The organism is Massilia sp. 05N420, assembly GCF_056397205.1.
In genome coordinates this window covers 54593-112263 of record NZ_JBFTMX010000009.1, presented here as the reverse complement: position 1 = coordinate 112263, position 57671 = coordinate 54593, and the positions used below count along the sequence as shown (strand labels likewise).

The 57671-nt window shown below is 64.8% G+C and carries 48 protein-coding genes, 1 tRNA gene, 1 pseudogene and 1 riboswitch (2 of these 51 running past the window's edge); of the genes and pseudogenes, 13 read left to right on the top strand and 37 right to left on the bottom strand.

The features are described from left to right. From dnaJ to AC1DIX_RS07765, 7 genes are all read right to left on the bottom strand, one after another. On the bottom strand, positions 1-233 hold the beginning of the coding sequence (gene dnaJ / locus AC1DIX_RS07795) for a molecular chaperone DnaJ (protein ID WP_477323340.1). Its footprint begins 889 nt before the window's first position; the window shows 233 of its 1122 coding nt (coding positions 1-233); its start codon is at positions 231-233; its stop codon lies beyond the left edge, outside the window. A gap of 132 nt (positions 234-365) precedes the next feature. Beyond that, positions 366-2309 carry a molecular chaperone DnaK gene (dnaK, locus tag AC1DIX_RS07790; RefSeq protein WP_442122849.1) on the bottom strand — a complete coding sequence of 648 codons (1944 nt, stop codon included), beginning with the start codon at positions 2307-2309 and terminating at the stop codon, positions 366-368. A 96-nt stretch (positions 2310-2405) separates the two neighbouring features. Then, positions 2406-2963 (bottom strand): nucleotide exchange factor GrpE, encoded by a 558-nt coding sequence (grpE, locus tag AC1DIX_RS07785; protein WP_477323339.1) that lies wholly within the window; start codon positions 2961-2963, stop codon positions 2406-2408. Between the two features lie 371 nt (positions 2964-3334). Continuing rightward, entirely contained in the window at positions 3335-4438 is a 1104-nt protein-coding gene (hemH, locus tag AC1DIX_RS07780; protein WP_477323338.1) for a ferrochelatase, read from the bottom strand. Between the two features lie 14 nt (positions 4439-4452). Next, a complete protein-coding gene (gene recN, locus AC1DIX_RS07775; RefSeq protein ID WP_477323336.1) occupies positions 4453-6117 on the bottom strand; it encodes a DNA repair protein RecN in 1665 nt (554 codons plus the stop codon). Positions 6118-6152: 35 nt separating this feature from the next. Then, positions 6153-7055 carry an NAD kinase gene (locus AC1DIX_RS07770; protein WP_477323334.1) on the bottom strand — a complete coding sequence of 301 codons (903 nt, stop codon included), beginning with the start codon at positions 7053-7055 and terminating at the stop codon, positions 6153-6155. A 136-nt stretch (positions 7056-7191) separates the two neighbouring features. Then, a complete protein-coding gene (locus AC1DIX_RS07765) occupies positions 7192-8169 on the bottom strand; it encodes a DUF3667 domain-containing protein (RefSeq protein WP_477323332.1) in 978 nt (325 codons plus the stop codon). Positions 8170-8304: 135 nt separating this feature from the next. Between AC1DIX_RS07765 and AC1DIX_RS07760 the strand changes: the two genes are divergently transcribed. The 5 genes from AC1DIX_RS07760 (at position 8305) to ribB (ending at position 11944) form a co-directional block, all read left to right on the top strand. Continuing rightward, entirely contained in the window at positions 8305-8628 is a 324-nt protein-coding gene (locus AC1DIX_RS07760) for a hypothetical protein (RefSeq protein WP_442122843.1), read from the top strand. Next, positions 8625-9953, top strand: a complete 1329-nt coding sequence (locus AC1DIX_RS07755; RefSeq protein WP_477323330.1) for a PQQ-dependent sugar dehydrogenase — start codon at positions 8625-8627, stop codon at positions 9951-9953. Before AC1DIX_RS07760 ends, AC1DIX_RS07755 begins: the two co-directional genes overlap by 4 nt. 21 nt (positions 9954-9974) lie before the next feature. Continuing rightward, positions 9975-10403 (top strand): OsmC family protein, encoded by a 429-nt coding sequence (locus tag AC1DIX_RS07750; RefSeq protein WP_442122841.1) that lies wholly within the window; start codon positions 9975-9977, stop codon positions 10401-10403. A 153-nt stretch (positions 10404-10556) separates the two neighbouring features. Further along, entirely contained in the window at positions 10557-10970 is a 414-nt protein-coding gene (gene gloA, locus AC1DIX_RS07745; RefSeq protein ID WP_442122840.1) for a lactoylglutathione lyase, read from the top strand. Between the two features lie 73 nt (positions 10971-11043). Then, positions 11044-11183: riboswitch (FMN riboswitch) on the top strand. Between the two features lie 95 nt (positions 11184-11278). Further along, entirely contained in the window at positions 11279-11944 is a 666-nt protein-coding gene (gene ribB / locus AC1DIX_RS07740; protein ID WP_477323328.1) for a 3,4-dihydroxy-2-butanone-4-phosphate synthase, read from the top strand. A gap of 73 nt (positions 11945-12017) precedes the next feature. Here ribB and AC1DIX_RS07735 read toward each other — a convergent pair whose 3' ends face one another. From AC1DIX_RS07735 to AC1DIX_RS07720, 4 genes are all read right to left on the bottom strand, one after another. Further along, positions 12018-13388, bottom strand: a complete 1371-nt coding sequence (locus tag AC1DIX_RS07735) for a TolC family outer membrane protein (RefSeq protein ID WP_442122838.1) — start codon at positions 13386-13388, stop codon at positions 12018-12020. A 53-nt stretch (positions 13389-13441) separates the two neighbouring features. Continuing rightward, positions 13442-13765 carry a rhodanese-like domain-containing protein gene (locus AC1DIX_RS07730; protein ID WP_442122837.1) on the bottom strand — a complete coding sequence of 108 codons (324 nt, stop codon included), beginning with the start codon at positions 13763-13765 and terminating at the stop codon, positions 13442-13444. 15 nt (positions 13766-13780) lie between these two features. Beyond that, entirely contained in the window at positions 13781-14434 is a 654-nt protein-coding gene (locus AC1DIX_RS07725) for a protein-L-isoaspartate O-methyltransferase family protein (protein ID WP_477323326.1), read from the bottom strand. Positions 14435-14597: 163 nt separating this feature from the next. After that, positions 14598-15260, bottom strand: coding sequence for a TetR/AcrR family transcriptional regulator (locus AC1DIX_RS07720; RefSeq protein ID WP_477323324.1), 663 nt, complete (start codon positions 15258-15260; stop codon positions 14598-14600). Positions 15261-15346: 86 nt separating this feature from the next. On the opposite strand from AC1DIX_RS07720, the gene AC1DIX_RS07715 reads away from it, so the two are divergent. The 4 genes from AC1DIX_RS07715 to recQ all read left to right on the top strand — a co-directional run bounded on the left by AC1DIX_RS07715 (position 15347) and on the right by recQ (position 19455). Next, entirely contained in the window at positions 15347-15625 is a 279-nt protein-coding gene (locus AC1DIX_RS07715; RefSeq protein ID WP_442122834.1) for a YkgJ family cysteine cluster protein, read from the top strand. Positions 15626-15736: 111 nt separating this feature from the next. Further along, positions 15737-16543, top strand: a complete 807-nt coding sequence (locus tag AC1DIX_RS07710; protein WP_477323322.1) for a hypothetical protein — start codon at positions 15737-15739, stop codon at positions 16541-16543. A 225-nt stretch (positions 16544-16768) separates the two neighbouring features. After that, positions 16769-17602 (top strand): undecaprenyl-diphosphate phosphatase, encoded by an 834-nt coding sequence (locus tag AC1DIX_RS07705; RefSeq protein WP_477323319.1) that lies wholly within the window; start codon positions 16769-16771, stop codon positions 17600-17602. 32 nt (positions 17603-17634) lie between these two features. Then, entirely contained in the window at positions 17635-19455 is a 1821-nt protein-coding gene (gene recQ, locus AC1DIX_RS07700) for a DNA helicase RecQ (RefSeq protein ID WP_477323317.1), read from the top strand. Between the two features lie 3 nt (positions 19456-19458). Here the strand turns inward: recQ and AC1DIX_RS07695 are convergent, their stop codons facing one another. The 3 genes from AC1DIX_RS07695 to trmB all read right to left on the bottom strand — a co-directional run bounded on the left by AC1DIX_RS07695 (position 19459) and on the right by trmB (position 22291). Continuing rightward, a complete protein-coding gene (locus AC1DIX_RS07695) occupies positions 19459-20226 on the bottom strand; it encodes a LytR/AlgR family response regulator transcription factor (protein WP_477323314.1) in 768 nt (255 codons plus the stop codon). A gap of 2 nt (positions 20227-20228) precedes the next feature. Further along, on the bottom strand, positions 20229-21452 hold the full coding sequence (locus AC1DIX_RS07690; protein WP_477323312.1) for a sensor histidine kinase: 1224 nt from the start codon (positions 21450-21452) through the stop codon (positions 20229-20231). Positions 21453-21610: 158 nt separating this feature from the next. Beyond that, positions 21611-22291 carry a tRNA (guanosine(46)-N7)-methyltransferase TrmB gene (gene trmB / locus AC1DIX_RS07685; RefSeq protein WP_442122883.1) on the bottom strand — a complete coding sequence of 227 codons (681 nt, stop codon included), beginning with the start codon at positions 22289-22291 and terminating at the stop codon, positions 21611-21613. A 147-nt stretch (positions 22292-22438) separates the two neighbouring features. Here trmB and AC1DIX_RS07680 point away from each other — a divergent pair, with 147 nt between their 5' ends. Beyond that, a complete protein-coding gene (locus AC1DIX_RS07680; RefSeq protein ID WP_477323310.1) occupies positions 22439-23569 on the top strand; it encodes a succinylglutamate desuccinylase/aspartoacylase family protein in 1131 nt (376 codons plus the stop codon). Positions 23570-23632: 63 nt separating this feature from the next. Here AC1DIX_RS07680 and AC1DIX_RS07675 read toward each other — a convergent pair whose 3' ends face one another. From AC1DIX_RS07675 to AC1DIX_RS07655, 5 genes and pseudogenes are all read right to left on the bottom strand, one after another. Continuing rightward, positions 23633-26344, bottom strand: a complete 2712-nt coding sequence (locus AC1DIX_RS07675; protein WP_477323308.1) for a bifunctional diguanylate cyclase/phosphodiesterase — start codon at positions 26342-26344, stop codon at positions 23633-23635. A gap of 43 nt (positions 26345-26387) precedes the next feature. After that, a complete protein-coding gene (locus AC1DIX_RS07670) occupies positions 26388-28448 on the bottom strand; it encodes a hybrid sensor histidine kinase/response regulator (protein WP_477323306.1) in 2061 nt (686 codons plus the stop codon). A 96-nt stretch (positions 28449-28544) separates the two neighbouring features. Then, positions 28545-28618: transfer RNA gene (locus tag AC1DIX_RS07665), tRNA-Gly, on the bottom strand. Between the two features lie 88 nt (positions 28619-28706). Continuing rightward, a pseudogene (locus AC1DIX_RS07660) lies at positions 28707-29630 on the bottom strand (IS5 family transposase). A gap of 131 nt (positions 29631-29761) precedes the next feature. After that, positions 29762-30712: a PEP-CTERM sorting domain-containing protein gene (locus tag AC1DIX_RS07655; protein WP_477323304.1), complete on the bottom strand. Its 951-nt coding sequence runs from the start codon at positions 30710-30712 to the stop codon at positions 29762-29764. A 668-nt stretch (positions 30713-31380) separates the two neighbouring features. On the opposite strand from AC1DIX_RS07655, the gene epsC reads away from it, so the two are divergent. Next, positions 31381-32313: a serine O-acetyltransferase EpsC gene (gene epsC / locus AC1DIX_RS07650; RefSeq protein ID WP_477323302.1), complete on the top strand. Its 933-nt coding sequence runs from the start codon at positions 31381-31383 to the stop codon at positions 32311-32313. A gap of 4 nt (positions 32314-32317) precedes the next feature. Here the strand turns inward: epsC and AC1DIX_RS07645 are convergent, their stop codons facing one another. The 3 genes from AC1DIX_RS07645 to AC1DIX_RS07635 form a co-directional block, all read right to left on the bottom strand. Then, the gene (locus AC1DIX_RS07645) at positions 32318-33304 is read right to left on the bottom strand and encodes a TraB/GumN family protein (protein WP_477323300.1); all 987 of its coding nucleotides are present in this window, start codon (positions 33302-33304) and stop codon (positions 32318-32320) included. 127 nt (positions 33305-33431) lie between these two features. Continuing rightward, entirely contained in the window at positions 33432-34958 is a 1527-nt protein-coding gene (locus AC1DIX_RS07640) for a UdgX family uracil-DNA binding protein (RefSeq protein ID WP_477323298.1), read from the bottom strand. Next, positions 34955-36184 (bottom strand): putative DNA modification/repair radical SAM protein, encoded by a 1230-nt coding sequence (locus tag AC1DIX_RS07635; protein ID WP_477323296.1) that lies wholly within the window; start codon positions 36182-36184, stop codon positions 34955-34957. The genes AC1DIX_RS07640 and AC1DIX_RS07635 overlap by 4 nt, the downstream gene beginning before the upstream one ends. A 154-nt stretch (positions 36185-36338) precedes the next feature. Here AC1DIX_RS07635 and AC1DIX_RS07630 point away from each other — a divergent pair, with 154 nt between their 5' ends. Then, positions 36339-37139, top strand: coding sequence for an alpha/beta fold hydrolase (locus tag AC1DIX_RS07630; RefSeq protein WP_477323294.1), 801 nt, complete (start codon positions 36339-36341; stop codon positions 37137-37139). 4 nt (positions 37140-37143) lie between these two features. Here the strand turns inward: AC1DIX_RS07630 and AC1DIX_RS07625 are convergent, their stop codons facing one another. From AC1DIX_RS07625 to AC1DIX_RS07555, 15 genes are all read right to left on the bottom strand, one after another. After that, entirely contained in the window at positions 37144-39918 is a 2775-nt protein-coding gene (locus tag AC1DIX_RS07625; RefSeq protein ID WP_477323291.1) for a M16 family metallopeptidase, read from the bottom strand. A 26-nt stretch (positions 39919-39944) separates the two neighbouring features. Beyond that, positions 39945-41480, bottom strand: a complete 1536-nt coding sequence (locus AC1DIX_RS07620) for an SEL1-like repeat protein (RefSeq protein ID WP_477323288.1) — start codon at positions 41478-41480, stop codon at positions 39945-39947. Positions 41481-41495: 15 nt separating this feature from the next. Further along, positions 41496-43655 carry a putative bifunctional diguanylate cyclase/phosphodiesterase gene (locus tag AC1DIX_RS07615; protein ID WP_477323387.1) on the bottom strand — a complete coding sequence of 720 codons (2160 nt, stop codon included), beginning with the start codon at positions 43653-43655 and terminating at the stop codon, positions 41496-41498. 85 nt (positions 43656-43740) lie between these two features. Further along, entirely contained in the window at positions 43741-45858 is a 2118-nt protein-coding gene (locus AC1DIX_RS07610) for an HDOD domain-containing protein (protein WP_477323385.1), read from the bottom strand. Between the two features lie 344 nt (positions 45859-46202). Then, the gene (locus tag AC1DIX_RS07605; RefSeq protein WP_477323286.1) at positions 46203-47477 is read right to left on the bottom strand and encodes a multidrug effflux MFS transporter; all 1275 of its coding nucleotides are present in this window, start codon (positions 47475-47477) and stop codon (positions 46203-46205) included. 3 nt (positions 47478-47480) lie between these two features. Then, on the bottom strand, positions 47481-48704 hold the full coding sequence (locus tag AC1DIX_RS07600) for a THUMP domain-containing class I SAM-dependent RNA methyltransferase (RefSeq protein WP_477323284.1): 1224 nt from the start codon (positions 48702-48704) through the stop codon (positions 47481-47483). A 231-nt stretch (positions 48705-48935) separates the two neighbouring features. Further along, on the bottom strand, positions 48936-49538 hold the full coding sequence (locus AC1DIX_RS07595) for a DsbA family protein (RefSeq protein WP_477251612.1): 603 nt from the start codon (positions 49536-49538) through the stop codon (positions 48936-48938). 9 nt (positions 49539-49547) lie between these two features. Beyond that, on the bottom strand, positions 49548-49961 hold the full coding sequence (locus AC1DIX_RS07590) for a CopD family protein (RefSeq protein WP_442122813.1): 414 nt from the start codon (positions 49959-49961) through the stop codon (positions 49548-49550). A 45-nt stretch (positions 49962-50006) separates the two neighbouring features. Next, positions 50007-51272, bottom strand: a complete 1266-nt coding sequence (locus AC1DIX_RS07585; protein ID WP_477323281.1) for a glutamate-5-semialdehyde dehydrogenase — start codon at positions 51270-51272, stop codon at positions 50007-50009. Positions 51273-51316: 44 nt separating this feature from the next. After that, the gene (gene holA, locus AC1DIX_RS07580; RefSeq protein WP_477323278.1) at positions 51317-52330 is read right to left on the bottom strand and encodes a DNA polymerase III subunit delta; all 1014 of its coding nucleotides are present in this window, start codon (positions 52328-52330) and stop codon (positions 51317-51319) included. Between the two features lie 12 nt (positions 52331-52342). Next, positions 52343-52867: an LPS-assembly lipoprotein LptE gene (locus tag AC1DIX_RS07575; RefSeq protein ID WP_477251617.1), complete on the bottom strand. Its 525-nt coding sequence runs from the start codon at positions 52865-52867 to the stop codon at positions 52343-52345. 3 nt (positions 52868-52870) lie between these two features. Next, positions 52871-55528, bottom strand: a complete 2658-nt coding sequence (gene leuS, locus AC1DIX_RS07570) for a leucine--tRNA ligase (protein WP_477323276.1) — start codon at positions 55526-55528, stop codon at positions 52871-52873. A gap of 109 nt (positions 55529-55637) precedes the next feature. Beyond that, entirely contained in the window at positions 55638-55964 is a 327-nt protein-coding gene (locus AC1DIX_RS07565) for a barstar family protein (protein ID WP_230026254.1), read from the bottom strand. A 151-nt stretch (positions 55965-56115) separates the two neighbouring features. Beyond that, on the bottom strand, positions 56116-56928 hold the full coding sequence (gene dapB / locus AC1DIX_RS07560; protein ID WP_477323274.1) for a 4-hydroxy-tetrahydrodipicolinate reductase: 813 nt from the start codon (positions 56926-56928) through the stop codon (positions 56116-56118). A gap of 5 nt (positions 56929-56933) precedes the next feature. Further along, the gene (locus AC1DIX_RS07555) at positions 56934-57551 is read right to left on the bottom strand and encodes an outer membrane protein assembly factor BamE (protein WP_442122807.1); all 618 of its coding nucleotides are present in this window, start codon (positions 57549-57551) and stop codon (positions 56934-56936) included. A gap of 90 nt (positions 57552-57641) precedes the next feature. On the opposite strand from AC1DIX_RS07555, the gene fur reads away from it, so the two are divergent. Beyond that, positions 57642-57671 carry the 5' portion of a ferric iron uptake transcriptional regulator gene (gene fur / locus AC1DIX_RS07550; RefSeq protein ID WP_230026249.1) on the top strand. It continues 402 nt past the right edge of the window, so only the first 30 of its 432 coding nucleotides appear in the window; the start codon lies at positions 57642-57644; its stop codon lies beyond the right edge, outside the window.

The window sequence follows — 57671 nt, the reverse complement described above, 5'->3', positions numbered from 1 at the left end:
CTGTTCGGATCGACGCCGGCGTGACCGTAACGGTCGTACGCTTCGCGCTTCTCCGGATTGGTCAGCATCTCGTAGGCTTCCTTGACCTCCTTGAACTTCTCCTCCGCTTCCTTGTTATCCGGATTGCGGTCGGGGTGGTACTTCATCGCGAGCTTGCGATAGGCCTTCTTGATCTCGTCTTCCGACGCAGTCTTGGCGACCCCGAGGATCTCGTAAAAATCACGCTTTGCCATTTGTCGGCACCTTGCTGTCTATCTTGAAAAACTGTCTGTGCAAAAAAACCGAGCCGGGCACCAGAAGGCTGCATCGGCTCGGGATGTTCCGCGTTGGGAGCTAACTTGAGCGGCTAACCCCCTATTGTGACATTACTTGGCGTCCTTGACTTCCTTGAAGTCGGCGTCGACCACGTCATCGTCCGCCTTGGCGCCCGATTCAGCACCCGGCTGTTGCGCGCCAGCCGCACCCGCAGCGCCAGCCTGCTGGCCCTGCATGTCGGCGTACATCTTCTCGCCCAGCTTTTGCGCGGCGGTCGACAGGGATGCCACCTTGGCATCGATCTCGGCCTTGTCGCCCGATTTGATCGAGCCTTCCAGGTCGGCGATCGCGGCTTCGATCTTTTCCTTCTCGCCGCCGTCCAGCTTGTCGCCGTACTCGGTCAGGGACTTGCGGGTCGAGTGGACCAGCGCGTCGGCCTGGTTGCGCGACTCCGCCAGTTCCTTGACCTTCTTGTCCTCTTCCGCGTTCAGCTCGGCGTCCTTCACCATCTTCTGGATCTCGTCTTCCGACAGACCCGAGTTGGCCTTGATGGTGATCTTGTTTTCCTTGCCGGTGGCCTTGTCCTTCGCGCCCACGTGCAGGATGCCGTTGGCGTCGATGTCGAAGGTCACTTCGATCTGCGGGGTGCCGCGCGGTGCCGGCGGGATGCCTTCCAGGTTGAACTCGCCCAGGCTCTTGTTGCCCGCTGCGATTTCACGCTCGCCCTGGTAGACCTTGATGGTCACGGCCGGCTGGTTGTCGTCGGCGGTCGAGAACACCTGCGAGAACTTGGTCGGGATCGTGGTGTTCTTGTGGATCATCTTGGTCATCACGCCGCCCAGGGTTTCGATACCCAGCGACAGCGGGGTCACGTCCAGCAGCAGCAGGTCCTTGCGGTCGCCGGCCAGCACCGAGCCCTGGATCGCGGCGCCGACTGCGACGGCCTCGTCCGGGTTGACGTCCTTGCGCGGATCCTTGCCGAAGAACTCCTTCACTTTTTCCTGCACCTTCGGCATGCGGGTCATGCCGCCGACCAGGATGATGTCGTCGATGTCCGACACCTTGATGCCGGCATCCTTGATGGCCACGCGGCACGGCTCGATGGTCTTGTTGATCAGCTCCTCGACCAGGGCTTCCAGCTTGGCGCGGGTGATCTTCAGGTTCAGGTGGACCGGCGCGCCGTTCGCCATGGCGATGTACGGCTCGTTGATCTCGGTCTGCTGCGAGGACGACAGCTCGATCTTCGCGCGCTCGGCCGAAGCCTTGATGCGCTGCAGGGCGATCGGGTCCTTCGACAGGTCGAGGCCGTTGATCTTCTTGAATTCGTCGATGATGTAGTCGATCACGCGCTGGTCGAAGTCTTCGCCGCCCAGGAAGGTGTCGCCGTTGGTCGACAGCACTTCGAACTGCTTCTCGCCATCGACGTCGGCGATCTCGATGATCGACACGTCGAAGGTGCCGCCGCCGAGGTCATACACGGCGATCTTGCGGTCGCCCTTGTCGGTCTTGTCCAGGCCGAATGCCAGCGCGGCCGCGGTCGGCTCGTTGATGATGCGCTTGACGTCCAGGCCCGCGATGCGGCCGGCGTCCTTGGTCGCTTGGCGCTGCGAGTCGTTGAAGTAGGCCGGCACGGTGATCACGGCTTCGGTGACTTCTTCGCCCAGGTAGTCCTCGGCGGTCTTCTTCATCTTGCGCAGCACTTCCGCCGAGATCTGCGGCGGCGCCAGTTTCTTGTCGCGCACGCTGACCCAGGCGTCGCCGTTGTCGGCCTTGACGATCGCGTACGGCATCAGGCCGATGTCCTTCTGGACTTCTTTTTCGTCGAACTTACGGCCGATCAGGCGCTTGACCGCGAACAGGGTGTTTTTCGGATTGGTGACAGCCTGGCGTTTTGCCGGCGCGCCGACGAGGATCTCGCCGTCTTCCTGGTAAGCGATGATCGAAGGCGTAGTGCGAGCACCTTCGGCATTTTCGATGACCTTGGGCTGACCATTTTCCATGATCGCCACGCAGGAGTTGGTGGTGCCCAGGTCGATACCGATGATTTTGCCCATAATATTTTCCTTTAATACTTAGTTTTAGTTTTCAGATGTGTCGAATATAGGGAAAAACTGCGTGCTTTCAAGAGCTTGGAATTAGCACGAGCAAATTTATTTCGGCTGTGCAGCGGTCACGATGGCTGGACGCAGCAGGCGGTCGGCGATCATGTAACCTTTTTGCAATACTGCGACCACGGTATTCGCTTCCTGCTCCGACGGTACGACGGCGACGGCCTGGTGCTTGTTCGGGTCGAGCTTGTCGCCCGGCTGCGGCATCACTTCGACCAGGCGGTTCTTCTCGAACGCGGCGGTGAGCTGCTTCAGGGTCATCTCGACACCTTCCTTGATCGATTCCACGGTAGGGGCTTCGACCTTCAGCGCCATCTCCAGGCTGTCGCGCACCGGCACCATGGCCTCGGCAAAGCTTTCGATGGCAAATTTGTGGGCCTTGCTCACATCTTCCTGGGCGCGGCGGCGGATATTGTCCGCTTCGGCCTTGGCGCGCATGAAGGCATCGTGCATCTCGGCCAGCTTGGCCTCGGTGGCGCTCAGCTGTTCTTCGAGACTCGGCTCCGACGACGCCGGCGTTGCCTGGCCCGCATTCGCTGCGTTGGCTGCGGCGTCACCTTCCGGCTGGTTGGTCACCTCTTGGTTTTCTTGGTCTTGCATCGAAAAAACTCCTAGAATCAAGGACTTGGCTGATTGATTGACTTGTCCTGCTTAACACACGGGCCCCATATGGGGCGATCCCCTACGTTTTCAAGGGGAATTGCAGCTCTAACATGTGCATATCCTGACATTTTTTGTTACAGGATTTACGCGGCAGCAGAACCCGGCAGCAGTTAGCCGCTTTACCATGTTTCCTAATAGGAACAGGGGAAAGATCATGAGACTGCATCTGATCAGCGGCGCCGTGGTGGTGTGGACCGCCCTTGCGCTGGCAGCGATCTGCCTGGCGGAACTCGGGGCGACGCCGCAAAACGTGCCATTTTAGCAGGTCCGCGTGCGTGGGCACGCCGTGCCCACCTTGGTTATTCGCGTTATGCGCCCAGGCCTGCCGCGTGCTCGCGCGCCACGTCCGCATCCTTGCGCCGGGCCTCGCGCTGTGATGGGCTCATCATGGTGGGCCAGCCGATCAGGTGCTGCTCGGCAATTTCCGCCAGCCCCGTGATCCAGGCCGGGTTATCGTTCAGGCAGGGAATGTAGTGGTAGTCCTGGCCACCGTTCGATTCGAACTCGTGCCGCACTTCCATATTGATCTCTTCCAGCGTCTCCAGGCAGTCGCTGGTGAAGCCGGGGCACATCACGTCGATGCGTTTGACGCCTTCGCGCGCCAGCTGCTGCACGGTCGGCGCCGTGTAGGGCTGCAGCCACTCGGCGCGCCCGAAGCGCGACTGGAAGGTGACCACGTACTGCTCGGGCGACAGGCGCAGGCGCGCCGCCAGCAGGCGCGCGGTGCGCTGGCATTCGCAGTAATACGGGTCGCCCAGGGTCAGGGTCCGCTTGGGCACGCCATGGAAACTCATCACCAGCCTGTCGCCGCGGCCGTGGGCTTCCCAGTATTCCAGCACCGAGTCGGCGAGCGCCTCGATATAGCCTTCATGGTCGTGGTAGTGCTTGACCAGGCGCAGCTCGGGAATGTTGCGCACCTGGGCGTAGTGGGCGTAGACGGCATCCCAGATCGAGGCCGTGGTCGTGCCCGAATACTGCGGATAGGCCGGCAGCACCACGATGCGGTCGACGCCCTTCGCCTTCAGTTCGTCCAGCACCTCCGGCAGCGCCGGCGAGCCGTAGCGCATCGCCATCGCCACCTCGACGTCCTCGTGGCCGCGCTCGCCGAGCAGTTCCGCCAGCTTCGCCGCCTGCCGCGCCGTGTACACCTTCAGCGGCGAACCTTCGCGGGTCCAGATCATCGCGTACTTTTCCGCCGACTTGCCGGAGCGGAAAGGCAGGATGACGAGATGCAGGATCAGGTTCCAGACGGCGCGCGGGATCTCCACCACGCGCGGATCGGACAGGAACTGCTTCAGGTAGCGGCGCACCGCCGCCCGGGTGGGCGCATCGGGCGTGCCGAGGTTGACCAGCACGACGGCGCTTTTGGCGACCGTGCCGTGGGTGTGGGGCGGTTCTTTTCTGAAGGGCATAAAGTGGCGGAGGTTCATGAAGCCAGCAGCTCGCGTGCGTGCTTGCGGGTAGTCTCGGTGATCTCGATGCCGCCCAGCATGCGCGCCACCTCTTCCACCCTTTCCTTCTTGTCCAGCACGTCGATGCGCGAGACCGTCTTGCCGTCGCCGGTCGTGCCCTTGGCCACCTGGAAGTGCTGGTTGGCCTGGCTCGCCACCTGCGGCAGGTGGGTCACGCACAGCACCTGGCGGCTATGGCCGAGGCGCTTCAGCAGGCGGCCCACCACCTCGGCGACGCCGCCGCCGATGCCGGTATCGACCTCGTCGAAGATCAGGGTCGGCACCGTGGTGGCGTTCGACGTGATGACGGAGATCGCCAGCGAGATGCGCGCCAGTTCGCCGCCCGAGGCCACCTTGGCCAGCGGACGCGGCGCGACGCCGGCATGGCCGGCGACCAGGAATTCGACCTGCTCCATGCCGTACACGGCCGGCTCGCTGGGATTCAGCGACACCACGAAGCGGCCGCCGCTCATCGACAGTTCCTGCATCGCTTCCGACACCTGCTCGCTCAAACGCTGCGCCGCTTCCCGGCGCGTGGCGGACAGGCGGCCCGCCACTTCCAGGTAGGCGGCCTTGGCCTGCTGTTCCTGGCGGCGCAGGCCGTCGACGTCGCTGGCATCGGCCAGCTGGCGCAGCTTGGCTTTCAGCGTGGCGTGCTCGTCCGGCAGCTCCTCGGGCGTGACGCGGAACTTACGGGCGGTGCCGTGGATCGCATCCATGCGCGCATCGACCTGGGCCAGGCGCTCGGGGTCGAGCTCGACCTTGTCGATGTAGTCGTTCAGCGCGTACACCGCTTCCTGCAGCTGGATGCGGGCCGGCTCCATGCAGTCGAGCACGTTCTGCAGGCCGGCGTCGACGTCGGCCAGCTTGCCCAGCTTCTGGTTCAGCGAGGACAGCTGCGACAAAATCGGCTGCTCGGCTTCGGAGATCGCGTTCAGGGCTTCCTGCGCGCCCTCGAGCAGGCTGGCCGCATGCGACAGGCGGCTGTGCTCGTTGGTGATCTCGGTCCATTCGCCCGGCTTCACGGCCAGTTTATCGAGCTCGCCGACCTGCCATTCGAGCCGCTCGCGTTCGAGCAGCACGTTCTTCGCATTGGTCTCGAATTCCTCGCGCTGGCGCGACAGCGCGCGCCAGGCCTTGTAGCAACTGGCGACCGCCTGCACCTGGGCCGTGGCTTCCGGATTGCGCACGGCGATCTGGTTGTCCAGCAGGGCGCGCTGGGCATCCTGCTTGAGCAGCGACTGGTGGGCGTGCTGGCCGTGGATGTCGACCAGCATTTCGCCCAGCTCGCGCAACTGGCCGGCGGTGGCGGCGATGCCGTTGATGTAGGCCTTCGAGCGGCCGGCATTGTCGATCACCCGGCGCAGCAGCGCCCCGCCCTCCTCGACGCCGAACTCGTTCTGCTCGAGCCAGGCGGTGGCCGCCGGCGTGAGCGCGAAGTCGGCGCTGATGTCGGCCTTGGCCGCGCCCTCGCGCACCATGCTGGCGTCGCCGCGCCCGCCCAGCGCAAGCTGCAGCGCATCGATCAGGATCGACTTGCCGGCTCCGGTCTCGCCAGTGAAGACCGTGAAGCCATTCGAGAACTCGAGTTCGATCGTGTCGACGATGACGAAGTCGCGGATGGTCAATGTGCGCAACATGAAGAAACAGGTCTCCTGGTTTCGGAATGCTTGGTTTATTTGAGCTTGCCGTCGCTGGACGGATACTCGTTCCAGTGCAGCTTTTCGCGCAGGGTGTGGTAGTAGCTCCACCCTTCGGGATGCAGGAAGGTGATGGTGTCGGGCGAGCGCGAGATCATGATCTGGTCGCCGTGCTGCAGGCTCGTGAAAGTCTGCATGTCGAAGTTCACGCTGATGTCGCGGCCATTCATGATCTCGACCACGATGTCGCTGGTGTCCGGCACCACGATCGGACGGTTCGACAGCGCGTGCGGCGCAATCGGCACCAGCACGATGCCGGCCAGGCTCGGATGCAGCAGCGGGCCGCCGGCCGACAGCGCGTAGGCGGTCGAGCCGGTGGGCGTGGAGACGATCAGGCCGTCCGAACGCTGGTTGTACATGAAGGTGCCGTCCACCGTGACCTTCAGTTCGGCCATGCCGGCGCCGGAACCGCGCGACACCACGACGTCGTTCACCGCCACCGAGCAGTGGATCTCCTTGCCGTCGCGCACCAGGCGGGCCTCGAGCAGGGTGCGCTCCTCGCCGCGGGCCTTGCCGCTGAGGATCTCGGCCAGCGCCGGCAGCATGCGGCCGATCGGGATGTCGGTCATGAAGCCCAGGCGCCCCTGGTTGATGCCGATGAGGGGCACCTTGTAGCGGGCCAGCTGGCGCGCCACGCCCAGCATGGTGCCGTCGCCGCCGACCACGATGGCGGTGCTGGCCTGCCGGCCGATCTCGTCGATCGTCATCGCGGTCACACCATCCACCTTCACGTGGCCGGCCGTATCAAGCTCCAGCACCGGCAGGTAGCCGGCACCACGCAGGAAGTCGACGATGGTCTGCACCGGCTCGTCGATGCCGGCGGTGTTGTGCCGCACGACCAGCGCGATGGTTTGTTGCGATTCGGGCGTAGCGGGCATAGGGAAATCTCGGCGGTAATGAAAAACGACACGGGGGAGATTAACCGATTCTCCCGGCTTCTGCCATACGGCCGCTCAGCGATTACTGTACAAACGCACAGTATATTTGCCCGGCGCGCATCCGGCAAGATTCGGATCAGTGCGAGGCGCCAAGCGCTACCGCCACACCGATGGCGCAGGACAGCGCCAGCAGGTGCAGGAACATCAGCGTGCACCAGCGCAGCGCCGTGAGCTTGCGCGAACCGCCGTACACCCGCCGCATCGCGGTCGGCAGGTAGAAGACCAGCCACAGGCCCAGCAAGTTGCCGACGTAGGGAATCCGCAGCGGCTTCTGGAGGATGATGAGGGTGAGCATCAGGAAGGCGAAGGCATTCGTGTGCAGCGCGAACAGCAGGTGCTCGCCGTAGCGCTTGCCCGAACCCAGGTAGAGGATCTTCAGGAACAGGGCGAACAGCGGCATCATGGCGAACACCGCGTAGGGTGCGTAGCTGTAGAAGGCCTTCTTTGCCTTGGCGCCATTGTCCTCGCTGGTCGAGCTGACGATGCTCTCGATGAACGATTCGAAGCCCGACTTGTCGTCCTCCTCGTCCTTCTGCAAGGTGGCCGTCTTCGCATGCGGGTCGTCGCCCTCGTTCTCATCCGGCTTGGCGCTTGCCTGCGCTTCGGGCTTGGCCGGCGGCGCTTCGGGTGCGGTCGCGGGCGCCGCATGTTTCTTGTCTCCCGGATCGACCTGGATCACCGGAACACCTTCGAGTTTGACGTCACCGATATGGTGATCCTCGCCCATGAACTTAAACAGGGCAAAGAAGATCAGGCTGAAGGTCAGGTAGACGCGCAGCGGCTGGATATAGCGTACGCGGCGTCCCTGCATGTATTCGAGGCTCAGCTGGCCGGGCTTGAGCAGCAGCAGCTTCATCGTCTTCCACAGCTTGCCTTCCAGCGCCACGTAGTGGCCGATGAACTCGTGCAGGAATTCGCGCGTGCTGGGTGGATGCAGCACGGTCTCCTGCCCGCACTGGTGGCAGAAATTCCCGGACACGGCGGCGCCGCAGTTCGGGCAATCGCTGGCGGCATGGTGGTGGAGGACGACTTCGGAGGCGGCTTCAGAGTTCACGGCAATTCCCGGCAAACGGCACACAGGCAAGCATGTTAACCATTTAATTGCAAAAATGCATCATCCAATTGCGCGACCCGCTTTCACCCCACGCGTTAGGCTTTAAGCAATGTAAGCATGCCGAGGAGGATTGCTATGGTTGAAGAAGCCAAAGACCGTGTCGTCAACACCGACCGCAAGATCGAAGAGCAGGACTACAAGCGCGCACCGCACGAGCGCGACGAATCGCCGGACGGCCAGGGCGTCAAGCCGCGCGGCATCATCAAGCAGGCCGCCGAAGACCTGGAACAGGGATTGGTCGACACCGACAATTACCTGACCCGCAGCGACAAGGGCCTGGAAGACGCGGTTGCCAAGAAACCCGGCGCCACCGGCGAGGCCAACCCGCTGCCAGAGCGCAACCGCGACATGCGCGACCACGATTCCGTGGTTCCTGTGGATGGGGGCAAGAACCGATGAACGCACGCACGTCGCTCGCTGCCCTGCTGGGCGCCGCGGGCCTGTGCGCGTGCGCCCACCAGGCAGTCCCGCAGCAGGCGGCCACCGGTGGCTATCCGCCCGGCTTCGGTCCGGACCCGGTCCTGCCGGCGCCCGAACGTTCCCTGATCCCGACCCTGAACATTGCCCCGGCCGATCCGTGGCCGCCGGGCACGCATCCGGTGCCGGCCGCCGGGCTGCTTGCTACCGCCTATGCAAGCGGCCTCGAGCATCCGCGCTGGCTCTACGTGCTGCCGAACGGCGACGTGCTGGTCGCCGAGAGCAATAAGCCAAGCAATGGGCCCAAGGAAACGGGCATCCGTGCCAAGGTCCAGGGTATCGAGCAGAAACGCGCCGGCGCCGGCGTCGAGTCGCCCAACAAGATCATCCTGCTGCGCGGCGTGAAGGCCGACGGCACGGCCGATACCGTAACCGTGTTCGCGCAGAACCTGAACTCGCCCTTCGGCATGACCCTGGCCGGCAACGACCTCTACATTGCGAATGCCGATGCGCTGTGGCGCTTCCCGTACAAGACCGGCGATACCACCCTCGGCGGCCCGGGTACCAAGGTGCTGGACCTGCCCGCCGGCATCAATCACCACTGGACCAAGAACGTGGCCGCCTCGCCCGACGGCAAGAAGCTGTACGTGACCGTCGGTTCGAACAGCAACGTCGCCGAAAACGGCATGGCCGCCGAACAGGGCCGCGCCGCCATCTGGGAACTCGACATCGCCAGCGGCAAGAGCCGTGTCTATGCGTCCGGCCTGCGCAATCCGAACGGCCTCGCCTTCCAGCCGCAGACCGGCGCCATGTGGACCGTCGTCAACGAGCGCGACGAGCTGGGCAACGACCTGGTGCCGGACTACATGACGGCGGTGAAGGACGGCGCCTTCTATGGCTGGCCCTACAGCTACTACGGCCAGCACGTCGATACCCGCGTCAAGCCGCAGAAGCCGGAACTGGTCGCCAGCGCGATCGCGCCCGATTACGCGCTGGGCGGGCACACGGCCTCGCTGGGCCTGGCCTTCTACGACGCCGGCCTGATGCCGCAATTCAGGAACGGCGCCCTGGTCGGCCAGCACGGCTCGTGGAACCGCAAGCCGCACTCCGGCTACAAGCTGATCTACGTGCCTTTTACCGACGGCAAGCCCAGCGGTCCGCCGCAGGACGTGCTGACGGGATTCCTGAGCAAGGACGGCAAGGCCTACGGGCGTCCGGTCGGGGTCGCGGTCGACAGGCAAGGCGCGATCCTGCTGGCGGACGACGTCGGCAATGTCGTCTGGCGCATCACACCAGCAACAAAGTAAGCATTCAAAAGGAGAACGACGATGATCAAGCGTAAGGGAAGCGCCGTCTGGAGCGGCGGCCTGAAAGACGGCAAGGGCACGGTCTCGACCCAGAGCGGCGCGCTCAACCAGCAGCAGTACGGCTTCAACACCCGCTTCGAAGACGGCGCCGGCACCAACCCGGAAGAACTGCTGGCGGCAGCCCACGCCGGCTGCTTCACGATGGCCCTGTCGGCCCAGCTGGGCGAAGCCGGCATGACGGCCCAGAAGCTGGAAACCACGGCCACGGTCTCGCTCGACAAGGCGGACGGCGGCTTCGCGATTCCGGCCGTTCACCTCGACCTGGTCGCCACCATCCCCGGCGCCAACGAGCAGGCTTTCCAGGAAGCGGCCCGTAAAGCCAAGGAAGGCTGCCCGGTGTCGAAGCTGTTCAACGCCAACATCACACTGGACGCCAGGCTTCAATCGTGACCGTAGGGTGGGCTCTCCTAGCCCACGCGTGAGGTCTGCATCCTGAAGGCTTGCGCGTGGGCACGGCGTGCCTACCCTACGTCAGCGGTGTCAGCAAAGATCCGTCCGAGCGCATAAAATCCTCGCTTTCCGTTCACACTATCAGGAACAACAATGCGCATCCTGCACACCATGTTACGCGTCGGCGATCTGCAGCGCTCCATCGACTTCTACACCAAGGTGCTCGGCATGAAGCTGCTGCGCACCAGCGAGAATCCGGAATACAAGTACACCCTGGCCTTCGTCGGCTACGGCAACAACCCGGACCACGCCGAGCTCGAGCTGACCTATAACTGGGGCACCGACAAGTACGAGATGGGCACGGCCTACGGCCACATCGCGATCTCGACCGAGGACATCTACAACACCTGCGACCAGGTGCGCGCGGCCGGCGGCAACATCACCCGCGAGCCGGGCCCCGTCAAGGGCGGCACCACCGTGATCGCCTTCATCACCGATCCGGACGGCTACAAGGTCGAACTGATCGAGCGCGCCGACCATGCCGGCGGCGGCGGCCTGAGCAGCTAAATCGGCCGGGGCCGGCAGCCTTTTGCCGGCCCTGCTACAATCCTTCTCGCCTGCTCTGCAGGCACACAAACAGATACGTCTTCGGGGCGGGGTGCGATTCCCCACCGGCGGTATGGCCATCATGGCCGAGCCCGCGAGCGCCTGCCATGCAGGGTCAGCAGACCTGGTGAGAAGCCAGGGCCGACGGTATAGTCCGGATGAAAGAAGATGTGCGTCATCACGCGTCCTGCTGCCGCTTCGGCATGCGGTGCCGCGCCATTTCGCTTTGCCCTGATGCGTTCCTTTAACTTCATGCGAGGAGCGTCTCAATGACCAGCACCACCATCAATCCCTTCACCCTTGAAAGCAATGACCTGGAAGGCCGCATCGCCGCCGCCCTCGAGGCCACGCGCGCGGGCATTCCCGTGATCCTGCTCGACGACTTCGACCGCGAGAACGAGGCCGACCTGATCGTCGCCGCCGAAAAACTCACGGTCGAGACCATGGCCGTGATGATCCGCGAGTGCAGCGGCATCGTCTGCCTGTGCCTGTCCGATAGCAAAGTGCGCGCGCTCGACCTGCCGCCGATGGCGCCGGAAAACGGCAGCCGCTACGGCACTCCCTTCACCGTCTCGATCGAGGCACGCGAAGGCGTCACCACCGGCGTCTCGGCCCAGGACCGCGTCACCACGATCCGTGCCGCCATCGCCCCCGATGCCAAACCCGAAGACCTGGTGCGCCCGGGCCACGTGTTCCCGCTGCGCGCCAACCCGGCTGGCGTGCTGGGCCGCAAGGGCCACACCGAAGGCTCGGTCGACCTCGCCATCCTGGCCGGCCTGCAGCCATCCGCCGTGCTGTGCGAACTGATGAACGAAGACGGCACCATGATGCGCGGCGAGGCGATCGAACGCTTCGCGCGCAAGCGTGCTTATCCGATCCTGACGATTGCGGAGTTGATCGAGTGGCGTACCCAGCTTGAGCAGCAGGCTGCTTGAATAAACTTGCAAATCACTGCCGCAACAAAAAATGGCGCCGAAGCGCCATTTTTTCCATCGAAGCTAAAACAGCTTACGGCTGCTGCAACAAGGCATTGATCGGCTGCAGATCTTCCTCCCGCAGCGAACCGGCAGCCGCCTTCAGTTTCAGGCCGGCCAGGATGGTGTTGTAACGCGCCTTGGCCAGGTCGGTGCGGGTCTGGTACAGCTGGCGCTGGGCGTTCAGCACGTCGATGTTGATACGCACGCCCACCTGGTAACCCAGCTTGTTCGATTCCAGCGCCGAGTTGCTCGACACCTCGGCCGCTTCCAGCGCCTTCACCTGGGCCAGGCCCGAGTTCACGCCGAGGAAGGACTGGCGCGCCAGCAGCGCGGCGTTGCGGCGGTTCGCCTCCAGGTCATTCCTGGCCTTGTCTTCCAGGGCGATCGCTTCGCGCACGCGGCTGGTGACGGCAAAGCCGCTGAAGATCGGGATGCTGTACGCGATGCCGATCGAGTTGTTGGTCGTGCGGCCCGACTGGCCCGAAAACGCGCCGTTGACGTTGCGATGCTGCGAGTTCGCCGTCAGGTCCAGGGTCGGATAGTGGCCGGCGCGGTTCTTCGAGATGTCGCGCTTGGCCGATTCGAGCTGCAGCTCGGCCACCGACACGGCGTAGTTCTGGTTCTCGGCGGCCGAGACCCACTGATCGACGTTGATCGGCTGCGGCGCGGTCAGGTTGACGCCGGTGCGCAGAGTCGCCAGCGCGCTCGGGGGGGTGCCGATGATGGCCTGCAGCGCGGTCTTCTTGGTCTCCAGGTCGTTGACCGCGGCGATCTCCTGCGAGATCACCAGGTCGTAGGCGGCCTGGGCTTCATGGGTGTCAGTGATGGTCTGGGTGCCGACTTCGAAGTTGCGCTTCGCCGAGGCCAGCTGCTCGGTCACGGCTTCCTTCTGGGCGCGGGTCGAGGCCAGGGTGTCCTGGGCGGCCAGCACGTCGAAGTAGGCCTGGGACACGCGGGTGATCAGGTCCTGCTGGGCCTGGGCGAACTGGGCTTCCGAGATCGCCTGCTGCAGCTTGCTCTGCTGGTAGGTTTCCCAGCGGTCCCAGCGGAACAGCGGCTGCGACAGCTGGACGTTGATTTCCTTGGCGGTCAGGTTCGGACCGCCCGATGCCACGAAGCCGCCGGTGGGGTTGCCGTTCGCGTCGAGAATCGGCTGGCCTTCGTTGAACGGCGCGTAGTCGTTGTTGGTCTTGGTAATGCCCCCCGTGATGCCGACGGTCGGCAGCAGCCCCGCGCGCCCCTGGGGAACGCGCTCGCGGCCGGCCTGGGCCGAAGCGCGCGCGCTCGCATAGGTGGCGTCATTCGCCAGAGCCTGCTGGTACACCTGGAGCAGATCGGCCGCCTGGGCGTTGAGCGAGAAAAACGCGCTGGCCAACAGCACGGCGATGAGGGGTTTCTGCATTACTTTCTCCGTCGGAGTCATCAATAGTCAAGGACGCAGACCGCCGTCGATGCTCAGTACTTCGGCATCGATGGATCGACCTGCACGGCCCAGGCGTGTACGCCGCCTGTCAAATTGGTAATCTTTTCAAATCCGTTACGCTCCAGGAAAGCTGCGACCTGCATGCTGCGCGCGCCGTGATGGCACACGCAGACGATTTCCTGGTCATCATCCAGTTCGCTCACGCGGATCGGAATCAGATTCATCGGGATCTGGGTCGAGCCCGCGATATTGCAGGTCTCGAATTCCCAGTTTTCCCGCACATCGAGCAGCAGCGGTTTCGGGCGCGACGGATCGGCCAGCCAGGCGGCCAACTCGGGAGCGGTAATGTGCTGCATCGTCTGCCTCTTCCTTTAGAACTGGAAGTGCGACACGGCCGGCGCGCCGGCCAGGTACTTCACATTGGTCTCGAACACTTTTACCGTGTTCCAGCTGTTCTCGCCGGTGCGGGTGACGATGTTGAATTCCATGGCCGGCGGCTCGCCGACGATGGCGGCGATGCGGCCGCCCACTTTCACCTGCTTCAGGAAGGCTTCCGGCAGCACCTCCAGCGCGCCCGAGATCACGATCACGTCGTACGGGGCGCCCTTGTCCCAGCCAGCCGCGCCGTTGCCCAGTTCCACGACCACATTGCCGATGCCGGCCTTGGCCAGGTTCTTCTCTGCCAGTTCCTTGATTTCCGGGTTCACTTCCACGGTCGTGACCTTGGCAGCGCGGTGCGCCATCAGGGCCGCCATGTAGCCCGAGCCGGTGCCGATTTCCAGCACGTTTTCATGCTTCTTCAGGCCGATGTCCTGCAGGATGCGCGCCTCGATCTTCGGGTTCAGCATTGCCTGACCGCCCGGCAGCGGGATCTCGGCATCCGCGAACGCCAGGTTCTGGTACTCGGCCGGCACGAACTGTTCGCGCTTGACCACGTGCAGCAGGTCGAGGATGTCGGTGTCCAGCACGTTCCAGGGGCGGATCTGCTGTTCGATCATGTTGAAGCGGGCTTGTTCGATATTCATCTTAATACTCGGCGGAAAAAGAAATAATCCGATATTTTATCGTTGAACGGCCTCGGGAAACACATCTTAGCGATATGGCACCCGAGACCACGGGAAATTGCGACAGTCTGCAGTTTAGAAGGGATGAACGCCGAAAAATGGCGTCTTGACGTTGCTGGACAGTTCACGCGGCGGTCGGCCGCGCAGCGTCCGGCGCCGGAAGCAGGCCGTTCAGGGCCATGTCCAGGAAGGTGTCGAGGAAGGCCAGCGGCTCCAGCTCCGCGCGCGGGCAGGGGCCGACGGAATGCTTCCAGGTGATCAGCATGAGCATGGGCGCGATCAGCACCTGGGTCATCAGGTTGACGTCCAGCGGCCTGAACTCGCCGCGCGCGATGCCGCGCTCGAGCATGCCGGACATGGCCGCGGTGCCGCGCTTGATGACCTCTTCCTGGTAGAAGCAGGCCAGTTCCGGGAAATTGTCGGCTTCGGYGGTGACCAGCTTGATGATGCCGGAGGCCTTGGTCGCGCCCAGGCGCTGCCACCAGGAGTGGATCAGGTGGCGCAGCAGGTCCGCGCTGTGGCCTTCGAATTCGGCAACCGAGACTTCGGCCTCGCCGATCACGGGCACGATGCTGCTGCGGACCACGGCCTTGAACAGCTCTTCCTTGTTTTCGTAGTACAGATAGAGCGTGCCCTTCGAGACGCCGGCGCGGCGCGCGACGTCTTCCAGGCGTGTGGCGGCGTAGCCACGTTCGACGAACAGGTCGATGGCTGCCTCCAGCAACTCCTGGGGCCGCGCGTCTTTACGGCGCTCCCAGCGTGGCTTGGTTTCGAAAGGGCATGGCATTGCTTCTGTCCGACAACTAACTGTTGAGTCAGGAAATATAGACCCGGGGCTGGGGGCAGTCAAGCTGTGGCGAGTATACTTACAGCATGAACTCCCCGCTTTCCTCCCTCGGTTGCCGGCCTGGCTGCGGCGCCTGCTGTATTGCTCCATCGATTACGAGTCCGATCCCGGGAATGCCTGATGGGAAACCTGCCGGGGTCAGGTGCATTCAGTTGGGTGAAGACAACCGCTGCCTTGTCTTCGGCAAACCGGAGCGGCCGCCGTTTTGCGGAGGGCTGCAACCGTCCGAAGACATGTGCGGCGCGAATCGCACACATGCCATCCATTGGCTAAGCGAACTGGAGCGCGCGACGGCACCGCTCTGACGTTCTGGTTCCGGCGCCCGGGCTCTGCGTCAAAATATTTCCCATTGGCAAAACAAGATGCCATCGATATAATTATTTATCCTGTTTTTCTGACTCTTCCCGGATCCTCCAATGAGCGGTGTTCTCGATGTCCGTAACGACGCTGGCGAAGGCAGTGTCGCCAATCGCGACAATGTCATGTCCCTTCACCATGTCGACAGCCTGGTAACCCAGACCGGGACGAACATCGGCAATGGGCGCGTCACCGCCGTTGCGCAGGAACTCCTGAACTACGACCCTGAAGCCCAGGTGTGGCAAGACTCGCCGACCCTGGCACTGATGCTGTCCAGCGTCCTCAAATGGGTCGTTCTCGTCCTCATCTGGCTGGCTGCCCTTGCCGTGTTTGCTCCCGCCCCATCCCTTCCCGGCACCCCGGTCGCCGAGGCCGCACAGCCGGCCCAGCCCCCTGTCGCGGCCGACAAGCATGGCCATGGCAAGAAAAAGACGCGTGCAGCCAACAAGAGCGCAAGCGTTGCCAATGAACAGGCTGCCAAGGCAAGCAGCAGCGCTTCGGCAAGCGGACCTGACGACATCTGGTACCAGGTCGCCAGATGGGCCGGCATCCTGATCGTGGCTTATCAAGTCTACTCTCACTGCGTGTGGGCGCTAAGGCTGAAAAATATCCGGTACAAGATGTCGTCGCAGCGTTTGACGATCGAGTCAGGTATCTTCAGCAAGACGACGAATACTTACGAGTTGCACAAACTTGACTCTTCCGGCCAGATCCACAGCCCCCTCTTTCTTCGGATGGTTGGGCGAGCCAATCTTTACGTCGGTGTCTGGTTGAGCGGGATTCGCAATGCCGAAGCAGTCCGGGATCTCGTCCGCAATGCGGGACAGATCGAAGCCAGCCGGGTCGACAAGGCGCGCTGGCGCTGACTTCCCCGTCCTCCCGGTCCACGGGAGACGGAATACCTTCCACTCCCATGACCGTCGTCCCGGCGGTCAGCTGTACTCTTGCCTGCGGAAAAAAAGCCACCACCTGATGCGGGGAACTCGACGGTAGGGTGCTTCGCCGTGGTAAGCTTGCGCCCTGCTTGCCGCAAGCCTGCGCAGCACCCCTTCCGCGTTTCGCATCCACAATAACATCCTTACCAAAACTTCATGGACATCATTCTCGCCCTGAAAGCGATCATCATGGGCCTCGTCGAAGGCTTCACCGAGTTCCTGCCGATCTCCTCTACCGGTCACCTGATCCTGGCCGGCAGCCTGATCAACTTTACGGGCGAAGTCGCCAAGGTGTTCGAGATTGCAATCCAGGCCGGCGCCATCCTCGCCGTGATGTGGGAATACCGTGCGCGCATCGGTACCGTGATGCAAGGTTTGACCTCGGATCCGCGCCAGCAGAAGTTCGTGGTCAACCTGTTCGTCGCCTTCATGCCGGCCGCCGTGCTGGGCCTGCTGTTCAGCAAGGCGATCAAGAATCACCTGTTCGCCCCGGCGCCGGTCGCGTTCGCCTTCATCATCGGCGCGCTGGTGATCCTGTGGGCGGAGCGCCGCCACAAGACCCTGGCCGGTTCGCACCGCATCGAGACCGTCGACGACATGACCATGATCGACGCCTTCAAGGTCGGCTGCGCCCAGTGCTTCGCGCTGATCCCGGGCACCAGCCGCTCGGGCGCCACCATCATCGGCGGCATGCTGTTCGGCCTGTCGCGCAAGGCGGCCACCGAATTCTCCTTCTTCCTGGCGATCCCGACCCTGCTGGCGGCCACCGTGTACTCGGTGTTCAAGGCGCGCCACGACCTGCACATGACCGACCTGCCGCTGTTCCTGATCGGCGGCGTGGCTGCCTTCGTGTCGGCCTTCCTTTGCGTCCGTTGGCTCTTGCGCTTCATCAGCACGCACGACTTCACGGGCTTCGCCTGGTACCGTATCGTGTTCGGTATCGTCATTCTGCTCACGGCGCACTTCGGCTGGGTCGTTTGGGCTGACTGAGCCGGGCTGGCTAACCTGAACAAAGTAACACCATGACGGACGACATCGAACAACGCGCGCTGCACATCCTGCAGACGGTCTTCGGCTATCCCGCCTTCCGCGGGCAACAGGCCGAGATCGTCGAGCAGGTCGCGCGCGGCGGCGACGCGCTCGTCCTCATGCCTACCGGCGGCGGCAAATCGCTGTGCTACCAGATCCCCGCCCTGCTGCGCGACGGCGTCGGCGTGGTGGTCTCGCCGCTGATCGCGCTGATGCAGGACCAGGTCGACGCCCTCGCCGAAGTCGGCGTGCGCGCGGCCTTCCTGAACTCGACCCAGACCTTCGAAGAGACCCTGCGCATCGAGCGCCTGGTGCGCACCGGCGAGCTGGACCTGGTCTACGTGGCGCCCGAGCGCCTGATGACGCCGCGCTGCCTGGAGCTGTTCGAGGCGTCCCACATCTCGCTGTTCGCGATCGACGAAGCGCACTGCGTCTCGCAATGGGGCCACGACTTCCGTCCGGAGTACATCCGCCTGTCGATCCTGCACGAGCGCTTCCCGCACGTGCCTCGCATCGCGCTGACCGCCACCGCCGACCAGCTTACCCGCGCCGAGATCGCCCACCGCCTGCAACTGGAAGAAGCGCGCCAGTTCGTGTCGTCCTTCGACCGCCCGAACATCCGCTACGCCATCGTCGAAAAGACCAACGGCCGCAAGCAGCTGCTGGACTTCATCACGACCGAGCACACCGGCGACGCCGGCATCGTCTATTGCCTGTCGCGCAAGAAGGTCGAGGAGACCGCCGAGTTCCTCAATGAAAACGGGATCCGCGCCCTGCCCTACCACGCCGGCATGGACTACGCGCTGCGCTCCGATAACCAGGCCCGCTTCCTGCGCGAAGACGGCATCGTGATGGTGGCGACCATTGCCTTCGGCATGGGCATCGACAAGCCGGACGTGCGTTTCGTCTGCCACCTCGACCTGCCGAAATCCCTCGAGGGCTATTACCAGGAAACGGGGCGCGCCGGCCGTGACGGCCTCCCCTCGAATGCGTGGATGGCCTATGGCCTGCAGGACGTGGTGCTGCAGCGCCGGATGATCGACGAGTCCGAGGCCGACGAGAATTTCAAGCGCGTGCTGGGCTCGAAGCTGGACGCCATGCTGGGTCTGTGCGAGACGCTGAGCTGCCGCCGGATGCGCTTATTGGAGTATTTCGGCGAGCGTTCCGGCCCCTGCGGCAACTGCGATACCTGCCTGATCCCGCCGGTGTCTTTCGACGCGACGGTGCCGGTGCAGAAGCTGCTGTCGGCCATCTACCGGGTCGACCAACGCTTCGCCGCCGGCCACGTGATCGACGTGCTGCGCGGGGTGCAGACGGAGCGCATCAGCCAGTGGCACCACGACAAGCTGACCGTGTACGGCGTCGGCGCCGACCGCAGCGAGCACGAATGGCGCGCCATCGTGCGCCAGGTGATTGCGCTGGGCCTGGTCACCGTCGACCACGACGCCTTCAGCTCCCTCAAGCTGACGGAATCGGCGCGCGCGGTGCTGAAGGGCGAGCGCAAGGTGGAGCTGCGCCAGTACCAGAAGCCGGTCAAGCAGAAGCGCCAGGCCGGTCCCACCAAGGGCTACGTCGAGATGGACCTGTCGCCGGCCGAGCAGAAGATCTTCGAGAAGCTGCGCTGGTGGCGCCTCGAGACCGCCAAGGCGCACAGCGTGGCGGCCTTCATCATCTTTGGCGACGCCACCCTGCGCGAGATCGCCAAGGTCAAGCCGACTTCGCTGGACGAGCTGCGCGGCGTGTCCGGCGTGGGGGCGAAGAAGCTGACCTCGTATGGCGACGAGATCGTGTCGATGATTTCCGAGATGGTGTGATTTTCACTCCCGGAACAGGTGCACGAACGTCCGGCTCACCGCCAGCTTCTCCTCGCTCCCCTTCACCAGCACCTGCATGCGTTCGGCGTCGATACGCTCGGCAGCCAGGATCGCATTCACGTTGACCACGGTGGCGCGGTGGATCTGCCAGAAGCGGTCCGGATCGAGACCGCTCAACAGATCCTTCAGCGGCGTGCGCACCAGGGCTTCGTAGTCGCGCAGCACGATGCGGGTGTAGCGGGTGTCGGCCTGGAAGAACAACACCTCGTCGACGTCGATCACGCGCACCTGGCGGCCGACGCTGGCCTTGATCCACCTGGTGCGCTCGTGGTGCAGGCCCGGCAGCGCCGCCTTCAGGTGGCGCAGCAACTCGCCCATGCCGGGGCCGGAAGCCTCCGTTCGCATCGACAGCTTGCCGCGCAGGCGCGCCACCGCCTTGTCCAGGCGCTCGGCCTGCAGGGGCTTGAGCAGGTAGTCGACCGCGCCGGTGTCGAAGGCATCGACGGCGTACTGGTCGTAGGCGGTGACGAACACCACGTGGGCCATGGCGCCGATGCGCTCGGCCACTTCGAGGCCTGACAGGCCCGGCATGCGGATGTCGAGGAAGGCCACGTCCGGCTCGTGCTCCAGGAAGCCGTCCCAGGCGTCGTTGCCGTTTTCCGCCACCAGCACGACGCGCGCCTCGGGCCAGCATTGCGCCAGCAGTTCCAGCAGGCGCTCGCGCATCAGGGGTTCGTCTTCGGCGACCAGCACCGTGGGATTCGTGCTCATGCTCATGCCTGCGGATGGGGGATGGTGACGTCGGCGATCAGTCCCGGATCGCCGTCATGCAGCGCCAGACCGGCGGCCTCGCCGTAGGCCAGGCGCAGGCGCAGGCGCACGTTATCGAGGCCGGTGCCGCCGCCCTCGTCCTGCTCCGGGATCGTGCTCATGCCGACGCCGCCATCCCGCACGCGGATCCGCACCTTGCCGTCGACCAGCTCGGCCGAGACCGTGACCTCGCCGCCGCGCAAGGCCGGTTCGATGCCGTGCTTGATCGCGTTCTCGACCAGGGTCAGGAGGATCATGCTGGGCAGCCGCACCTGTTCCAGCGCGCGCGGCAGTTGCAGGGAGAAGCGCAGGCGCTCGCCCAGCCGCACCTGCATCACTTTCAGGTAAGACTCGACCAGGCCGAACTCCGCGGCCAGGCAGACCTGCTCGCTGCGCATGTCGCGCATGCTGGAGCGCAGGAAGTCGATCAGGTTAGCGGTCAATTCGGCGGCGCGCGGCGCGCCATGCTGGGCCAGCTGCTGCACCGCGCCCAAGGTATTGAACAGGAAGTGCGGCTCGATCTGGGCGCGCAGCAGGCGCAGCTGGGATTCGGACAGTTCACGCGCCAGGCGCGCCTGCTCGGCTTCGCGCTGCAGCTGCACGTTGAGGGCCTCGTAATGACGGTTGCGAAGGATGCTGATCAGCAGCACCGGCGCCAGGATAGCCAGCGAACCGGCCAGGACACCGCCCGTGAAATGCGACACCCTCTCCATCGTATGCGCCAGCGGCTGGCCTTGCAGCCACATGGTCATGAGGGTCGAACCCACGGCGGCGAAGACGGCAAACCCCAGCACTGCCAGCAGCAGCTTCAGCTTTTCCTGCGAAAACTGGCGATAGTTGAACCAGGCGCCGATGAGGGCAAAAGCCAGCGCAATGCCGCAGGCGTTGGCGCTGACGATTGCCGCGACCCAGCCGATATCTGGAGAGTGCAGGTGCAGGGCCGCACCGCACAGCGTGAAGACGGCCAACAAGCCGCAGGTCCAGACCCTGCCGCGCCAGCCCTTCATGGCAAGCGAGAAAGCGCGCATCTGCTGGCGCTCCACCGGCGAGCGTTCGGCCAGTTTCCGGCAGATGAGTCGGAGGCTGGGGTCTTCCGTACTGGACGCCAGTTCCGGCCGCTCGAGCACGGCAATATGCTTGTCGACGTTTGCGATCGCCCGATACTGGTCCAAAAACTTGCGCCACATGATGCCTCCTTCGCAATCGTTAATATATAGCAACGATTACAGTCTAGGCAGGCCAGTCGGCGCCGGAAAGCAAAAAGGGACGAGCGACGAATCCGGGTGGATGAACGACGACCCTGCCTCCGCGGAAGGGCATTTCCGGCAATGCCGGGAATGACAAATTATTTTTTAGTGAACACCAGGTCCCACACGCCATGGCCCAGCTTCAGGCCGCGGTTCTCGAACTTGGTCAGCGGGCGGTAGGACGGCTTCTCGGCATAGCCCTCGGCGGTATTGGCGAGCTGCGGTTCGGCACCCAGCACTTCCAGCATCTGCACCGCGTAGTCTTCCCAGTCGGTGGCGCAGTGAATGTAGCCTCCCGGCGCCAGCTTGTCGCACAGGAGCTTGACGAAAGGCGGCTGGATCAGGCGGCGCTTGTTGTGGCGCGCCTTGTGCCATGGGTCCGGGAAGAAGATGTGGACGCCGGCCAGCGAGCCGTCGGCGATCATGTTGTTCAGCACCTCGACCGCGTCGTGCTGGATCAGGCGCAGGTTTTCGATGCCCTGCTCGCCGATCTGCTTGAGCAGGCTGCCCACGCCCGGCGTGTGCACTTCGACGCCGACGAAGTCCGTGCCCGGCATCGCCTTGGCGATATGGGCCGTGGTGTCGCCCATGCCGAAGCCGATCTCCAGCACCAGCGGCGCGTTGCGGCCGAAGGGCGCGTGGAAGTCGAAGGTCTCCTTGCGGTACTCGATCAGGAATTTCGGCCCGAATTCCTCGAGCGCGCGCGCCTGCCCGGTCGACAGCCGTCCCGCACGGGTGACGAAGCTGCGGATGCGGTGATCAAGCGGGTCGTAGAGCATCGGACGGCCTTGGCTGTTGGTGGGCGTATCGGAAGACATGATCGATCGGAGACAAGAGAAAAGGGTCGACATTATATCCCCAACGGGACGGAGCCAGCCGCCATTCTCGGACATAATGGCGCTTCCACGAATGGAAAGAGAGCCGTGATGCAGTCCTTCTCCCACCCGATCGCGACCGAAGACAACGTCGCCAACTTCCAGCTGACCTCATACAGCTTCGGCAAAATGCGCGGCAATCCCGGCGCCGGCAAGAAGGTCTATATCCAGGCCTCGCTGCACGCCGACGAGGTGCCGGCCATGCTGGTCGCCCACGTGCTGCGGCGCGAGCTGGAGCGCCTGGACGCCGAGGGACGGATCGAGGGCGAGATCATCCTGGTGCCGGCCGCCAATCCGATCGGGCTGTCGCAGGTCGTCCACGGCGCCCCTTTCGGCCGCTACGACCTCTCCAGCGGCATCAACTTCAACCGCTCCTACAAGCACGTCGCCGCGGAGCTGAAGGCATCGCTGAAGGGCCAGCTGGGCACCGATGCGCAAGCCAACGCCGCCCTGGTCCGCGAACACGCGCGCCGCGCCGTCGCCAACTGGCAGACCGACAGCCCGACCCAGGACCTCAAGAAACTCCTGCTGGGGATGGCGATCGACGCCGACATCATGCTCGACCTGCATTGCGATAACGAGGCGGTGCTGCACCTGTACACCGGCACCCCGCTGGCCGACCAGGTCAAGCCGCTGGCGGCCCTGCTGGGCGCGCACGCGACCCTGCTGGCGCGCGAGTCCGGCGGCGAACCCTTCGACGAAGCCTGCAGCCGCCTGTGGTGGGAGCTGGCCGACCACTTCGGGCCTTCGATGCCGATCCCGATGGGCTGCATCGGCGTGACCGTCGAGCTGCGCGGCGAGATGGACGTGCGCTACGAGCTGGCCGAGAAGGATGCGCAAGGGCTGCTGCAGTACCTGGCTTACCAGGGCGTGCTCGACATCGAACGCGAGCCGCTGCCGCCCCTGGTGGCCGAGCCGACCCCGCTGGAAGGCGTGGAACCGCTCGCCGCCCCGCACTCGGGCGTGCTGGTCTTCCTCAAGCGCCTGGGCGACCGCGTGGCCGAGAACGAAGCGGTGGCCGACATCGTCAACCCGGTCAGCGGCAAGACGACCACCTTGCGCGCGACGCGGGCCGGGATCCTGTTCGCCAGCACGGCGCACCGGCATCTGCTGCGCGGGATGCATGTTTGTAAGATTGCGGGGGATTCGGCTTTTCGGAGTGGGAGCCTGCTGGGCAGCTGACCATAACCGTCGTTCCCGCCACCTGCCCGTCGTTCCCGCTTTCGCGGAACGACGGTACAAAGCTTAGGCAGCCAGCCTGTCATCGAACAGGTAGCGCCGCGCCAGCAGCGACGCCATCGCCTCCGCCGGCATCGGCCGCGCCACCAGGTAGCCCTGCACCTCGTTGCAGCCCAGCGTACGCAGGATCGCCAGCTGTTCCTCGTTCTCGACGCCCTCCGCCACCACTTCCATGCCGAGCGCGTGCGCCATCGAGACGATCGCCTGGAAGAACACGGTCCCCTCCTTCGAGCGTCCCAGCTCGGCGGTGAAGGAGCGGTCGACCTTCAGCACGTCCATCTTCATGCGCTGCAGCTGCGACAGCGAAGAGTAGCCGGTGCCGAAATCGTCGACGTGCAGCTTGACGCCGAGCGCGCGGATCGCCGCCAGCTCGGCCAGGATCTCGTCCTGGTCGCCCATCATGGCCGACTCGGTGATCTCGACTTCCAGCAGCCGCGGCGCGACCCCGTGGCGGGACAAGGCTTCGCCCAGCTGGCGCGCCACGCCGCCACGCAGAAACTGCTTGGGCGAGACGTTGATCGAGACCGGCGCCACCGGCTCCCTGTCGGCGGCCCAGGCGGCCAGCTGGGCGCAGGCCTGGTCGATCACGATGGCGCCGATCGGCACGATCAGGCCGCTCGACTCGGCCAGCGGGATGAATTCGTCGGGGCGGATCATGCCCAGTTGCGGATGCTCCCAGCGCAGCAGCGCCTCCATGCTGAGCAGCTCGCCGCTGCGGGTGTCCACGCGCGGCTGGTAGTGCAGCACGAACTGGCGCTTGTCGATCGCTTCGAGCAGGCGCTGGCGCAGCTGGGCGCGGGTCTTCAGGGTGCTCGACTGGGCCGGATCGAAGAAGCGGTACTGGCCCTTGCCCTCGTTCTTGCCGGCGTACATGGCGATGTCGCTGTGGCGGATCAGGGTGGCGGCATCCTGGCCGTCGCGCGGGAACACGCTGATGCCGACCGAGGCGCCGATCACGTGCTGCTCCTCGGCGATCTGGAAGGGTTTGCTGAAGGCCTGGATGATGCGCTGCGCCACCATGCCGATCTGCTCGTCGCTGTCGAAGGGGCTGAGCAGGACGATGAATTCGTCGCCGCCGAAGCGCGCCACGCGGTCGCTCGGCCGCAGCTGCGACAGCAGGCGCGTGGCCGCCGCCTTCAGCAGGCGGTCGCCGACCGCGTGGCCGTGCGAGTCGTTGACCTGCTTGAATTCGTCGAGGTCGATGAACAGCAGCGCAACGCCCTGGCCGCTGGCCTCGGCATGCGCGAGCGCGGACGGCACGAAGTGCAGGAACCAGTGGCGGTTCGGCAGGCCGGTCAGGCTGTCCTCATTGGCCAGGCGCGCCAGCTGGGACTCGTGTTCCTTGCGCTCGCTGATGTCCTGCAGGGTCACGGCCAGGCCGTCTCCGACACGCACCACGCGCCGGTGGCCCCAGCGGATGTTCAATCGGTTATCGTCCGGCATGCGGCGGTCTTCCTGGTGGAAGCCGCTCGCCATCGCCTGGCGGTAGTTGGCGAGCAGTTCGGCCGAACCGATCCCGCGGTGGAGTTCGGAGATCAGGATGCCGACCAGGCTGGCGCGCGTCAGCCCGTAGAAGAAGGCGCCGCGCTCATTGCAGTCGACGATGCGGAAGTCCACGATCTGGCCCTTGCGGTCGCGCAGCGGCGCGACCATGTAGAAGCCGTCGTTGCCGCTCTCGGTGGCGGTGCGGTAGGCGCGCGCCACTTCGTCCTGCTCGCGCGCCCGCGCCGCCGCGCGCAGCGACAGCATGCTGGCGATGCCGGCCAACAGCAGCAGCACCGCGGTCGCCATCGAGGTATAGGCGCGGCTGTCGCGCCAGTAGGCCTCGGCGCCCGCCAGCGCCCCCTCGTGCGACAGCGCCACCAGCGCCACCACCGGGTAGGCGCTGGAACGGCGCCAGCCCAGCACGCGCGCGCGGCCGTCGCCGAAGCCGGCCTGCTCCGCGCGGCCGGCCCCCCGGACCGCGTCGACCAGCTGCACGCCGCGGGCCACCGGCCAACGCTCCGCATTCGCCGGCAGCAGCGAGCCGCGCGCACCGAGGCGCACGGCGCCGCTGCTGTCCTGTTCGAGCCGCAGATTGCCCTCGCTGCCGACCAGCGCCAGCAGGCTGTTCTCGCCCAGCGTGGGCGAGCTGACGAAGGAGGTGAAGTAGGCGGCGTCGACCGCCATCAGCAGCACGCCGGCGAATTCGTCGTCCGCCGTGTCGAGGCGGCGCGTGAACAGCACCGCGCCGCGCAGCGCGCCCAGTTCCGGCGGCGGCATGCCGATCCGCAGCGCGGTCGAGTTGCTGTCGCGGTGCTGGACGAAGAAGGCGGCGGACGACAGGTCGGCGTCCTGGCCGGCGTGCAGGCCGCGCGACGAAGCCAGCTTGCCGTCGCGCCCGATCACGCTCACCGCGAGGAAGGCGCTGTCGGTGAACATGCCGTCGCGCCGCATGTCCTCGACCAGGGCGCGGTTGCGCGAATGCTCCCAGCTGTGCTTGAGCTGCATGGTGATCTGGTCCATCTGGGCCAGCGAACGGGTGACGTACTGCTCGTAGGCCTCGGCGTAGGCGTCGGCTTCCTTGAAGGCCTGGTCCTCGGCGCGGCGGTGCTCGGCGTTCGCGCGCAGCATGGCGGCGCTCCACAGCGCGGCGCAAGCCAGCAGGGCCAGCGCCGGCCACAGCAGCGCAAAGAATCGGTGGGTGCGGGGGACGGTGTGCGCGCTGGGCTTGCTCATGCGGCAAGTCTAGCCAGCGCAGGTTACCGTTTGATGACAGCCCTCAGCGGCCGCGTTCCCGGGTCGCCTCGGCCAGCACCTCGTTGACCTGGTCCATGTCCGCCGGCTTGACGAGGTAGTGGTCGAAGCCGGCCTCTTCGGCCTCCTTGCGGTCCTGGCTCTGGCCGTAGCCGGTCAGCGCGACCAGGGTGGCGCGCGCGCCGCCGGCCTGGCTGCGCAGGCAGCGCGCCAGCTCGTAGCCGTCCATGTCGGGCAGGCCGATATCGAGCAGCAGCACGTCCGGTCGTTCGCGCTGGGCGCGTTCGAGTGCGCCCCTGGCGTCGTACTCGACGCTGACGGCATGGCCCTGTACCTCCAGCAGCGCGGCCAGCATCTGCGCGGCGTCGACATTGTCGTCCACCACCATCACGCGCAGCGCGCCAGGCGCCCGCATGCCGGCGGCGGCGACCTCGTCCTCCGCCGCCCCGCCGAGGCTCGCCAGGCGCGGCAGGCAGATGCAGAACTCGCTGCCCTGTCCCAGTCCCCCGCTCTTCGCGGACACGGTGCCGCCATGCAGGGTGACCAGGCTCTTGACCAGGGCCAGCCCGATCCCGAGTCCGCCCTGGGAGCGGTCCGGGGTGCGCTCGGCCTGGGTGAACAGGTCGAAGATATAGGGCAGGATGTCGGGCACGATGCCGACGCCGTTGTCGCGCACGGCCACGTGCACGCGCTCCTCGTCGACCGTCACCGACAGCGTGATCCTGCCGCCCGGCGCGGTGTACTTGGCGGCGTTGTTGAGGATGTTCGAGATCACCTGCACCAGGCGGGTGCGGTCACCCATCACATGGGCGCTGCGGCCGGACAGCTGCAGCGTGAGCGAGTGGCGGCGCGCGTCGATCAGCGGCCGCACCTGCTCCACCGCGGCGGACACGATCACGTTCAGGTCGAGCTCTTCCTTCTCGAGCGTGACCAGGCCGCGCGTCACGCGCGAGACGTCCAGCAGGTCGTTCACCAGGTCGGTCATGTGGGATGCCTGGCGCACGATGATCTCGCTGGCGTTGGCGATGTTCCTGCTATCGAGGCTGCCGATCTTCAGCAGCTGGGCCGCGGTCATGATCGGCGCCAGCGGGTTGCGCAGTTCATGGGCCAGCATGGCGAGGAACTGGTCCTTCTGGCGGTTCGCCGCGCGCAGCTCGTCCTCGATCTGCTTGCGCGCGGAGACGTCGCTGCCCTCGACGAAGATGCCGGAGACGGCACCGCCGGCGTCGCGGATCGGCTGGTAGACGAAGTCGATGTAGCGCTCTTCCAGCGGGCCGTCCGGCTCGCGCTGCAGGCGTACCGGCAGCGCGTGACCGACAAAGGGTTCGCCGGTGGAATAGACGCGGTCGAGCAGTTCGAAAAAGCCCTGCCCCACCACTTCCGGCAGCGCCTCGCGCGCGGCCTTGCCGACGATCTGGCGATGGCCGATCAGCTGCAGGTAGGACTGGTTGGTCAGCTCGAACACGTGTTCGGGACCGCGCAGCACGGCAATGATGCCGGGCGCCTGTTCGAACAGGGTGCGGAAGCGCTCGTTTTCTTCGTCGCGGTATTTTTCGGACAGCACCTGGTCTGTGACCTCGACGCAGGCGCAGTGCATGCCGCGGATGATGCCATCCTCGTCGCGCACCGGCGAATACGAAAAGGTGAACCAGGTGGGCTCGTCGTAGCCGTGACGGTTCATGACCAGCAGCAGGCGGTCGACGTAGGTGGCCTCGCCCTTCAGCGCGCGGTCGATCAGGGGCCAGATGTCGTCCCAGATCTCGGCCCAGATGTCGTGGAAGCGCCGGCCCATCGCGCGCGGATGCTTGTCGCCGAGGATCTCGCGATAGGGATCGTTGTACAGGAAGCCCAGTCCCTCGCCCCAGGCGACGAACATCGGGAACCCCGAATTGAGCATCAGCCCGACCAGGGTGCGCAGGGCCTGCGGCCAGGTGCGGGGATGCCCGAGCGGCGATTCGCTCCAGTCCTGCATGCGCATCAGCGCCCCGGCTTCGCCACCCCCGCTCAGGAACATGAGCGAGCCGGCAAGGCTGTCGGCATCGTGCGATGGTTGATCGGGCCGTGGAGCGTGTTGTCGCATGGTCATGGCTGGTCGGATGAAGACCCGAGTTTGCCATAACTTCAAGAGGCAAGCCGCACGGCGAGGCAGGGGCTAGGCGGGCGGAAGCGTTTCGGGGAAGGCTGGAGCGGGTGAAGGGAATCGAACCCTCGTCGTAAGCTTGGGAAGCTTCTGCTCTACCATTGAGCTACACCCGCGTTGCCCGCATTCTACGCGGGTTTCAACGTTGTTGAGGCTCTGTTGCACAAATAAGGAAAAGGCGAGTGTGCCTTTCTGTCGACACATTTATCGCATAGAGACCGTAACGGGCGCGCCGAGGCGCGTGAAGCGGTTCAGCACTGCAGCGCACACTTGCAGCTCGGCGACCTGACGATCGAAGTCCCGCGCCATGATGCGTTCGCCGAGCAGCTTAAAGCAGCGCATTTTGGTTTCGACAAGGCTACGTCAGTGGTAGCCGCTCCACCTCTCCCATATTGCTCGTCCGAGGCCGCGGCGTTGCTCGCAGAATCTCGTTTTGCGCCTCGGCACCCTGACGATTCGTCTTCCAGGGTTTAGCATTCTTCCTGGTCGGGATGACTGCCTGGGCCTGGCGTAGAGCGATGGCTTCATGACAGGCCTTGGTGTCGTAAGCCCCATCACCGCTGACGGCAGAGATCTGCTCGTCGAGAGGAATCTGGCTCAATAGATCCGGCAGCACAGGCGCATCGCCAATACCGTTGTCGGTCACTTCCATGGCCCGGATTTCGAGTGTGGCGGCATCGATGCCAAGGTACACCTTGCGCCGTTGCCGTCGATATTCAAAACCATGCTTCTTTGTCTTCCATTCGCCTTCGCCCAGCATGTTGATGCCCGTGCAGATGCAAGCCTGTCGTGGTGGGTGCAACTTCAACGGTTACCTGCAGCGGCCTTTGACGCCGGCTTACCGCGCTGTAGTCCGGCACAGGTCAGTCCAGCCCAGCCCTGCCAGATGCAAAAGGCTCTCGGCCATTCCATGGCCTGGCGCAAGGGTAAGTTGAACAAACACTTGATGCTCAGACAGAATTGAATGGCCTGGTCACTGAAGGTCGGACTGCGTCCACGCTTGTCACTTGCCTGGCCGTGCCAGTTCATCGTTGGGTCGAGCCAGATGAGCAGTGAGCCGCGCGACTTGAGCGCCGCGTTGTATGCCTTCCAGTTCGTCGTTCGGTATTTCTGGGGAGGGGGTTTCATGCACAAAGGCTACCTGAGCTGCAGACGACATGCCGTCCGGCTGGATTTATGCAACAGAGCCTCTTGGGCATTTACACAACGCCGGCACCTTGCTCGGTGTCGGCGCTTGTACGTTCAAAGAAGATCACATCTCACACTGATCTTTTACGCGATAAGGCCCCAACCAGAGTCAGGCCTAGAACGATTAAAACTCCAGTGCCGGGTTCTGGGACGCTCACAATCGGGGCCGCGCCTGCAGGGAGGTCAATGATCGCTGTGATTGCACTGAGGGCGTCATTAAATCCTGCATCCAAAGTTATATGGAGGGAATTGGGCCCTAATGTTAAGAAGGGCGTAATATCAAAACTAACTATATCGAACAAGTTACCGTTGCCAATGGATGGCCCCGGTAGGCTGGCGCCTTGAAAGAGACCACCGCTCGCCAAGGCTACTCCGTTGATCCGCAAGGTACCATCGTCGTTCGGCCCGAAATTCTGACCATCAGATACGAACAATCTCAGGAAAGCCGAGCCTCCGGTATAGTTGATACCTGCAAGGTTGATGTCCCAACCCGCAGTATCGTAGGCGGAGGCGAAATTCGAATCATTACCGTCGAAAACCACCACGTCCCTATTATTTGCTGAGTTACCATCATTGAACAACACTAGCGTTGCAGCACCGTTAACCTCAACTCCAGGCTTATTAAAGTTGGTAAGATTATAAGCACCATTGGCGTTGATAACGCTTGTGGTGTTTGCTCGATATGCTTGGCTGTTAGCGAAACCCCAGAAGTTATTATCGGAAAACCCTATGTTCGTTCCGGTAACTCCATTTCCATTCACGTTGACATTTGCATTTGCATTTGGGTCCATGGAATTTGTTGGGCCATGCCAGTAGAGCAGGGAGTTTGTGACCGTGCCGCTCACGCCGCTCACATTGATCGTTCCGGTACCAGTACCTCGCAAACCACCTGTGCCAGCGGTGGTCAGATCGGTATTAAAAAACGTCGTGTAAGGCGTTAGGGCCCCAGCGTGAGCGGGAGAAATGAGTATAGAACAAAAGCTTAGAAGGCCCAGGAATGCCTGCGTCGATCTCATTTTCATGACATTAACCTTTTCGTTAAATGATTTTATTAACAAGGGACTGCGAACACTGGATAGCATAAACCGTGCCAATAGGATTCACCCGTTATAAATCAGTGACTTAGAATTTTGTTCTATAATATTTTTCATCGTCCTTGTAAATTTTCTCGACAGTCTTCGTTCCAGTTACTCGTATCACATATCCCAATCTCTCAAGTCCATCGTTAAAATGATACTGCTTCGGCTTAACGTTGGGAGTGCCTTATCACAGCACCAGCCTATGAGAACTGATCGGATAATATGACATCTCTTCATTCATCGAATAAAATCAAATCCTGCACCAGTCAATAAAATCCATAAAAATCAATCACTTAAGTTTGCATGAAATTAATATTGCAATAATTCATGAAAAAAATTTAAAATAAAGACTTTTATTTTTAGATTTCAATTTAAAAATATTTATTTACTGATGGAATTTCTATTGAAATGCAGGCAGCTTGACCAAGCCCGAAGCCGCTGTCCCGACGTGACCTAAGATGCCCAGTACAGGCGACTGCGCAAGCCGCTAGAAACGTTCCGCATGAGCTAGCATTTTTATATTCATTGGAATCCGCAAACCGGCCCGATATATTGGAAGCGCGGCGCGCACGCCCTGGCGCCCAGCGCTTATTTCACTCGAGGAACAACTGATGGCTCACTTCGACATTGGCGCGATCGTGCGCGACCTGCACGACGCCCGCCAGCAATGGCGCCAGGCCCACCGTCCCGCCGGCGAGGTGCGCGGCATCGAATTTCCTTCGCGCGATGCGCTGGCGGACATCGTCGGCCAGCTCAAGGGCGTGCTGTTTCCCATGCGCCTGGGGCCGCCCGGCCTGCGCCGGGAAAGCGAAGACTTCCACGTCGCCCACGCCCTCGATTCCGCCCTGCATGCCCTGCTGCGCCAGGTCCAGATCGAGCTGCACTACAGCGCCGCGCTGGAGCAGCGCACCGACGGCGACATCGCCAGCCAGGCCATCGACGCCACCCGCGCCTTCGGCGCCGCCCTGCCGCAGGTCCGCATGGAAATCGACAGCGACGTGCTGGCCGCCTACCAGGGCGACCCGGCCGCGCGCAGCGTCGACGAAGTGCTGCTGTGCTATCCCGGCGTGCTGGCGATGATCCACTACCGCCTGGCGCACCGCCTGTACGAACTCGGGCTGCCGCTGCTGGCGCGCATCATCTCGGAACTGGCGCATGCCGCCACCGGCATCGACATCCACCCGGGCGCGACGATCGGTACCGGCTTCTTCATCGACCACGGCACCGGCGTCGTGATCGGCGAGACCGCCGTGATCGGCCAGCGCGTGCGCCTGTACCAGGCCGTCACCCTGGGCGCCAAGCGCTTCCCGACGAATGCCGACGGCAGCCTGCAGAAGGGCCTGCCGCGCCATCCGATCCTGGAAGACGACGTCGTGATCTACGCCGGCGCCACCGTGCTGGGCCGCATCACGATCGGAAAGGGTGCGGTCATCGGCGGCAATGTCTGGCTGACCCACGACGTGGCGCCGGGCGCGCGCGTGGCACAGGCCGCTTCGCGCGAGGAAGTGTTCGAGACCCTGGGCATGCCCGGCGATCCGGGCTGAAGGCTTACTTCGGGCTCTCGACCGTATAACCTTTTGCCTGCAACTCGGCCAGGTAGCTCTTCGGACCGAGCACCTGGCTTATCGACAGCAGCGCGAAGGTGCTCGCATTCTTCGCGAGCGCCCGTTCCGCCGTCTTCATCCATGCCACCCGGCCGCGTTCGCGCATGTCCTGGAAGGCCGGATTAGTCCGCGCGAACGAACCGTTCATCATGGCGTCGTTGCAGGTATCTTCGCGCTCGGCATAATCGAGCTTGCCGATCTCGGCGATGTTGCCGTTGGCCCAGGCATTCGCGCGCAGCTTCATCGCATCGATATCGCCTTCGAAACTCTCCAGGGTCTTGGTGAAGCAGGCCACGTCTTCCATCTGCGACTTCTTGAAGTCCTTCAGCGCCTCGCGCGGATGCTCGAGCGTGACCGAGACACCGGTGCTGGTGAGCTTCACGTCGTGCTTCCTGGCGATCTTCTCGATCTGATCGGCGACTTCCCCCCCTTTCGACAGCCCGCTTTTCTTCAGCCCCGCATCCAGCAACTCCTCGGCGGCGAAGAAGGGACGGTAACGCTCGACGCCGTCGTCGCCGCCGATGTATTTCTGCTTCAGCACAGTCCAGCGTCCATAGACATCGGCCGGCAGCAGGTCGTGCAACTCGGCGCCGTCCGGGTTCTTCTTCAGGCCGATCAGCGATGGCAGCATGCTCAGTCCGCTCATCCAGCCGACCGTGACACTGACCCCGGGACGCAGCAGCACCTCCTGCGATTGCGCCACCAGGCGTTCGACCCGTACCGAATCCCATTCCATCTTTTGCGGCAGCGGCGAATGCATGGCGAACACCCACATCACGTGGCCATCCTTCGAGACTTTCCAGAGGCCGGGTCCGGGACGCTTGCCCGAGACCACGACCGTGGCGGGCGCCGCCTCGAGCTCCTGCCCGGCGGGCGCGGATGCGGGCGGCGGATCGGTCTGCGCCAGCGCGGCGGCGCCGAGCAGGCTCATGGACAAGACACAGGCAAAGCGTGCGGCAAGCATCGGAGACCCCCTTATTGTTGTGTTGCCAAAGCTTAACTAACTGGCATCAAGAGGGCTACTCGCGTAACAGCTTGTCACAAAGCATGCATATCTGTCAGTCGGCAGCGGGCGGCTCTTCCGGCTGCCGGTCCAGCAGGCCGTGGGCCAGCTTCAAGCCCTCCACCATGGCCTGGAAGGCGTCGCGCTTGGCGTCCTCGCCCGGCACCCGCAGCACGTAGGAGGGGTGATAGGTGGTGACGATCCAGTGGCCTTCGTGGAAGACCGGCTTGCCCATCGCGTTCTTCAGCGTCACGTTGGCGCTGCGCATGACCGACTTCAGGGCGGTCGCGCCCAGCGCCACGATCACGGTAGGTTTTACGTGGGCCAGTTCCTTGTCGAGCCAGTAGTGGCAAGCCTCGATTTCCTTCTGCGCCGGGGTCTTATGGAGGCGCCGCTTGCCGCGCGGTTCCCACTTGAAGTGCTTGACGGCGTTGGTCACGTAAATGGTCTCGCGGTCGACGCCGGCCGCCTCGCACACGCGGTCGAGCAGCTTGCCGGCGGGCCCGACGAAAGGCTGGCCGGCCAGGTCCTCCTGGTCGCCCGGCTGCTCGCCGACGAACATGATCTTCGCCTTCTTCGGCCCTTCGCCGCCGACGGCCTGGGTGGCGAACTGCCACAACTCGCAGCGCCGGCATTCGTCCAGCTTGGAAGGCTGCTGGCGCTCCGGCTGGGCATCCTCGGGGGCGATCGGGATGGTCGTGCCCTTGCGCTGGCCCACCGCCTCGTACTGGCCGATCTTGCGCGCGCCCATCGCTGCCTCGGAAATCATATGCGGCACGATTTTGCCTTCTGGCAAATTTTTCCAGCGGTCCGAAGTGATGTGCTGGCGCATCACCTCGACGTTCAGGCGCGCCGGATTGAACACGCTGCGGTAGTAGGTCAGCCACAAGGCTTCCCCTGTGTCTTCGAGGTCGTCGGAGTTCTTCACCAGCGGGCCGGTATTGTGCAGGGTCTGGCCATCCCACAGCACGCTGGCCTCGGGCGTGGCGATCATCCAGCTGACCTTGCCCATGCGGGAAATAAAATGCTCGGCGACCTGGGGAAGCACGTCGTGGCGCGGCTCGTACCAGGCGACGAAGCGCGGCGGCCCGGCGTCAGGCGGACGTTCGCGGAATCGGATATAGGCATGCATGTCGTGTTCCTCGCGGTGCACCGCCTTCACCATCGCATGCAGGCGCGCGCCGTCTTCGTCGGCCGGCGACTGCACCTCGTGCTCGCCCTGCTGCCAGCGCCAGATCACGCGATAGAGAAAGGCCCAGCGGTCCGGCACGCGGCAGCAGGCGGCGCTTTGCAGCATGTCCATCAGCGAGCGCGGAATGCTCGGCGCGCCGTGTTTCGGCCCGTGTGCCGGTCCGTGGCGCGCTTGGTCCGATGCGGGCGGCGGCAAGTCGGAAGGATTATGCGGCTGCTCGGCCGTGGGCGGCGCACCCGAGAACAGGTCGCCGCCGGCGTAGGGCGTGCTCCAGGTTAGCAGCTCCGGCGGCACGTCGTGGACCAGCAGCTCGCGCGCCGCCTCGCGCCATTCGGCGAAGGTCTCGACCAGCAGCGGCTGGCCCGCACGCTGTCGGTCGATCGCGCTCATGCCGCCTGCAGCTCCGGCCACAGCTTCATCTGCTGCGGAGCGTCGGCCATGTTCCGCCGCAGCAGTTCGGAGGAGGCCGCGTCTTGCGCCGGCTTGTAGTCGGCGGTGACCACGAAGGGCGCCAGCTTCTTCAGGCTGCAGCGCAGGCGCGACAGATCCTCCCAGCGGATCCGGCGCAGGCGGCGCAGGTCGATGAGCCGTTTGGCCGAACGCAGGCCGATGCCGGGTACGCGCGCGATCATGGCTTCGTCGGCGCGGTTCAGGTCGAGCGGGAAGTGCTCGCGGTTGCCGAGCGCCCAGGCCAGCTTGGGGTCGATGTCGAGCGCCAGGTTGCCCGCCTGCGGCATCAGTTCGCCGGCCGTGAAGCCATAGCCGCGCAACAGGAAATCGGCCTGGTAGAGGCGGTGCTCGCGCAACAGCGGCGGCGGCGCGGACGGCACGCTGGACGGGCTCTGCGGGATCGGGCTGAAGGCCGAGTAGTAGACCCGCTTGAGCTTGTAGCTGCCGTACAGGGTCTGGGCCGTGTTCAGGATGGTCTGGTCGTCGCTGGCGTCGGCGCCGACGATCATCTGGGTGCTCTGCCCGGCCGGCGCGAAGACTGGCGCCTTCGGGTGCTCGTCCTTCTCGTCGAGCCTGGTGCGGATGGCGCCCATCGCCAGCTTGATCGTGTGGACGTTCTTTTCCGGCGCCAGGCGGGAGACGCTGTCCTGGGTCGGCAGCTCGATGTTGACCGACAGCCGGTCGGCGTACTTGCCGGCCAGCTCGATCAGGCGCGGGTCGGCATCCGGAATCGTCTTCAGGTGGATGTAGCCGCGGAACTTGTGCTCCTCGCGCAGACGCCGCGCGACCTCGACCAGCTGCTCCATCGTGTAATCGCTGGACTGGATGATGCCCGAGCTGAGGAACAGCCCGTCGATGTAATTGCGGAGGTAAAAATCCTGGGTCAGCTTGACCACTTCGTCGACCGCGAAGCGGGCCCGCGGCACGTTCGAGCTGCGGCGATTCACGCAATACTGGCAGTCGTAGATGCAGAAGTTGGTCAGCAGGATCTTCAGCAGCGATACGCAGCGTCCGTCCGGCGTGTAGCTGTGGCAGATACCCATGCCGTTGGTGGCGCCCAGGCCGTCCTTGTCGGCCGAATCCCGCTTGGGCGCGCCGCTGCTGGCGCAGGAGGCGTCGTATTTGGCGGCATCGGCCAGGATCTCGAGCTTGTCTTTGAGTTCCATTGTGCAGTAAATACTGTATGGATGAACAGTATACCGCAGTTCATGCCGGTGCGGCGGTGCGTGGACGCACGCTTGCCACGGGCGCGTCTTCATCGGTTTGCAACATGATCAAACTATGATAGTTTGCAATTGTTTTTGACGAATCTGATTATTGATGTCTGTCCAATTCCGCAATAACGTCCACGTCGCCGGCGCCGGACACGCGACCCTGGTGTTCGCCCACGGCTTCGGCTGCGACCAGACCATGTGGCGCTTCCTCGCCCCCGCCTATGAAGGGCGATTCCGCACCATCCTGTATGACCTGACCGGCAGCGGCGATTCCGACCGCACGGCCTATGACCGAGCAAGGCATGGAAGCCTGCATGGCCATGCCGACGATTTGCTGGAAATACTGACCGCCTGCGCGGCCGGGCCGGTGGTCTTCGTCGGCCATTCGGTCAGCGCCACGATCGGCATGCTGGCGGCGATCAAGGCGCCGGAGCGCTTCGCTGCGCAAGTCATGGTGGGACCGTCGCCCTGCTACATCAACGACGGCGATTATGTGGGCGGCTTCAGCCGCGAGGATATGGACAACCTGCTGGCGTCGATGGACGACGATTTCCCGAGCTGGTCACGGCGCATGGCGCCCATACTGATCGGGGCGAAGCGGCCGGCGCTGACCGCGGAGCTGGTGGCCAGCTTCATGCGCAACGACCAGGGCATTGCCCGCCATTTCGCCCGCGTGACCTTCCTGTCCGACCACCGCGCCGACCTGGCTCGTTCGACCGTGCCGTCGCTGATCCTGGAATGCAGCGACGATCCGCTCGTCCCGCGCGAGGTCGGCCACTACCTGCTGCGCCACCTGCCGAACAGCAGCCTGGACGTCATCGACGACGAAGGCCACTGTCCGCACATCAGCGAGCCGACCGCCAGTTCCCGGGCGATCGATGCCTTCCTGGCGCGGACGCTCGGCTGAGCGCTCAGCGGACCGGCTTGCCGTCCGCGTCCAGCACGGTCACCTCGCCCCAGCCCAGCTTGCGGATACCCGGCTCGACCTTGCGCAGGTCGCCGATCACGAGCCACACGACTTCGTCCGGATGCACGTAGCGCGCGCCGGCGCCGGCCAGCTGCTTGTCGCTCAGCGAGCGCATGCCGCCGGCGTAGCGGTTCCAGTAATCGTCCGGCAGGCCGAGGTTGATGCTGGTGATGGCCGCGCCTTCGAGCGCATCCAGGGTGGCGAAGCGGCCCGGCAGGCGCGAGGTCACGTTGCGCATCACGCTGTCGAATTCCTCGCCGGCGATCGGACGCTGGCCGGCGATGTCGCGGATCTCCTTCGACACTTCCTGCATCGCCTCGACCGTCTTGTCGGTCTGCACCGGCGCGATCGTCAGGAAGCTGCGCTGGCCGCGCATGTCGATCATGCGGGCGGTGGTGCCGTAACTCCAGTGCTTGTCGAGGCGCAGGTTGCGGTTCAGGCGCGAGGTCGCCATGCCGCCGAAGTCGTGCATGACGGCCTGGATCGCCAGTTCGTCCGGCTGGCCGGACGGCAGCGAGACGTGGGCGGCGACGATGGTCGACTGCGGCGCCTCCGGCTTGTCGATCAGGTAGATGCGCTTGCCCGCGGTGGCCGGCACGCTCGGCACCTGCTTGGCGGGGGCGCCGCCGGCCTGCCATTTGCCGAAGCTCGACTCCAGCGCCGGCATCAACTTTTCGAGGGTGGTGTCGCCGGCCACGACCAGGGTCGCGCTGCCCGGACGGAACCAGGCGTCATGCCAGCGCGCGACGTCGTCGCGGCTGATGGTCCGGGTGCTGGCTTCGGTACCGGAAGCCGGACGGCCGTAGGCATGGCCCGCGCCGTACAGGATGCCCGGGATCACGCGCACCGCGAGGGCGCTCGGCTGGGCCTTCTCCTGCCCCACCTGAGCCAGGCGGCGCTGCTTGGCCAGCTCGACCTGGTCCTGCGGGAAGGTGGCGTTGAGGGCGGCGTCGGCCATCAGCGCCAGCGACGGCGCCAGGTTGGCGCTGGTTGCCTTCAGGCGCACCACCGACTGGTCCTGGGAGGTGCCGGTGCTGATGTCGGCGCCCAGCGATTCCAATGCGTCGGATAACTGGAACGCGTTGCGCGCCTTGGTCCCCTTGTCGATCAGGCCGAGGCTCAGCGACGCCAGGCCTTCCTTGCCGACCGGGTCGGCGGCGGCGCCGGCATCCAGCACCAGCGCGGCGTTGACGATCGGCGCGCCATGGCGCTCCAGCAGCACGACCTTCAGGCCGTTCTTGAGCTGGGCGCGCTGCATGGCCGGGAAGCTGACGTCGGGCGCCTGGCCGAGGGCCGGCAACTGCTTGCGGTCGAAGCCGGATTTGACGGCCGCCAGTTTCGGATAAGGCTTGACCGTCATCGTGTAATGATGCCCGCTGAGCCAGCGCTTGCCGGCCGCCTTCACGTCCGCCGGGGTGGCGCTGGCCATCTGCTCCAGGCGGGTCAGGTAGGCGTCCGGGCTGCCGCCATAGGTCATGCTCTCGGCCAGCACGTCGGCGCGGCCGCCGAAGCCGCCCAGGCGCTCCAGGCTGCGCGAGAAGTCGGCCAGCTCGCGGGTCTTCACGCGCGCCAGTTCCTCGCTCGTCGGGCCCTTTTCCAGCAGTTCGCCCACGATGCGGTCGATTTCGCGTTCCGCATCGAGCTGGTCGGCGCCGTTCTTGAGCGTGACCGTGATGCCGAAGGTGCCGCCCAGTTCACTGTCCTGCATGCCGGCGGACACGCCGGTGGCGATGCCCTTCTCGTACACCAGGCGCTTGTCCAGGCGCGCGCTCTTCGAGCCGGCCAGCACGTCGGCCAGCAGCTGCAGGCGCGCCACATCCGCATCCTTCCAGGCGGCGGCGTGCCAGCGGCGGTAGACGCGCACCTGCGGCACCTGGTCTTCCATCTCGTCGCGGATGTCGCGGTCGAGCACAGGGATCCAGGCTTCAAGGCGCGGCAACGGAGGGCCAGGCGGCAGCGCGCCGAAGTACTTGTTCACCAGCTCGAGCGCGCGCTCGGGCGTGATGTCGCCGGCCAGCGACAGCACCGCGTTGTTCGGGCCGTAGTAGGTGCGGTACCACTCGCGGATGTCTTCCAGCGAAGCGGCGTTGAGGTCGTCCATGCTGCCGATCGTGGTCCACGAATACGGGTGCGAGTACGGGTACATCTTGGCCGCGAATTCGTAGCGCACCTTGCCGTAGGGCTGGTTGTCGCCTTGTCTCTTCTCGTTCTGCACCACGCCGCGCTCGCGCTCGAGCATGGCCTGCGAGATGTAATTGCCGAGGAAGCCCATGCGGTCCGATTCCAGGAACAGCGTGCGCTCCAGTGCCGAGGTCGGGACGTCCTCGAAGAAGTTGGTGCGGTCGGTGTTGGTGGTGCCGTTGCGGTTGTTGGCGCCGAGGTCGTCCATCGCCTCGCGGAAGCCGTGCGGGTAGTTCTCGGAACCGTTGAAGAAGAAGTGCTCGAACAGGTGGGCGAAGCCGGTCTTGCCGCGCTTCTCGTTGCGCGAGCCGACGTGGTACCAGACGTTCACGCCCACCACCGGCACGCTGTGGTCTTCATGCACCAGCAGGGTCAGGCCGTTCGGCAGCACAAACTTCTTGTAGGCGATGCTGTAGGCCTTGCGGTCGAAGCCCGAGGGCGCGGATTTGGAAGCGGTGGCGGTGGCATTGGCGGCAAGTGCCGGCGCGGAAGCAAGCGCGGCCAGGCCGAGCGCGAGCACGATCTGCTTGAGTTTCATCTTCTCTCTTCTGTTTCTGGTTTTTGTTATGCCGCGCCAACGTATCCGTTGGCTTGCGCGAGCAGGTGGGGTTCCATGCGTGCGGCGATGCGCTGGATGTAGCTGGTGGCGGGTTGAACGCCGGCGGCACCGGCGCGGTGCAGCCAGGCATAGGCTTCGACCAGGTCCTTCTGCACGCCCTGGCCGCTGGCGTACATGACCCCGAGGTTGAACTGGGCGCGCGCATGGCCCTGGCGCGCGGCGCACAGGTACCAGAAGTGGGCGGCTTCGTAGTCGCGTTCGACGCCGTGGCCGCTGTCGTAGCGCAGGCCGAGCGCGAACTGGGCGAGGGCGTGGCCCTGGTCGGCCGCCTTGCGGTACCACTCGTAGGCCTGGCGCGGGTCGATGGTGCCGCTGTCGTCCTGGTCGAGCAGCTGGCCCAGCATGTACTGGGCCGGCGCATAGTCCTGGTCGGCCGCCTTGCGGTACCAGTGCATGGCCTCGTCCTCGATGCGCAGGGCGAGGTCGAACTGGGCGCGCAGGTGGCCTTGGCTTGCGGCCTTGCGGTACCAGTCGAGCGCCTGCCCGGCATCCTGCTCGACGCCATGGCCGGCATCGAGCAGCTGGCCGAGGTGGTACTGGGCGCCGGCGGAACCCTGCTCGGCGGCCTTGCGGTACCAGTGCGCGGCCAGTCCGTAATCCTGGTCCACGCCCTGGCCGTGCTCGTAGCGCAGGCCGAGATTGTCCTGGGCGCCGGCATGGCCCTGCTCGGCCGCCTTGCGGAACCAGTGCAGCGCCAGGTCGGGATCGCGGGCCACCCCGTGGCCGCTGTCGTGGATGAGGGCCAGGTTGAACTGCGAGCTGGCGTGGCCCTGCTCGCCGGCGCGGCCGTACCACAGGATCGCCTTTTCGCTGTCCTGCGGCAGGTCCTGCCCCTTGTCATAGCGCAGGCCGAGGTTGAACTGGGCCGGCGCATAGCCCTGCTCGGCCGCCTTGCGGAACCAGTGGATGGCCTGCTGCACGTCGCGGTCCACGCCCTGGCCGCTGTCGTAGCGGAGCGCCAGGTTGAACTGCGCGCGCGCGTAGTTCTGGTCGGCGGCGCGGCGATACCATTCGATGGCGCGGCCGATGTCCTGGGCCACGCCCTTGCCGCCTTCGTACATCATGCCGAGGTTGTGCTGGGCGCCGGCGTCGCCCTGTTCGGCCGCCTGGCTGAACCAGTGCATGGCCTGCTGCACGTCGGCCGGGACGCCCTGGCCCTTGGCGTACAGCCAGCCCAGGTTGTACTGGGCCGCGGCGTATCCCTGCTCGGCCGCCTGGGTGTACCAGTAGATCGCCTGCGCCAGGTCCTGGGCCACGCCCTGGCCCTTCTGGTACATCACGCCGAGGTTGTACTGGGCCTGTTCGAGGCCGGCGCTGGCCGCCATCCGGTACCAGGCCACCGCCAGCTCGTCGTTCTTCGGCACGCCGTGGCCGTTCACGTACATGAAGCCCAGGCTGTGCTGGGCGCTGGCGACGCCGCGCTCGGCCAGCGCTTTTACGCGCAGGAACTCAGCGGTGTGATGAGCGACGGTATCAGGCATGGCAAGGCGGCTTCCTTACGCCTGGAACGCGAGCACGTTGCCCGCGCCGGCCGGCAGGCCCTGGCCGCGCAGCACGTCGACGAAGCGGCCCAGCGGCATTGGCCGGTGATACAGGTAGCCCTGCATCGTCATGCAGCCGTTGGCGCGCAGGTAGCGTGCCTGCGGCTCGGTCTCGACGCCTTCCGCGATTAGGTTCAGGCCCAGGCCGCGCGCGATCGAGATGATCGCCAGCACCACCGGATAGTGGCCGTACTCGTCGTGGATCTCCTTGACGAAGGACTGGTCGATCTTGATCGTGTGGACCGGGAAGCGGTGCAGGTAGGCCAGCGAGGAATAGCCGGTACCGAAGTCGTCGATCGCCACCGAGACGCCGAGCTGGCCCAGCTTGTTGAGCTGCTCGATCGCGTGCTGCGGGTTGCGGATGCAGATGTTCTCGGTGATCTCGACTTCGATCTGGCTCGGCGCGATCCCGTAGCGCAGCAGGGCGCCGCGCATCTTCTCGAAGAAGTCGCCGCGGTCCAGGTATTGCGGGGACAGGTTCAGCGACAGCCGCACCTGGTTGGCACAGATGCCCTTCCACTGCAGCATGTCGCGGCACAGGGCGCCGATCATCCAGTCCGAGATCGGGATCATCAGGCCGTTCTCTTCGGCGAAGGGCAGGAACTCGCCCGGCGTGACGATGCCGCGGCTCGGGTGGTTCCAGCGCATCAGCGCCTCGGCGCCGACGATGCGGCCGCTGGCGGCGTCGATCTGCGGCTGGTAGTACATCTCCAGCTCATCGTTCTCCAGCGCACGCCGCAGGCTCTGGCCGAGCGCGATCTTCTGGTGCGAGATGTCCTGCATCGAGGCGTCGTAGAAGGCGTGGCCGTTCTTGCCCTGCCCCTTGACCTGGTACATGGCGATGTCGGCGTGGCGCAGCAGCTCGTCGATCGACTCGCCGTGGCCCGGATAGATCGCGATGCCGATCGAGGCCGAGATGTGGACCTGGTGGCCGTCCAGGTCGAACGGCAGCTGCAGGCACTCGAGGAATTTGTCGGCGACGCTGCGCGCGTCGTCGCGGTCGCGCAGCTCGGGCAGCACGATGGTGAATTCGTCGCCGCCCTGGCGCGCCAGGGTGTCGCCCTTGCGCAGGCAATCCTTCAGGCGCACCGCAACCTGCTGCAGCAGCTCGTCGCCCTTCACGTGGCCGAGGGTGTCGTTGACCAGCTTGAAGCGGTCGAGGTCGATGAACATCACCGCGAGCTCGGTCTGCTTGCGCTTCGCCTGGATGACGGCCAGGCCGAGCCGGTCCTTGAACAGGATGCGGTTCGGCAGGTCGGTCAGGATGTCGTGGTAGGCCTGGTAGGAGATGACTTCTTCCGCGCGCTTGCGGTCGGTGATGTCGCGCGCCACGCCGTAGGTGCCGAAGAATTCCAGCTTCTTCACTTCCTGGTCGGGCACGTGCATGCCGATCGCGTTCAGCGAGATCGTCATCAGGGTGTTGTTGAAGGTGCGTTCCTGGTTCGAGCCGGCATGGCACTTCAGGCGCAGCTCGACGTTGCGCGAAGCGCGTTCGTCGACGCGGCGCTCGTTGAAGGCGTAGCGGGCGCGCTCCAGGTCTTCTTCGTGCACCAGGATCGAGTAGTGCTGGCCGATCAGCTCTTCGCGGCGATAGCCGAGCAGCTGGTAGGCGCGGTCGTTCACGAACGTGAATTTTCCCTCGTGGTTCAGGGTATAGATGATGTCCGGCGAGGAGTCCACCAGGTAACGGTACATCTTCTCCGAGTTTTCCAGCTGGGTCGCGATGCGGCTGTTGGTTTCCTCGAGGCGGCGCGCCTTGAGCGCGTTGGCCACGGTCGTCAGGAGCTCTTCGCGGCTGTAGGGCTTGCGCAGGTAGTCGTAGGCGCCGCGTTTCAGGGCGCCGATCGCGGCCTCGATGCCGACCTCGCCGCTCATCACGATGACGTCGGCGTCGATGCCCTTCGCGTTGATGAAGTCCATGATCTCGTGGCCGCCGATGTCGGGCAGGCGCAGGTCGAGCAGGACCAGGTCGAAGCGCAGTTTCCCTAGGTGGGCCAGGGCTTCGCTGCCGGTGGCGGCGGTGACCAGCTGGTAGCCGCGGCCCTGCAGCAGTTCGTACAGCGAGGACAGCAGGCGGGGTTCGTCGTCGACCAGCAGCAGGCGCGGCTGCTCCATCGTGGACGGGAATGCGGCTTGCGGGGCAAGCGCGTCATGGGGTGTGGTTGACGGGGCGCTGTCGGAGATGGGATTCATTGTTACCTTATACTGATCCGAGCGCGCGCATCGGCGTTCCAGCCGGGGCGCTTGCGCCGGCATGCGCCGGCAGCAGAATTTCGAAACTGGTGCCGGTCTTGCCGCTGCGGCAGGCGATATGCCCGTTCAGCTTCTTGACCAGGCTGTGCACGATCGACAGGCCGAGCCCATGGTGCGGGCCTTCCTTCGTGCTCTTCACGGCGGAGAACAGATTGGCCAGCACCTCGCGCGACAGGCCCGGGCCGGTGTCGGAGACGACCAGCTCCAGGTACAGCCTGCGCTCGCGGTTGACGTGGCCGCGGTTGGCGATCTCGATGCGGCCGCCGGTGGCGGACAGCGCCTCGATCGCATTCTTGATCAGGTTGACCAGGATCTGCTTGAGGATGTCGGGATCGCCCTCGACGCGCGCCGCTTCGCTGGACATGCTGACCACGATCTCGACGTTGGGCGGCACGAAGTCGGTGGCGCGGAACAGGCGCAGCACGTCCTCCACCACCTTGGCCACGTTTGCGCTGACGCCGCCGTCCAAGGAGGAGGAAACTGCGGGCTGCACCTCGGTCAGGCTGTTGACCAGCTGGCCGACGCGGTCGATCTCCTCGTTCAGGATCGACAGCTCGCCGGCCACCGGCTCCTGGCGTTCCAGCTTGCTGTCGAGGACCGACAGATAATTCTTGATGATCGACAGCGGGTTATTCACTTCGTGCACCACGCGACGCGACGCTTCCCTGTACTCCTCGGCCACATGGGCCAGCTGTCGGCGCGCATGGCCGCGCTCAAGCATCGCGTTCTCCAGCGCGGTCGCGGCCTGGGCGCCGAAGGACTGCATGAAGCGCTCGCGCTTCTGGCAGGCCGGCACCTGCCAGCTGGCGATGCCGCCGATCAGGACGCCGATGCAGCGCGCCCCGCTCACCAGCGGCACGCAGACCAGGGATTCGGTGCCGAGCATGCGCAGCAGCTGTTCCTCGGGCAGGCCGAGCGGCGCGCCGTCGCGGCGCACGAAGGCCAGGCGGCGTTCCAGCGCGGCCTTGGCGACCGCCCCGCCCTTCGACAGCGGGATCGAGAATTCCGAGATGCGCTGCTGGTTGGCGGTGGGTGCGCCCACCAGCGCGTGGCCGGTCGGGTTCTCCAGCATCACGGCGGCGTTCTCGAAGTCGAACAGCACGCGCGCCGAACGCGCCACCGATTCCAGCAGCCCGCTCTCGCCACCCTTGCCCTGCTGGCGCGCGAAGGCCTGGCCGATCTCCGAGACCAGCACCAGGTTGCGCATCTCCTCGGTCAGGCGCTGCTGCACAGGATCGACGGGCGGCGGCGGCGCGAAGGCCGGCAGGGCGGGAATGTCGTCGGCGCCGGCCAGGTCGATACCGAGATGGACCGCGGCGCGCTCGACCTGGCGCGCGGCCTGGGCCAGCAGCTCATCGGCGGCTTCCGGTTCGAGGTCGCACAGCTTGGCCGCCTCGACCACCAGGTTCGGGTCGTCGGCATGGGCGGACAGCAGGTGGGCGGCGCGCACGATGCGGATCAGGGGATGGGCGCCCTCCAGGCGCTCGCCCGGCTCGTGGTGGTAGAGCACCGAGTCGGCCAGGAAGGAGTCGAGCTGCCAGCGTTCGATCAGCCAGGCGCCGGCTTCGGCATGGGTGATCTGGAGCGTGCGCTGCTCGACCGCGCACAGGTCTTCGTCGTCGCGCGCGGTGAAGTTGTAGCCGTATTCCTTCGGGGCGGTGGCCAGCAGGGCCAGGCGGCCGACGTTGTGCAGCAGCCCGGCCAGGTAGGCTTCCTCAGGCTGGGAATAATTCAGGTGGCGGGCCAGGTCGCGCGCCAGCACGGCGGCGGTGAGCGAGTTCTTCCAGAATGCGCGCAAGTCGGTCGCGCCGGAATTCGGGAAGCTGTTGAAGGTCTGGAATACCGAGTCGCTGATCACCAGGGTCTTGATCATGTCGGTGCCCAGCGCCACCATGGCCTGCTCGATGTTGGGCAGGCGGCCGCCGCGATGATAGGCCGAGCTGTTGGCGACGCTCAGGATCTTGCCCGTCATGCCGGCGTCCTTGGCCACCAGCGCAGCCAGTTCCGGCATGCCGAGATCGTCCGCCTGCAGGTGGGCCAGCAGCTTGATGAGTATCTGCGGCATGGCCGGCAGCCGCGCGATCAGCAGGCGATTGCGGATATCCTGGTCTGGTAGGTAGTTGGTCTCAAGCACGGCCGCCACTGCTGTTCTGGATGGTTGGTGGCGGCCCTCCCCGGCTCAAGCTGCCACGATAATTCTTCTTGTAATCCCCGGAATAAAACTGGTTTTTTGGCATTGTTCCGGATGTAAAAAACTTATCTTAGCATATATACATTTCTGACCGGGAACAACATTTTCCGGTAAAAGTGATGTGTTTTAGAGTCAGAACTCAGCTGCACGTCTTGACGCGCCTCATATTCTCGTAGGGTTGGCACGTAAATTAGTCCCCCGGACTGATTTATCCCACCCTACGCCAGGGCTTGCTTGCGCCGATAGTGGCGCGACACCATCCAGCAAGCCAGCGACGCCAGCGCAAACGCAGCCTGGCCGAGCGCCATCGCCAGCACCGAGTAGGTCAGCGCCGGCGCGATGATGCCCGCCACGATCGCGCCCATCAGCGTGGTAACGAAGGATTGGCAGGACGCCACCGTGCCACGGATGTGCGGGAACAGGTCGAGCGTCAGCAGGGTCGCGCTGGGGTTGATGATCGAGCTGCCGAAGTTATAGAAGAACATCGGCAGCACGGTCCACGGCAAGGCCGGCGGCAGGAAGGAGTGGTACAGCACGCTGCCGGTCACCGCGGCCAGCATCAAGGCATAGCCGATGCCGATCTGGCGCCCGTAATGCATCTTGCCGGCCAGGCGGTTGGCGGCCAGGGCCCCCAGGAAGATGCCGGCCACCGCCGGCACGAACAGCCAGGCGAAGTCCGAGGGCCCCAGGTGCAGGTGCACCGGCAGCAGCACCGGTGCGCCGGCGATGAACAGGAACATGCCGCCGAAGTTGAAGGCGACCACCGCCGACTTCATCTGGAACAGCACGGAGCTGAAGATGTCCCAGTAGCTGCGCGCCAGGAAGCGCGGATTGAAGGGCTGGCGGCGCTCTTTCGGCATGGTCTCCGGCAGGTGCTGCCAGCAGACCCACCACAGCCCCACGCTGAACACCAGCAGGCCGAGGAAGATCGCGCGCCAGTCCAGCAGGGTCACGATCCAGCCGCCCAGCACCGGCGCCACCGCCGGCGCGATCGAGAAGATCATCGTCACCATCGACAGCAGGCGCGCGGCCGGCGCGTCCGAGTACAGGTCGCGGATGATGGCCCGCCCCACCACCACCCCGGCCCCGGCCGAGATGCCCTGCATGATGCGGAAGATCCACAGGTAGTGCACCGAATGCGCCGAGGCGCAGCCGAGGGTGCCGACCGCGAACACGATCAGGCCGACCAGCACCACGTTGCGGCGCCCGAAGGCGTCCGCCAGCGCGCCGTGCCACAGCGACATGACGGCGAAGGACAACATGTAGGCCGTCAGGGTCTGCTGGACTTCCAGCGGGGTCGCATGCAGGGTCTCCTGGATGCTCGGGAAGGCCGGCAGGTAGGCATCGACCGAGAACGGCCCCAGCATCGACAGCGCGGCCAGCAGCGAAGCCAGGCCGCCGGCCGACAGCATGGTGACCTTGTGCGGTTCCGGCAGCGGGACCGGAATGACGGGGTCCCTGGGCAGGTTGTCTGGTTCGGGTTCGGGCAGCATCGATTACTCTTGTTGTGGGCGGGCCGCGTCCGGCTTCGCGGCATCGCGGCGGTTGAAGCCGGCGACCATGTCGAAGCGGAACAGGCGGCATTCGAGCGCGCCGTTGAAGAACGGGGTCTTGCGCGATTCCTTCAGGCGCAGCATCTTCGGCAGCGAAAGGTCGGCGGTGAACAGGTAGACGGTCCAGCCGGCGAAGCGCTGCTTGAGCGTGCCGGACAGGGTCTGGTAGAAGCCGACGGCCATCTCGTCCTGCGGGATGGTGGAGTCGCCGCGCACGCCGATACGCTCGCCGTAGGGCGGGTTGGTCAGCAGGATGCCCGGCTGGCTGGTGGGCGGCTGCACCTGCTGCGCCTCGATCTGCTTGAGCGGCACCTCGAACAGGACGCCGGCCACGCGCAGGTTATGACGGGTCATCGCCACCATGTCGCCGGAGATGTCGGAACCGAAGATGGTGGGAGTGTCCGGCAGCGGGTTCGGCTTGATCGCCGTTTTCATCTCCTGCCAGGCCTTGCTGTCGAAGTTGCGGAATTTTTCGAAGGCGAAGCGGCGGCGCGCGCCTGGCGGAATACCCTGCACCATCTGGGCCGCCTCGATCAGGATCGTGCCCGAGCCGCACATCGGATCGAACAGCGGCACGCCCGGCTTCCAGCCGGCCACGCGCAGCAGGCCGGCTGCCAGGTTCTCGCGCAGCGGCGCGTCGCCGGTTTCTTCACGCCAGCCGCGCTTGAACAGCGCCTCGCCCGAGGTGTCGAGGTAGACCGTGAAGTTGTGCTTGTCGAGGAAGCCGAGGATGCGCATGTCCGGCTCGCGCGTGTTGACCGAGGGGCGCTTGCCGAACTGGTCGCGGAAGCGGTCGCAGACGGCGTCCTTGATCTTCAGCGTGGTGAACTCCAGGCTCTTCAGCGGCGATTTGACGGCCGTGATGTCGACCCGGATCGTGTGATCGACGCCGAACCAGTCTTCCCAGGGCTGCTCGAGCACCAGGTCGTAGATGTCGTTCTCGTTGGTGTAGGTCTTGTTCGCCATGCGCATCAGCACGCGCGAAGCGATGCGCGAATGCAGGTTGATGCGATAAGCATCCTGCATGCTGCCCGAGGTGTGCACGCCGCCCGGCACCTGCTGGTGGACCTTCAGCGTGGGGCTGTTGGTGTTCTGCGCGATTTCAGCGAGTTCTTCGGCGAGTGCCGCTTCCATGCCGCGCGGGCATGGGCAAAAGTAGGAGGCCATCAGGTGTACCCTTTATCCGTTGTGGTGGGGGACCTCGCAAACCTGCTGCGCGTTGCAGCTTCGGCCTGCGATGCTCGCCGTACCGTAAGTACGGCTGCGCTTCTCGGCCAAATCTGCTGCCGCTCGCGACGGTTTGCGAGGCCCCTGTTAAGTTGATTATTAAATAAAAAACGCCAACGGCCGGGACCAACCCGGCCGCTGTACATCACAGGCCGTAGCCTGCTCAATCCATTAACCCTGCAGCAGCCGCTCGACAAAATCGAGCCGGTCCTGGCCCCAGAAGCCCTGGCCGTCGACGACATACCAGGGCGCGCCGAACACGCCGGCATCCAGCGCTTCTTTCGTGAATCCTTCGTACTTCTGCCGGACTTCCGGCGTACCCGATGCCGCCAGCAGGGCTGCGCCGTCGAAACCGGCGTCGCCGGCGAGCTGCTCGAGCGTGGCCTGGTCCGCGATATTCCTTTCCTCGGCCCACACCGCGCGCGTGATGGCGGTGGCCAGTTCGAGGGCCTGGTCGGCTCCGCCCTGTTCGCGGGCGGCGATCAGCAGCAGCGATGCCGGCGTCTGGTCGACCGGGAAGAACTTCGGATGCAGGTTCATCGGCAGGCCGAGATGCTTCGACCAGCGTTCGAGTTCCTGCAGGCGGTAAGCCTGGCGCTGCGGCGCGCGCTTGGCCAGCGGCAGGCCGCCGCTTTCGGCGAACACCGCGCCGATGTCGAAGGGTTTGGGTTCGATCATCGCGCCGTACTGGGCGGCCAGCTTGAGCAGGCGTTCATGCCCGAGGTAGACGTAGGGCGACTGCGGTGCGAAGAAATACTGGATGGTTTTGCTCATCGGATGCCTTCAAAAAGGTTTGACGACGACCAGGATGACGATCGCAATCAGCAGCAGCACAGGGACTTCGTTAAACACGCGGAACCATTTATGGCTGCGCGTATTCGCCCCGCGTTCGAACTTCTTCAGCAGCGATCCACAGGCGTGATGGTAGCCGATCACGAGGATGACCAGCGCCAGCTTTGCATGCAGCCATCCGCCGCGGATGCCGAAGCCCAGCCATAGCCAAAGTCCCAGCACCAGGGCCGGGATCATCAGCATCGTGGTGAAGCGGTAGAGGCGGCGTCCCATGCCCAGCAGGCGCTCGATCGTGGCGGGATTGGTTTCCTGCGCCAGGTTCACGAAGATGCGCGGCAGGTAGAACAGGCCGGCGAACCAGGAGGCGATGAAGACGATGTGGAAGGCTTTGATCCAGAGGTACATTTTTTTCCTAAATGGGTCCCCGCCTCCGCGGGGACGACGGAGAAATTATTGGCGGATCTCGCCGTGGCCGAACACCACGTACTTCAGCGACGTCAATCCTTCGAGTCCCACCGGTCCACGCGCATGCAGCTTGTCGTTCGAGATGCCGATCTCGGCGCCCAGGCCGTATTCAAAGCCGTCGGCGAAGCGCGTCGAGGCGTTCACCATCACCGAGGCCGAATCGACTTCGCGCAGGAAGCGCATGGCGTCGGTGTAATCCTCGGTGACGATGGCGTCGGTATGCTTCGACGACCAGGTGTTGATGTGTTCCATCGCTTCGTCGATGCCTTCGACGATCTTCACCGCCAGGATCGGCGCCAGGTATTCAGTGCTCCAGTCTTCCTCGGTTGCCGGCGCCAGGTGCGGATAGCCCTGCAGGATCGCCAGCGCTTCCGGATCGGCGCGCAGTTCGACTTCCTTGGTCGCGTACAGCTCGGCCAGCTGCGGCAGGATCGTCGGCGCGATGGCGCGCGCCACCAGCAGGGTTTCCATCGTGTTGCAGGTGCCGTAGCGGTGGGTCTTGGCGTTCATCGCGATCGGCAGCGCCTTGGCGATATCGGCCTTGGCGTCGATGTAGACGTGGCAGATGCCGTCCAGGTGCTTGATCATCGGGACCGTCGCTTCCTGCATCAGGCGCGCGATCAGGCCCTTGCCGCCGCGCGGCACGATCACGTCCACGTATTCCGGCATGGTGATAAGAAAGCCGACGGCGGCGCGGTCGGTGGTCTCGACCACCTGCACGCCCTGTTCCGGCAGGCCGGCGCCGCGCAGCCCTTCCGCCACCAGCTCGGCCAGGGCGCGGTTGCAATGGATGGCTTCCGAACCGCCGCGCAGGATGGCGGCATTGCCGCTCTTGATGCACAGCCCGGCCGCGTCCACCGTCACGTTCGGGCGCGCTTCGTAGATGATGCCGATGACGCCCAGCGGCACGCGCATCTGGCCGACCTGGATGCCGCTTGGGCGGAACTTCATGTTCGAGATTTCGCCGATCGGATCCGGCAGCGCGACGATCTGGCGCAGGCCGTCGACCATGGTGGCGATCGCCTTGTCGGACAGCGCCAGGCGGTCCAGCAGGGCCGGCGCCAGGCCGGCGGCGCGGGCGGCATCGAGGTCGCGCGCATTGGCGTCGCGCAGGCAGGCGGCGTCGCGCYCGATGGCGTCGGCGATCAGGAGCAGCGCCTTGTTGCGGGCGGCGCTGTCGGCGCGCGCCATCGCGCGCGAAGCCGCGCGCGCCTGGCGGCCGATGGTTTGCATGTATTCGTTGATGTCCATTTGCGTCGTCCGTATATAGGGTGGGCACCCATGCCCACCCTACGTCATGAGGCTACTCTTAATGCCAGCTGCAGCATCGCATCCCAGGCATCGCCCGCGAACTGCTTCGCACGCAGACCCTTGACCATGCGGTCAACCTGGGCCGCCTCCTGCATGGCCGCTTCCAGGGTCGGCAGCGAGATGCGGCGCAGCGCCGGTTCCATCATGCGCTCGCGCGGGCCCCAGATCCGGTATTCCTTCAGCAGCGCGCCCAGCGGGCGTCCCTGCGCCATCCCTGCCTTCAATTTTAGCAGCGTGCGGATTTCCTCCGACACCGCCCACAGCACCAGCGGCAGCGCCTCGCCCTCGCCTTTCAGGCCTTCCAGCATGCGCACCAGGCGCGCCGGATCGCCGGCCAGCATCGCTTCGGACAGCTTGAACACGTCGTAGCGCGCCACGTYCAGCACGGCGTCCTGGACCTGCTCGAAACTCAGCTTGCCGGGCTCGTACAGCAGTCCCAGCTTCTGGATTTCCTGGTGCGCCGCCAGCAGGTTGCCCTCGACGCGATCGGCGATGAAGTCCAGGCTCTGGCGGTCTGCGCTCTGCTGCTGCGCCGAGAGACGCATGCCGATCCAGGCCGGCAATGCGGGCCGTTCCACGTTCGGGATCTCGACGTAGACCGCGGCCTGCTGCAGGTTCGCCACCCAGGCCGCCTTCGCCGTCTGCCAGTCCAGCTTGGGCAGGGTGATCAGGGTCAGGTTGTCCGGGTTCAGGTCTTTCGCGTAGTTCTGCAGGGCCGCGCTGCCGTCCTTGCCGGGCTTGCCGCCGGGGATGCGCAGCTCGATCAACTTCTTGTCGCCGAACAGCGACATCGCCTGGTTGGCGGCCAGCAGCTCGCCCCACTTGAAGTTGCGCTCGACCGTGAGCACGTCGCGCTCGGAATAGCCTTGCGCACGCGCGGCGCGGCGGATCTTGTCCGCCGCTTCCAGCGCCAGCAGGTGCTCGTCGCTGGTGATCACGTACAGGGGCGCCAGCCCCTTGGCGAGCTGCCCGTCGAGCGCCTCAGGCCGCAACTGCATAGTCTCTCTTCCTTACTTGGCCGGCGCTGGCCGGAGCGCGGCCAGGCGGCGCATGATCTGCTGCACCAGGTCGGCCTGCATGTCGCGGTACAGCAGCGCTTCCTCGGATTCCTTGGCCAGCACCTGGGTCTCGTCGAAGGCCATGTTCCGGCGCAGCGTGATCTCGGTGGCCGGCAGCAGCTCGACGCCCTTGCTGTCGCGGACCGCGAAGGTCAGCGTATAGGTCAGCAGGTATTCGCGCACCCGGCCCAGGCTGTTCAGCGACAGGATCGACTTGCCGCGGTTCTCGCTCAGCACCACGAACTGCGCTTCCGCCTGGTCCGGCTTGTCGGCGATCTCGACGTCGCCCGCGCGTAAATTACGCTTGAGTTCAGTCCCGAGCGGCGAGGTGTCCGGGAAGGTCAGGAACAGGCTGTGGAAGGGCATCGTGTAGCTGCCGTTCGAGCCGCGCAACTGGAAGCCGCAGGCCGCCAGCGACGCTGCTACTACCAGCGCCGCGACGGAACGCACCACTACTTTCTTATAGGAGGCCGGCATCGATTACACCACGATGTTGATCAACTTGCCGGGAACGACGATGACCTTCTTCGGCGTACCTTCGACGAATTTCTGGGCCGCTTCCGAGGCCAGTGCCGCGGCTTCAATGGCGGCCTTGTCGGCGCCCTTCGGCACCTTGACGGAACCGCGCAGCTTGCCGTTCACCTGGATCATCAGCTCGATCTCGGACTGCTCCAGCGCGGCAGGGTCGACTTCCGGCCACTGCACGTTCAGGATGTCGCCGTACACGCCGGCGTAGCCCAGTTCCTGCCACAGCGCGTGGGTGATGTGCGGCGCCACCGGGTTCAGCATGCGCAGGAAGATCGACAGGCCTTCGGTAATGACGGCGTCGCTCGCCGTACCCTCGGCCAGCTTGGCCGACTCCAGGGTATTCAGCATCTTCATGCAGGCCGAGACGACCGTGTTGTACTGGATGCGCTTGAAGTCGTAATCGGCCTGCTGCAGGACCTTGTGCACTTCACGGCGCAGGGTTTTCTGGTCGTCGTCCAGGGTGCCTTGCTGCTGGCCGGCCGGCGCCGCGCTTAGTGCTGCCGATACGCGCTCGCGCTGCGCATGGGCGAAGGCCCAGACGCGGCGCAGGAAGCGGCTCGCGCCTTCCACGCCCGACTCCGACCACTCCAGGGTCTGCTCCGGCGGCGCCGCGAACATGGTGAACAGGCGGGCGGTGTCGGCACCGTACTGCTCGATCTGGGCTTGCGGGTCGATGCCGTTGTTCTTCGACTTCGACATCTTCTCGGTGCCGCCGATGATGACCGGAGCGCCGTCCAGCTTCGATGCCGCCGCCTGCGGACGGCCGCGGTCGTCGAGCACGAGGTCGACGTCGGCCGGGTTGAACCAGGTCTTCTTGCCGGATTCGTCTTCGCGGTAGTAGGTCTCGTTCAGCACCATGCCTTGCGTGAGCAGGTTGACGAAAGGCTCGTCGAACTTCACCAGGCCGAAGTCGCGCATCACCTTGGTCCAGAAGCGTGCGTACAGCAGGTGCAGCACGGCGTGCTCGATGCCGCCGATGTACTGGTCCATCGGCATCCAGTAATCGTTGCGGGCCGGGTCGACCATCTGGTCGTTCGAACCCGGCGAGGTATAGCGCATGTAGTACCAGCACGAGTCGACGAAGGTGTCCATGGTGTCGGTCTCGCGGCGGGCGGGACCGCCGCAGCACGGGCAGTCGACCTTCAGGAAGGCTTCGTGCTTCTTCAGCGGGTTGCCGGTGCCGTCCGGGACGCAGTCTTCCGGCAGCACGACCGGCAGGTCCTTTTCCGGAACCGGCACGGTGCCGCACTTCTCGCAGTGGATCATCGGGATCGGCGTGCCCCAGTAGCGCTGGCGCGAGATGCCCCAGTCGCGCAGGCGGAAGGTGACCTTCTTGTCGCCCAGGCTTTTCTCGGCCAGGTCGCCGGCCACGGCGTTGACGGCCGAGGTGTAATCGAGGCCGTCGTACTTGCCGGAGTCGACCAGCACGCCCTTCTCTTTATCGCCGTACCACTCCTGCCAGCCGTCCAGCGAGAAGGTCTCGCCTTCCACCGCGACGACCTGCTTGATCGGCAGCTCGTATTTTTTGGCGAACGCGAAGTCGCGCTCGTCGTGCGCCGGCACGCCCATCACGGCGCCGTCGCCGTAGGTCATCAGCACATAGTTGCCGACCCAGACCGGCACCTGCTCGCCGGTGATCGGGTGCATGACGGACAGGCCGGTCGGCATGCCCTTCTTTTCCATCGTCGCCATGTCGGCTTCGATCACGGAACCCTGCTTGCACTCGGCGATGAAGGCTTGCAGCTCCGGATTGTCCTTGGCCGCCTGGGTGGCCAGCGGGTGCTCGGCGGCGACCGCGCAGAAGGTCACGCCCATGATGGTGTCGGCGCGGGTGGTGAAGACGTAGAGCTTGCCCTCGTTGATCAGCTCACCCTGCTCGTCCATGATCACGTGCGGGAAGGCGAAGCGCACGCCGGTCGACTTGCCGATCCAGTTGGCCTGCATGATGCGCACGCGCTCCGGCCAGCCCGGCAGTTTATTGTCGACGTAGTCCAGCAGCTCGTCGGCGTAGTCCGTGATGCGCACGTAGTACATCGGGATCTCGCGCTTTTCGACCAGCGCGCCCGAACGCCAGCCGCGGCCGTCGACGACCTGCTCGTTGGCCAGCACGGTCTGGTCGACCGGGTCCCAGTTCACGGTGCCGGTCTTCTGGTAGATGATGCCCTTCTCGAGCATCTTCAGGAACATCCACTGGTTCCACTTGTAGTAGTCCGGCTTGCAGGCGGTCATTTCGCGCGACCAGTCGATGGCCAGGCCCATCGACTCCATCTGGCCGCGCATGTGGGCGATGTTCGAATAAGTCCATTCGGCCGGCGGCACGTTGTTCGCCATTGCCGCGTTCTCGGCCGGCATGCCGAAGGCGTCCCAGCCCATCGGCATCAGCACGTTGTAGCCGTTCATCCGCAGGTAGCGGTACATCACGTCGTTGATCGTATAGTTGCGCACGTGACCCATGTGCAGCTTACCGGACGGGTAAGGCAGCATCGAGCAGGCGTAATACTTGCCTTTTGGGAAACGCGGGTCATTTTCGACCGCTTTATAGGCGTCGATCGACTTCCAGTAGGCCTGGGCGGCCTGTTCGACTTCGGCTGGACTATATTTATCTTGCATGATGTTCTGCGGACTAATGGAGGTGAGCAGAACATTATACTGGTTGATTCACCTAGCGGGCTGCGTGGGCCCGTTGCCGTAGGTGCATCGCGGGCTCGGAGAGCCCGCCCTACCGCAGCTCGAGCTCCAGGGCCGGCTTTTCGCCGTAGTCCTCGTAGCGCTCGTTGATGCCGATGATGCAGAAGGCCATTTCCTCCAGCACGTCCTCGGCACGTTCGCGCATGGCGTCGGAATGCAGCACGACGATGTGCAGGGTCTCGTCAGGACCGAGGCGGATGCTGCTCATGCCGTCCTCGTCGCGCAGGTAGCTGAGGCAGTCGACCCAGGAATCCATGGTGTGCGGATAGGAGTCCGGGAAGCCGAAGGCGCGCTGGCTCTCGGCGTGGAAGCTTTCGGTGTCGACGATTGCGGCGCCGTTCAGTTCGACGGTGGCCATAGGGATTCTCCGATTCATCGTCGTTCCCGTGGAGGCGGGAATGACGGTATTTATACGTTCGCGGGATAAAAAACGCCCGCCGTCCCGGCCAGTATGCCAGCAGATCGCTGACAAAGCCGTCCAGTTCGGCGGGCGTGCAGATAACGCGGGCTCAGGTGGTTTTCAGGCCCAGCACATCCTGCATGTCGTACAGACCGGTCGGCTTGTCGGCCAGGAAGCGTGCGGCGCGCAGGGCGCCCTGGGCGTAGCTGACGCGGCTGCTCGATTTGTGGCTGATCTCGATGCGCTCGCCGATGCCGGCGAACAGCACGGTGTGGTCGCCGACGATGTCGCCGCCGCGCACGGTGGCGAAGCCGATGGTCGAGGGGTCGCGTTCGCCGGTCACGCCTTCGCGGCCGTAGACGGCGCACTGTTGCAGGTCGCGGCCGAGGGCGTCGGCGATGACCTCGCCCATCTTCAGCGCGGTGCCGGACGGGGCGTCGACCTTGTGGCGGTGGTGGGCTTCGATGATCTCGATGTCATAGCCCTGCGAGAAGTTCTTCGCCGCCATTTCCAGCAGCTTCAGGGTGACGTTCACGCCGATGCTCATGTTCGGCGCGAACACGATCGCGGTCTTTTCGGCGGCGGCGCGGATCGCGGCCTTGCCGGCTTCATCGAAGCCGGTGGTGCCGATGATCAGCTTGATGCCGTGGGCGGCGCAGTATTCCAGGTGCTCCAGCGTGCCTTCCGGACGGGTGAAGTCGATCAGGTACTGGGCGCCGGCCAGGCCTTGCTCCAGGCTTGATCGGATCGTCACGCCGGTCAGCTGGCCCGAAAAGGCGCCGGCATCCGAACCGATGAAGGGATTGCCTGCGCGATCGAGTGCACCGGCCAGGGTGGCGTCGTCGGCTGCCGCGATGGTCTCGATCAGCATGCGGCCCATGCGGCCGCTGGCGCCGGCGACGGCAATATTCAATTGCGTCATGACTCTTACTCCCCGCCGCGCTTGGCCGCGTCTTCGCGCTTGCGCTTCAGTTCGTCCAGCGATTCCTGTTCGGTCTTGGTCTCGTACTTCGAGATGCCGATCAGGCGCGAGATGTATTCACGCTCGCTCGGCAGGTTGCCGCCGTCGATCTTGGCCAGCAGGTTGTCCTTGAAGTAGACAGTGACGCGGCTGGTGGTCAGCTCGCCGTTGCCGCGCGCGAGGTAGAAGGGATAGTCCCAGCGGTCGGCGTGGAAGGCGTCCGTCAGCAATGGGGTGCCGAGGATGAACTTGACCTGGTCGCGGGTCTGCCCGACCTTCAGCTGGGTCAGCATTTCCTGGGACACGAAGTTACCCTGCTGGATGTCCGGACGATACGGCGAGAACACCCACAGGAATTTCTGCAGCTTGGTGACGGTGGTCGTCTGCGCGCCCGAATTCGCGATTGCCGCGGACTTGTCGGCATCGGCGGCGACCGCGGCCGGGGCGGTGCTCACCGGCGCTGCCGGCTTGGTCTGGTTACGCCAGGATGCGCAGCCGGAGACCGTCAGCGCCGTGACGGCAAGGCCGGCCACGAGCGCGGCCCGGGCGTGGGAACGATGGAAAACGGCATTCATGACGCGCATATCTAACCTTAAAAACGATTGAGCGAGATTCTAGAAACGCTATATCATAAAGCACTACGCCTATCTCGGCCCATCTAAGAGTAACAAAACATGAGCAACAACCCAACCGACCTGAAGGCC

Bases quoted from the DNA above. Each gene is read 5' to 3' on its own strand.
- gloA (WP_442122840.1), top strand. From the start codon at position 10,557: ATGCGCATCCTGCACACCATGTTACGCGTCGGCGATCTGCAGCGCTCC.
- AC1DIX_RS07590 (WP_442122813.1), bottom strand. From the start codon at position 49,961: ATGTACCTCTGGATCAAAGCCTTCCACATCGTCTTCATCGCCTCCTGG.
- AC1DIX_RS07610 (WP_477323385.1), bottom strand. From the start codon at position 45,858: ATGCCGCAGATACTCATCAAGCTGCTGGCCCACCTGCAGGCGGACGAT.
- hemH (WP_477323338.1), bottom strand. From the start codon at position 4,438: ATGCCCTTCAGAAAAGAACCGCCCCACACCCACGGCACGGTCGCCAAA.
- AC1DIX_RS07760 (WP_442122843.1), top strand. From the start codon at position 8,305: ATGGTTGAAGAAGCCAAAGACCGTGTCGTCAACACCGACCGCAAGATC.
- AC1DIX_RS07695 (WP_477323314.1), bottom strand. From the start codon at position 20,226: ATGAGCACGAATCCCACGGTGCTGGTCGCCGAAGACGAACCCCTGATG.
- AC1DIX_RS07555 (WP_442122807.1), bottom strand. From the start codon at position 57,551: ATGCGCGTCATGAATGCCGTTTTCCATCGTTCCCACGCCCGGGCCGCG.
- dapB (WP_477323274.1), bottom strand. From the start codon at position 56,928: ATGACGCAATTGAATATTGCCGTCGCCGGCGCCAGCGGCCGCATGGGC.
- AC1DIX_RS07625 (WP_477323291.1), bottom strand. From the start codon at position 39,918: ATGAAACTCAAGCAGATCGTGCTCGCGCTCGGCCTGGCCGCGCTTGCT.
- AC1DIX_RS07770 (WP_477323334.1), bottom strand. From the start codon at position 7,055: ATGCCCGCTACGCCCGAATCGCAACAAACCATCGCGCTGGTCGTGCGG.
- AC1DIX_RS07615 (WP_477323387.1), bottom strand. From the start codon at position 43,655: ATGGAGCAGCCGCGCCTGCTGCTGGTCGACGACGAACCCCGCCTGCTG.
- grpE (WP_477323339.1), bottom strand. From the start codon at position 2,963: ATGCAAGACCAAGAAAACCAAGAGGTGACCAACCAGCCGGAAGGTGAC.
- AC1DIX_RS07655 (WP_477323304.1), bottom strand. From the start codon at position 30,712: ATGAAAATGAGATCGACGCAGGCATTCCTGGGCCTTCTAAGCTTTTGT.
- AC1DIX_RS07635 (WP_477323296.1), bottom strand. From the start codon at position 36,184: ATGGAACTCAAAGACAAGCTCGAGATCCTGGCCGATGCCGCCAAATAC.
- AC1DIX_RS07735 (WP_442122838.1), bottom strand. From the start codon at position 13,388: ATGCAGAAACCCCTCATCGCCGTGCTGTTGGCCAGCGCGTTTTTCTCG.
- AC1DIX_RS07565 (WP_230026254.1), bottom strand. From the start codon at position 55,964: ATGGCCACCGTCGAACTGAACGGCGCCGCAATCGTCGACACCGAAAGC.
- AC1DIX_RS07750 (WP_442122841.1), top strand. From the start codon at position 9,975: ATGATCAAGCGTAAGGGAAGCGCCGTCTGGAGCGGCGGCCTGAAAGAC.
- recQ (WP_477323317.1), top strand. From the start codon at position 17,635: ATGACGGACGACATCGAACAACGCGCGCTGCACATCCTGCAGACGGTC.
- AC1DIX_RS07670 (WP_477323306.1), bottom strand. From the start codon at position 28,448: ATGACCATGCGACAACACGCTCCACGGCCCGATCAACCATCGCACGAT.
- ribB (WP_477323328.1), top strand. From the start codon at position 11,279: ATGACCAGCACCACCATCAATCCCTTCACCCTTGAAAGCAATGACCTG.
- AC1DIX_RS07705 (WP_477323319.1), top strand. From the start codon at position 16,769: ATGGACATCATTCTCGCCCTGAAAGCGATCATCATGGGCCTCGTCGAA.
- AC1DIX_RS07730 (WP_442122837.1), bottom strand. From the start codon at position 13,765: ATGCAGCACATTACCGCTCCCGAGTTGGCCGCCTGGCTGGCCGATCCG.
- AC1DIX_RS07620 (WP_477323288.1), bottom strand. From the start codon at position 41,480: ATGCCTGATACCGTCGCTCATCACACCGCTGAGTTCCTGCGCGTAAAA.
- AC1DIX_RS07595 (WP_477251612.1), bottom strand. From the start codon at position 49,538: ATGAGCAAAACCATCCAGTATTTCTTCGCACCGCAGTCGCCCTACGTC.
- AC1DIX_RS07680 (WP_477323310.1), top strand. From the start codon at position 22,439: ATGCAGTCCTTCTCCCACCCGATCGCGACCGAAGACAACGTCGCCAAC.
- AC1DIX_RS07725 (WP_477323326.1), bottom strand. From the start codon at position 14,434: ATGAATATCGAACAAGCCCGCTTCAACATGATCGAACAGCAGATCCGC.
- AC1DIX_RS07690 (WP_477323312.1), bottom strand. From the start codon at position 21,452: ATGTGGCGCAAGTTTTTGGACCAGTATCGGGCGATCGCAAACGTCGAC.
- trmB (WP_442122883.1), bottom strand. From the start codon at position 22,291: ATGCTCTACGACCCGCTTGATCACCGCATCCGCAGCTTCGTCACCCGT.
- recN (WP_477323336.1), bottom strand. From the start codon at position 6,117: ATGTTGCGCACATTGACCATCCGCGACTTCGTCATCGTCGACACGATC.
- AC1DIX_RS07640 (WP_477323298.1), bottom strand. From the start codon at position 34,958: ATGAGCGCGATCGACCGACAGCGTGCGGGCCAGCCGCTGCTGGTCGAG.
- AC1DIX_RS07710 (WP_477323322.1), top strand. From the start codon at position 15,737: ATGAGCGGTGTTCTCGATGTCCGTAACGACGCTGGCGAAGGCAGTGTC.
- AC1DIX_RS07645 (WP_477323300.1), bottom strand. From the start codon at position 33,304: ATGAGCCTGCTCGGCGCCGCCGCGCTGGCGCAGACCGATCCGCCGCCC.
- epsC (WP_477323302.1), top strand. From the start codon at position 31,381: ATGGCTCACTTCGACATTGGCGCGATCGTGCGCGACCTGCACGACGCC.
- AC1DIX_RS07715 (WP_442122834.1), top strand. From the start codon at position 15,347: ATGAACTCCCCGCTTTCCTCCCTCGGTTGCCGGCCTGGCTGCGGCGCC.
- AC1DIX_RS07630 (WP_477323294.1), top strand. From the start codon at position 36,339: ATGTCTGTCCAATTCCGCAATAACGTCCACGTCGCCGGCGCCGGACAC.
- leuS (WP_477323276.1), bottom strand. From the start codon at position 55,528: ATGCAAGATAAATATAGTCCAGCCGAAGTCGAACAGGCCGCCCAGGCC.
- dnaK (WP_442122849.1), bottom strand. From the start codon at position 2,309: ATGGGCAAAATCATCGGTATCGACCTGGGCACCACCAACTCCTGCGTG.
- AC1DIX_RS07675 (WP_477323308.1), bottom strand. From the start codon at position 26,344: ATGAGCAAGCCCAGCGCGCACACCGTCCCCCGCACCCACCGATTCTTT.
- AC1DIX_RS07575 (WP_477251617.1), bottom strand. From the start codon at position 52,867: ATGCCGGCCTCCTATAAGAAAGTAGTGGTGCGTTCCGTCGCGGCGCTG.
- AC1DIX_RS07755 (WP_477323330.1), top strand. From the start codon at position 8,625: ATGAACGCACGCACGTCGCTCGCTGCCCTGCTGGGCGCCGCGGGCCTG.
- AC1DIX_RS07600 (WP_477323284.1), bottom strand. From the start codon at position 48,704: ATGGCCTCCTACTTTTGCCCATGCCCGCGCGGCATGGAAGCGGCACTC.
- AC1DIX_RS07605 (WP_477323286.1), bottom strand. From the start codon at position 47,477: ATGCTGCCCGAACCCGAACCAGACAACCTGCCCAGGGACCCCGTCATT.